The 55908-nt window shown below is 68.5% G+C and carries 56 protein-coding genes (2 of these 56 running past the window's edge); 28 read left to right on the top strand and 28 right to left on the bottom strand.

The features are described 5' to 3' along the window. The 4 genes from pta to ACGFH6_RS25865 all read left to right on the top strand — a co-directional run. Window positions 1-1447, top strand: the 3' portion of a protein-coding gene (pta, locus tag ACGFH6_RS25880; protein WP_393388655.1) for a phosphate acetyltransferase. 632 nt of this gene lie to the left of the window's left edge; the window shows 1447 of its 2079 coding nt (coding positions 633-2079); its start codon lies beyond the left edge, outside the window; its stop codon occupies window positions 1445-1447. Continuing rightward, window positions 1444-2637 (top strand): acetate/propionate family kinase, encoded by a 1194-nt coding sequence (locus ACGFH6_RS25875; protein ID WP_393388653.1) that lies wholly within the window; start codon window positions 1444-1446, stop codon window positions 2635-2637. The genes pta and ACGFH6_RS25875 overlap by 4 nt, the downstream gene beginning before the upstream one ends. A 9-nt stretch (window positions 2638-2646) precedes the next feature. After that, a complete protein-coding gene (locus ACGFH6_RS25870; RefSeq protein WP_393388650.1) occupies window positions 2647-3192 on the top strand; it encodes a pyridoxamine 5'-phosphate oxidase family protein in 546 nt (181 codons plus the stop codon). A 166-nt stretch (window positions 3193-3358) separates the two neighbouring features. Then, entirely contained in the window at window positions 3359-3718 is a 360-nt protein-coding gene (locus tag ACGFH6_RS25865) for a hypothetical protein (protein WP_393388647.1), read from the top strand. A gap of 80 nt (window positions 3719-3798) precedes the next feature. Here ACGFH6_RS25865 and ACGFH6_RS25860 read toward each other — a convergent pair whose 3' ends face one another. Continuing rightward, complete coding sequence (locus ACGFH6_RS25860) at window positions 3799-6504, bottom strand: GNAT family N-acetyltransferase (protein ID WP_393388645.1); 2706 nt, start codon at window positions 6502-6504, stop codon at window positions 3799-3801. A 127-nt stretch (window positions 6505-6631) separates the two neighbouring features. Here ACGFH6_RS25860 and ACGFH6_RS25855 point away from each other — a divergent pair, with 127 nt between their 5' ends. Then, complete coding sequence (locus ACGFH6_RS25855; RefSeq protein WP_393388642.1) at window positions 6632-9007, top strand: phosphoketolase; 2376 nt, start codon at window positions 6632-6634, stop codon at window positions 9005-9007. 18 nt (window positions 9008-9025) lie between these two features. On the opposite strand, the gene ACGFH6_RS25850 is transcribed toward ACGFH6_RS25855, so the two are convergent. The 5 genes from ACGFH6_RS25850 to ACGFH6_RS25830 all read right to left on the bottom strand — a co-directional run bounded on the left by ACGFH6_RS25850 (window position 9026) and on the right by ACGFH6_RS25830 (window position 12362). Beyond that, window positions 9026-9268 (bottom strand): hypothetical protein, encoded by a 243-nt coding sequence (locus tag ACGFH6_RS25850; RefSeq protein WP_393388640.1) that lies wholly within the window; start codon window positions 9266-9268, stop codon window positions 9026-9028. A gap of 10 nt (window positions 9269-9278) precedes the next feature. After that, window positions 9279-9845 carry a flavodoxin family protein gene (locus ACGFH6_RS25845; protein ID WP_393388638.1) on the bottom strand — a complete coding sequence of 189 codons (567 nt, stop codon included), beginning with the start codon at window positions 9843-9845 and terminating at the stop codon, window positions 9279-9281. Window positions 9846-9866: 21 nt separating this feature from the next. Continuing rightward, on the bottom strand, window positions 9867-10799 hold the full coding sequence (locus ACGFH6_RS25840) for a universal stress protein (protein ID WP_393388635.1): 933 nt from the start codon (window positions 10797-10799) through the stop codon (window positions 9867-9869). A 121-nt stretch (window positions 10800-10920) separates the two neighbouring features. Next, entirely contained in the window at window positions 10921-11796 is an 876-nt protein-coding gene (locus tag ACGFH6_RS25835) for a universal stress protein (protein WP_393388632.1), read from the bottom strand. A 5-nt stretch (window positions 11797-11801) separates the two neighbouring features. Continuing rightward, on the bottom strand, window positions 11802-12362 hold the full coding sequence (locus tag ACGFH6_RS25830; RefSeq protein ID WP_393388630.1) for a hypothetical protein: 561 nt from the start codon (window positions 12360-12362) through the stop codon (window positions 11802-11804). A 233-nt stretch (window positions 12363-12595) separates the two neighbouring features. Here ACGFH6_RS25830 and ACGFH6_RS25825 point away from each other — a divergent pair, with 233 nt between their 5' ends. Then, window positions 12596-13471, top strand: a complete 876-nt coding sequence (locus tag ACGFH6_RS25825; protein WP_393388627.1) for a universal stress protein — start codon at window positions 12596-12598, stop codon at window positions 13469-13471. 107 nt (window positions 13472-13578) lie between these two features. Here ACGFH6_RS25825 and ACGFH6_RS25820 read toward each other — a convergent pair whose 3' ends face one another. After that, window positions 13579-14631: a zinc-dependent alcohol dehydrogenase family protein gene (locus ACGFH6_RS25820; protein WP_393388624.1), complete on the bottom strand. Its 1053-nt coding sequence runs from the start codon at window positions 14629-14631 to the stop codon at window positions 13579-13581. A 161-nt stretch (window positions 14632-14792) separates the two neighbouring features. Here ACGFH6_RS25820 and ACGFH6_RS25815 point away from each other — a divergent pair, with 161 nt between their 5' ends. From ACGFH6_RS25815 to ACGFH6_RS25805, 3 genes are read left to right on the top strand one after another with little or no spacing between them, the layout of a single operon-like run. Then, entirely contained in the window at window positions 14793-15653 is an 861-nt protein-coding gene (locus ACGFH6_RS25815) for a universal stress protein (RefSeq protein ID WP_393388621.1), read from the top strand. A gap of 11 nt (window positions 15654-15664) precedes the next feature. Beyond that, on the top strand, window positions 15665-16567 hold the full coding sequence (locus ACGFH6_RS25810; RefSeq protein WP_393388618.1) for an ABC transporter ATP-binding protein: 903 nt from the start codon (window positions 15665-15667) through the stop codon (window positions 16565-16567). A 3-nt stretch (window positions 16568-16570) separates the two neighbouring features. Further along, window positions 16571-17374: an ABC transporter permease subunit gene (locus ACGFH6_RS25805; protein ID WP_393388616.1), complete on the top strand. Its 804-nt coding sequence runs from the start codon at window positions 16571-16573 to the stop codon at window positions 17372-17374. Between the two features lie 66 nt (window positions 17375-17440). Here ACGFH6_RS25805 and gap read toward each other — a convergent pair whose 3' ends face one another. Together gap and ACGFH6_RS25795 are read right to left on the bottom strand one after the other, a co-directional pair. Continuing rightward, window positions 17441-18448 (bottom strand): type I glyceraldehyde-3-phosphate dehydrogenase, encoded by a 1008-nt coding sequence (gene gap / locus ACGFH6_RS25800; protein WP_393388613.1) that lies wholly within the window; start codon window positions 18446-18448, stop codon window positions 17441-17443. Window positions 18449-18481: 33 nt separating this feature from the next. Next, on the bottom strand, window positions 18482-19933 hold the full coding sequence (locus tag ACGFH6_RS25795; RefSeq protein WP_393388610.1) for a DUF4389 domain-containing protein: 1452 nt from the start codon (window positions 19931-19933) through the stop codon (window positions 18482-18484). A gap of 151 nt (window positions 19934-20084) precedes the next feature. Between ACGFH6_RS25795 and ACGFH6_RS25790 the strand changes: the two genes are divergently transcribed. Then, window positions 20085-20384 carry a 2TM domain-containing protein gene (locus ACGFH6_RS25790; RefSeq protein WP_393388607.1) on the top strand — a complete coding sequence of 100 codons (300 nt, stop codon included), beginning with the start codon at window positions 20085-20087 and terminating at the stop codon, window positions 20382-20384. Window positions 20385-20675: 291 nt separating this feature from the next. On the opposite strand, the gene ACGFH6_RS25785 is transcribed toward ACGFH6_RS25790, so the two are convergent. Together ACGFH6_RS25785 and ACGFH6_RS25780 are read right to left on the bottom strand one after the other, a co-directional pair. Continuing rightward, on the bottom strand, window positions 20676-21656 hold the full coding sequence (locus ACGFH6_RS25785; protein WP_393388604.1) for an Acg family FMN-binding oxidoreductase: 981 nt from the start codon (window positions 21654-21656) through the stop codon (window positions 20676-20678). Window positions 21657-21675: 19 nt separating this feature from the next. Then, entirely contained in the window at window positions 21676-21801 is a 126-nt protein-coding gene (locus ACGFH6_RS25780; RefSeq protein WP_393388601.1) for a hypothetical protein, read from the bottom strand. Window positions 21802-21945: 144 nt separating this feature from the next. On the opposite strand from ACGFH6_RS25780, the gene ACGFH6_RS25775 reads away from it, so the two are divergent. The 3 genes from ACGFH6_RS25775 to ACGFH6_RS25765 are packed head-to-tail and all read left to right on the top strand — an operon-like array spanning window position 21946 to window position 23947. Continuing rightward, a complete protein-coding gene (locus tag ACGFH6_RS25775) occupies window positions 21946-22758 on the top strand; it encodes a 2-oxo acid dehydrogenase subunit E2 (protein WP_393388598.1) in 813 nt (270 codons plus the stop codon). Continuing rightward, window positions 22755-23537 (top strand): universal stress protein, encoded by a 783-nt coding sequence (locus ACGFH6_RS25770; RefSeq protein ID WP_393388595.1) that lies wholly within the window; start codon window positions 22755-22757, stop codon window positions 23535-23537. Before ACGFH6_RS25775 ends, ACGFH6_RS25770 begins: the two co-directional genes overlap by 4 nt. A gap of 5 nt (window positions 23538-23542) precedes the next feature. After that, a complete protein-coding gene (locus ACGFH6_RS25765; protein ID WP_393388594.1) occupies window positions 23543-23947 on the top strand; it encodes a hypothetical protein in 405 nt (134 codons plus the stop codon). Between the two features lie 243 nt (window positions 23948-24190). On the opposite strand, the gene ACGFH6_RS25760 is transcribed toward ACGFH6_RS25765, so the two are convergent. Both ACGFH6_RS25760 and ACGFH6_RS25755 read right to left on the bottom strand, forming a co-directional pair. Continuing rightward, window positions 24191-24613 (bottom strand): Hsp20/alpha crystallin family protein, encoded by a 423-nt coding sequence (locus ACGFH6_RS25760; protein ID WP_393388591.1) that lies wholly within the window; start codon window positions 24611-24613, stop codon window positions 24191-24193. A gap of 25 nt (window positions 24614-24638) precedes the next feature. Next, entirely contained in the window at window positions 24639-25448 is an 810-nt protein-coding gene (locus ACGFH6_RS25755) for a phosphatase PAP2 family protein (RefSeq protein ID WP_393388588.1), read from the bottom strand. A gap of 206 nt (window positions 25449-25654) precedes the next feature. Between ACGFH6_RS25755 and ACGFH6_RS25750 the strand changes: the two genes are divergently transcribed. From ACGFH6_RS25750 to ACGFH6_RS25740, 3 genes are all read left to right on the top strand, one after another. Continuing rightward, the gene (locus ACGFH6_RS25750) at window positions 25655-26560 is read left to right on the top strand and encodes a hypothetical protein (RefSeq protein WP_393388585.1); all 906 of its coding nucleotides are present in this window, start codon (window positions 25655-25657) and stop codon (window positions 26558-26560) included. Next, window positions 26557-27195: a glycerophosphodiester phosphodiesterase gene (locus tag ACGFH6_RS25745; protein ID WP_393388583.1), complete on the top strand. Its 639-nt coding sequence runs from the start codon at window positions 26557-26559 to the stop codon at window positions 27193-27195. The genes ACGFH6_RS25750 and ACGFH6_RS25745 overlap by 4 nt, the downstream gene beginning before the upstream one ends. 131 nt (window positions 27196-27326) lie before the next feature. Next, window positions 27327-27674: a hypothetical protein gene (locus ACGFH6_RS25740; protein ID WP_393388581.1), complete on the top strand. Its 348-nt coding sequence runs from the start codon at window positions 27327-27329 to the stop codon at window positions 27672-27674. A 105-nt stretch (window positions 27675-27779) separates the two neighbouring features. Here ACGFH6_RS25740 and ACGFH6_RS25735 read toward each other — a convergent pair whose 3' ends face one another. After that, complete coding sequence (locus tag ACGFH6_RS25735; RefSeq protein WP_393388579.1) at window positions 27780-28055, bottom strand: DUF1876 domain-containing protein; 276 nt, start codon at window positions 28053-28055, stop codon at window positions 27780-27782. Window positions 28056-28212: 157 nt separating this feature from the next. On the opposite strand from ACGFH6_RS25735, the gene ACGFH6_RS25730 reads away from it, so the two are divergent. Beyond that, window positions 28213-28404, top strand: a complete 192-nt coding sequence (locus tag ACGFH6_RS25730; RefSeq protein WP_393388576.1) for a hypothetical protein — start codon at window positions 28213-28215, stop codon at window positions 28402-28404. An 18-nt stretch (window positions 28405-28422) separates the two neighbouring features. On the opposite strand, the gene ACGFH6_RS25725 is transcribed toward ACGFH6_RS25730, so the two are convergent. Next, complete coding sequence (locus ACGFH6_RS25725) at window positions 28423-28953, bottom strand: pyridoxamine 5'-phosphate oxidase family protein (protein WP_393388573.1); 531 nt, start codon at window positions 28951-28953, stop codon at window positions 28423-28425. Window positions 28954-29207: 254 nt separating this feature from the next. On the opposite strand from ACGFH6_RS25725, the gene ACGFH6_RS25720 reads away from it, so the two are divergent. The 7 genes from ACGFH6_RS25720 to ACGFH6_RS25690 all read left to right on the top strand — a co-directional run bounded on the left by ACGFH6_RS25720 (window position 29208) and on the right by ACGFH6_RS25690 (window position 38465). After that, entirely contained in the window at window positions 29208-30461 is a 1254-nt protein-coding gene (locus tag ACGFH6_RS25720; protein WP_393388571.1) for an MFS transporter, read from the top strand. Continuing rightward, window positions 30458-34162, top strand: a complete 3705-nt coding sequence (locus ACGFH6_RS25715; RefSeq protein WP_393388568.1) for a nitrate reductase subunit alpha — start codon at window positions 30458-30460, stop codon at window positions 34160-34162. The genes ACGFH6_RS25720 and ACGFH6_RS25715 overlap by 4 nt, the downstream gene beginning before the upstream one ends. Window positions 34163-34184: 22 nt before the next feature. Continuing rightward, on the top strand, window positions 34185-35843 hold the full coding sequence (gene narH, locus ACGFH6_RS25710) for a nitrate reductase subunit beta (RefSeq protein WP_393388565.1): 1659 nt from the start codon (window positions 34185-34187) through the stop codon (window positions 35841-35843). Further along, window positions 35840-36517, top strand: coding sequence for a nitrate reductase molybdenum cofactor assembly chaperone (narJ, locus tag ACGFH6_RS25705; protein WP_393388563.1), 678 nt, complete (start codon window positions 35840-35842; stop codon window positions 36515-36517). Before narH ends, narJ begins: the two co-directional genes overlap by 4 nt. Then, window positions 36514-37230 carry a respiratory nitrate reductase subunit gamma gene (gene narI / locus ACGFH6_RS25700; RefSeq protein WP_393388560.1) on the top strand — a complete coding sequence of 239 codons (717 nt, stop codon included), beginning with the start codon at window positions 36514-36516 and terminating at the stop codon, window positions 37228-37230. The genes narJ and narI overlap by 4 nt, the downstream gene beginning before the upstream one ends. Window positions 37231-37353: 123 nt before the next feature. Continuing rightward, the gene (locus ACGFH6_RS25695; RefSeq protein ID WP_393388558.1) at window positions 37354-37995 is read left to right on the top strand and encodes an alpha/beta hydrolase; all 642 of its coding nucleotides are present in this window, start codon (window positions 37354-37356) and stop codon (window positions 37993-37995) included. A 20-nt stretch (window positions 37996-38015) separates the two neighbouring features. Next, window positions 38016-38465 (top strand): hypothetical protein, encoded by a 450-nt coding sequence (locus tag ACGFH6_RS25690; RefSeq protein WP_393388554.1) that lies wholly within the window; start codon window positions 38016-38018, stop codon window positions 38463-38465. Between the two features lie 98 nt (window positions 38466-38563). Here ACGFH6_RS25690 and ACGFH6_RS25685 read toward each other — a convergent pair whose 3' ends face one another. Next, the gene (locus ACGFH6_RS25685; protein ID WP_393388551.1) at window positions 38564-39943 is read right to left on the bottom strand and encodes an MFS transporter; all 1380 of its coding nucleotides are present in this window, start codon (window positions 39941-39943) and stop codon (window positions 38564-38566) included. 72 nt (window positions 39944-40015) lie between these two features. Continuing rightward, a complete protein-coding gene (locus tag ACGFH6_RS25680) occupies window positions 40016-40702 on the bottom strand; it encodes an aspartate/glutamate racemase family protein (RefSeq protein ID WP_393388549.1) in 687 nt (228 codons plus the stop codon). Window positions 40703-40944: 242 nt separating this feature from the next. Here ACGFH6_RS25680 and ACGFH6_RS25675 point away from each other — a divergent pair, with 242 nt between their 5' ends. The 3 genes from ACGFH6_RS25675 to ACGFH6_RS25665 all read left to right on the top strand — a co-directional run bounded on the left by ACGFH6_RS25675 (window position 40945) and on the right by ACGFH6_RS25665 (window position 43471). Beyond that, window positions 40945-41874 carry a PLP-dependent cysteine synthase family protein gene (locus tag ACGFH6_RS25675; protein WP_393388546.1) on the top strand — a complete coding sequence of 310 codons (930 nt, stop codon included), beginning with the start codon at window positions 40945-40947 and terminating at the stop codon, window positions 41872-41874. Window positions 41875-41921: 47 nt separating this feature from the next. Continuing rightward, the gene (locus tag ACGFH6_RS25670; RefSeq protein WP_393388543.1) at window positions 41922-42608 is read left to right on the top strand and encodes a haloacid dehalogenase type II; all 687 of its coding nucleotides are present in this window, start codon (window positions 41922-41924) and stop codon (window positions 42606-42608) included. A gap of 185 nt (window positions 42609-42793) precedes the next feature. Further along, window positions 42794-43471 (top strand): winged helix-turn-helix transcriptional regulator, encoded by a 678-nt coding sequence (locus ACGFH6_RS25665; protein WP_393388540.1) that lies wholly within the window; start codon window positions 42794-42796, stop codon window positions 43469-43471. 133 nt (window positions 43472-43604) lie between these two features. Here ACGFH6_RS25665 and ACGFH6_RS25660 read toward each other — a convergent pair whose 3' ends face one another. Then, window positions 43605-44297, bottom strand: a complete 693-nt coding sequence (locus ACGFH6_RS25660) for a winged helix-turn-helix transcriptional regulator (RefSeq protein ID WP_393388537.1) — start codon at window positions 44295-44297, stop codon at window positions 43605-43607. Between the two features lie 80 nt (window positions 44298-44377). Between ACGFH6_RS25660 and ACGFH6_RS25655 the strand changes: the two genes are divergently transcribed. Next, on the top strand, window positions 44378-45163 hold the full coding sequence (locus tag ACGFH6_RS25655) for an SDR family NAD(P)-dependent oxidoreductase (RefSeq protein WP_393388535.1): 786 nt from the start codon (window positions 44378-44380) through the stop codon (window positions 45161-45163). 17 nt (window positions 45164-45180) lie between these two features. Here ACGFH6_RS25655 and ACGFH6_RS25650 read toward each other — a convergent pair whose 3' ends face one another. The 10 genes from ACGFH6_RS25650 to ACGFH6_RS25605 form a co-directional block, all read right to left on the bottom strand. Further along, the gene (locus ACGFH6_RS25650) at window positions 45181-45438 is read right to left on the bottom strand and encodes a DJ-1/PfpI family protein (protein ID WP_393388532.1); all 258 of its coding nucleotides are present in this window, start codon (window positions 45436-45438) and stop codon (window positions 45181-45183) included. Beyond that, complete coding sequence (locus ACGFH6_RS25645) at window positions 45398-45697, bottom strand: AzlD domain-containing protein (protein ID WP_393388529.1); 300 nt, start codon at window positions 45695-45697, stop codon at window positions 45398-45400. Before ACGFH6_RS25645 ends, ACGFH6_RS25650 begins: the two co-directional genes overlap by 41 nt. Beyond that, on the bottom strand, window positions 45657-46367 hold the full coding sequence (locus ACGFH6_RS25640) for an AzlC family ABC transporter permease (RefSeq protein WP_393388526.1): 711 nt from the start codon (window positions 46365-46367) through the stop codon (window positions 45657-45659). The genes ACGFH6_RS25645 and ACGFH6_RS25640 overlap by 41 nt, the downstream gene beginning before the upstream one ends. Next, window positions 46364-46918 carry a CGNR zinc finger domain-containing protein gene (locus ACGFH6_RS25635; RefSeq protein WP_393388523.1) on the bottom strand — a complete coding sequence of 185 codons (555 nt, stop codon included), beginning with the start codon at window positions 46916-46918 and terminating at the stop codon, window positions 46364-46366. The genes ACGFH6_RS25640 and ACGFH6_RS25635 overlap by 4 nt, the downstream gene beginning before the upstream one ends. A gap of 84 nt (window positions 46919-47002) precedes the next feature. Beyond that, complete coding sequence (locus ACGFH6_RS25630) at window positions 47003-47995, bottom strand: hypothetical protein (protein WP_393388521.1); 993 nt, start codon at window positions 47993-47995, stop codon at window positions 47003-47005. Continuing rightward, window positions 47992-52647: a hypothetical protein gene (locus ACGFH6_RS25625; RefSeq protein WP_393388518.1), complete on the bottom strand. Its 4656-nt coding sequence runs from the start codon at window positions 52645-52647 to the stop codon at window positions 47992-47994. The genes ACGFH6_RS25630 and ACGFH6_RS25625 overlap by 4 nt, the downstream gene beginning before the upstream one ends. 15 nt (window positions 52648-52662) lie before the next feature. Next, window positions 52663-53739 carry a phosphotransferase enzyme family protein gene (locus tag ACGFH6_RS25620; protein ID WP_393388515.1) on the bottom strand — a complete coding sequence of 359 codons (1077 nt, stop codon included), beginning with the start codon at window positions 53737-53739 and terminating at the stop codon, window positions 52663-52665. Window positions 53740-54026: 287 nt separating this feature from the next. Continuing rightward, entirely contained in the window at window positions 54027-54920 is an 894-nt protein-coding gene (locus ACGFH6_RS25615; RefSeq protein ID WP_393388512.1) for a methyltransferase domain-containing protein, read from the bottom strand. Window positions 54921-55180: 260 nt separating this feature from the next. Beyond that, the gene (locus tag ACGFH6_RS25610) at window positions 55181-55477 is read right to left on the bottom strand and encodes a putative quinol monooxygenase (RefSeq protein WP_393388509.1); all 297 of its coding nucleotides are present in this window, start codon (window positions 55475-55477) and stop codon (window positions 55181-55183) included. A 100-nt stretch (window positions 55478-55577) separates the two neighbouring features. Beyond that, window positions 55578-55908: the 3' portion of a response regulator transcription factor gene (locus ACGFH6_RS25605; protein WP_360441320.1), read on the bottom strand. 314 nt of this gene lie beyond the right edge of the window; only the last 331 of its 645 coding nucleotides appear in the window; its start codon lies beyond the right edge, outside the window; its stop codon occupies window positions 55578-55580.

The raw sequence follows: 55908 nt of genomic DNA, 5'->3' as shown, positions 1-55908 counted from the left end.
GCCCGCGGTCAACGGTCGCCTGCTGAGCGGTGACCCCGACCTGCTGACGCGAGAGGTCACCGGCCTCGTCGTCGCCGGCATGACGATGCCGAACGTGCTCGACAGACTGTTCGACGGAGCCGCGGTGGTGACCGCCGCGGACCGGCCCGAGGTGGTTCTCGGCGTCGTGGTCGCGCACGCCTCGCTCAACTTCCCGCAGATCTCCGCCGTCGTCCTCAACGGTGGTTTCACGCTGCCGGCCCAGGTGCAGCGGCTCCTCGACGGCGTTGGCGTGACCCTGCCGATCGTCGAGACCACGCTCGACACGCAGGCCACATCGGCCGCCCTGACAGCTGTCCGCGGCCGGCTCACGAAGAACTCGCCGCGCAAGGTGGACGCGGCCTTGGCGTTGTTCGAGCAGCACGTGGACAGCGACGCCCTCCTCGACCAGCTCGAGGTCGCCCGCAGCAGCGCGGTCACGCCGCTGATGTTCGAGCACCAGCTGATCGACGAAGCAGTTGCCCAACGCAAACACATCGTCCTGCCCGAAGGCGAGGAGGAACGCATTCTGCGGGCCGCGGACGTTCTGCTCCGCCGGGGCGTGGCCGACCTGACGCTGCTCGGGAACCCGGTCGTGATCAGCGCGAAGGCGGCCGCACTCGGCGCCGAGCTCTCCGCCGCCCGGTTCGTCGACCCGGAGCGGGATCAGCTCGGTGAGCGACTCGCGGCGGAACTGCACCGGCTCCGGCAGCATCGTGGGGTCGACCTGGACCGCGCCCGCGAACTGGTCCGGGACGTGTCGTACTTCGGGACGATGATGGTCCAGCTCGGTCTGGCCGACGGCATGGTGTCCGGCGCGGTGCACACCACGGCTCACACCATCCGGCCGGCACTCGAGATCGTCAAGACGGTGCCGGGGGTGTCGGTCGTCTCGTCGGTGTTCTTCATGTGCCTGCAGAACCAGGTCCTGGTGTACGGCGACTGCGCCGTCAACCCCGATCCGACCGCCGAGCAGCTCGCCGACATCGCGATCTCGTCGGCCGCGACAGCAACGGCCTTCGGCATCGACCCGCGGCTCGCGATGCTGTCGTACTCGACCGGCACGTCCGGCGCGGGCACCGATGTCGAAAAGGTGTCCAAGGCAACCGCCATCATCCGCGCGCGGGCACCGGAACTACCGGTCGAGGGACCGATTCAGTACGACGCGGCGATCGACAGCGCCGTGGCGAGGACGAAGCTCCCCGGTTCGCCGGTGGCCGGCCGGGCCACCGTGTTCGTGTTCCCCGATCTCAACACCGGCAACAACACGTACAAGGCTGTCCAGCGATCGGCGAACGCCGTCGCGGTCGGGCCGGTCCTGCAGGGCCTGCGCAAACCTGTCAACGATCTCTCCCGGGGTGCGACGGTGCGAGACATCGTCAACACGGTCGCCATCACCGCCGTTCAGGCTCAGCAGGGTGCCCGATGAGCGACCACGTTCTCGTGATCAACTCCGGATCCTCATCGCTCAAGTACAGCCTGGTCGACGCCGGCACCGGTGAAGCAGCCGCTTCCGGCCTGGTTGAGCGCATCGGCGAAAAGCAGAGCCGCCACCTCCATCGCGGCCCGGACGGTGAGAGCGAGACGACGCGGTCGATTCCCGGCCACGAGGACGCGCTGCGCACGGCGATCGATGCGTTCGAGTCACACGGGCCGTCACTCGACGGCCTCGACCTGGCGGCGGTGGGCCACCGAGTCGTCCACGGCGGGTCCGGGTTCTCCGCGTCGGCATTGATCGACGACGCCTTGATCGCCGAGGTGACCGAACTGGTGCCGCTCGCCCCGCTGCACAATCCGGCGAACCTGGAGGGGATCCGAGTCGCCCGCCGGCTCTTCCCCGACCTGCCACAGGTCGCCGTGTTCGACACGGCGTTCCACCAAAGCCTTCCTCCGCAGGCCTACACCTACGCGGTGCCGTTGGCCTGGCTGGAGGACCACGGGATCCGCCGCTATGGCTTCCATGGCACCTCACACGCGTTCGTCTCCCACGAGACCGCTCGACTGCTCGAACGCGATCCGGCCGAGACGAACACCATCGTGCTGCACCTCGGCAACGGCTGCTCGGCCGCTGCCGTCCGGGGCGGCCGGTCGGTCGAGACGTCCATGGGCCTGACCCCGCTGGAAGGGCTCGTGATGGGGACTCGATCCGGCGACCTGGATCCCGCGATCCCGGCGTACCTGATGCGAGAGGTGGGCATGTCCGCGGAGGACATCGACCTGGCTCTCAACTCGGCATCAGGTCTCAAAGGCCTGGCCGGCGAGAACGACTTCCGTGAACTGGAGCGACTGCGTGAGTCGGGTGACGAACACGCGGGTCTGGCCTTCGACGTCTACTGCCACCGGATCCGCAAGTACGTCGGCGCCTACTACGCCGTCCTGGAGACAGTCGACGCCGTCGTGTTCACCGCCGGTGTCGGTGAACACTCGGCCGCCGTCCGAGCCGCCTCACTGAACGGCCTGGAACGCCTCGGGATCCGCGTCGACAACGACCGCAACAACGAGCCGGCCACCGGAGCCCGCCGGATCTCCACCGATGACAGCGAGGTCGTGGTCTTCGTCGTTCCCACCAACGAGGAGTGGCAGATCGCCCGAGAGGCGCTCGGCGTCGTTCGCTCCTGATGGTTGGGCATGCAGTGCAGGACCTTCGGCCCTACTTCGGTCGTCCTTCCCGAGCGATTGTTGGCGCACGGACAGGCAAGGAAGGTGTCCGGTGTTTGGAGGCCCCAAGTGACCACGCAGCGAGCATTCGATCACTCTCACCTGGAGATTGTCAGCAACGCGGACTGTCTGCAGATGCTCCGATCCGTCCCTCTCGGACGGCTCGTCTACACCTACGGCGGCCTCCCTGCGGTCCGGCTGGTCAACTTCGTGCTGGACGACGACACCATCGTGTTCAGCACCGGACCGGGTGACAAACTCCGGGCCGCCGAACGTGGCGATGTGGTCGCCTTCGAGGCCGACGATGTGGACCTCGAGCGGCACACCGGCTGGACCATCACAGCCGTCGGCCACCTGTCCGTCGCCACCGCGGACGAGACCGCGGCGCTCCGTGCTGCCCTGCCGCTGCATTCCTGGCTGCCGCTGGACGATCCGCAGGTGGTCCGGATGGGCATCGAGTCTCTCCACGGCCGGCGTCTTCTCCCGTGGGGGCAGCGTCCGCGAGCAGGGGGCTAGGCCGCGCGCGTTCCCGGCAGCGAGCCGCGCGGCACCGTTGCGGCATTCAGGGCGCCGACCGGCGACTGACCGACCGCCGAACGGCCTCCCGAGTCGGGACTGTTGCCTGCAGCGCCACCCTCCTCCCCGGCGCAACGCTGAAGTATCAGCAACGCGAGGAGCAGTCATGACCACCAACCTGCAACAGGAGATCGAGCGCTGGGAGGCCGACCTCGAGCGCATCGCGGAGGACAGCGCGTCGGACAACTGGTTCCTGGAGGAGCGGCGCTTCGCCGAAGCGCAGTACACGATCACGGCCTTCCGCGGCCACATCCTGCCCCTCGTCGCGCACCAGCGGCCACACGACGCGATCGTCTCGCACGAGATCGAGCACCTCGTCGACCGCCTCGAAGGCCTCCGCAACGACCTCTACCGCACCGTCCACCCGCCCACCTCTCACCAGGAGATAGCGGAGACACTGGCCGCGCTGCGCGCCCTGTCCCGAGTCGCTCTCCGGGTCGAGCGATCCCTCGAAGACGTGCGATGACCAGCCCCACCTTCCTCGGCGCCGCCGGGACAGTGGCCGGCACCAGGTTCCCGAGCCAGCTCGCGCGGATCCGGCTCTGATCACGCGCCGTCTGCACGCATGCGGCGCGCGTACCAATCGGGCTCGGGTGTGGTCGGCGTCAGTCGCATCCTGACATCGACCGCGAAGGCGCCGGACGGGCCGGCGATCAGCGGGTTGATGTCGAGTTCGGCCAGTTCGGGGACCATCTCGGCGAGCCAGGCGATGCGATGAATGACGTCGAGGACAGCCTCCTGGTCGGCGGCTTGTGCGCCGCGGTAGCCGGCCAGGAGTGGTGCGCAGCGCAGGGAGTGGAGCATGTCCGACGCGTCTAGGTCTGTGAGCGGCAGACCTCGCCATTGGCGGTCTGCCAAGAGATCGGTGAGGATGCCGCCACTGCCGGCCATGAGCAGCGGGCCGAACAGCCGGTCCCGAACGACACCGATCACCAGTTCGGTTCCACTAGGCGCCATCGCCTGGACCACAACACGCGGATCCCCCGTCGCCGCGGTGATCTCGGCGTACGCGGTGCCTAGTTGCGCCGAGTTGACCAGTCCCACCCGGACGCCGCCGATGTCGGTCTTGTGCAGTACGCCGGGCGCGTCGGTCTTGAGCGCGACCGGATAGCCCGCCACCTCAGCCGCCGCGATCGCCTCCGAGCGACTCGAAGCGGATAGAACCGGGATCGCCGGAACTCCGGCGCACTGCAGAAGCTGACCGGTGTGCAGCGGCTCCAGCCAGCCACCCTCCGGGTCCCGCTCGAGGAACCGCCGCACCACGGTCCGCGCCGCGGCGGCATCGACCCGAGGCAGCTCCGGCACGACGCCCTGCGGCCGGGACCGCCACTCGGCGTACCGCACGGTGTGGGCCAGCGCGCGGACGGCGCTCTCCGGGAACGGGAACACCGGCAGGCGGCGACCGTCCGCCAGCGCGATCTCCGGCGCGGCCTGGATCGAACCGACACAGTTCACGACGATGGGTACGTCGGCTTGAGACGCCGAAGCGGCGATGGCCTTGTAGGTGTCGTCGACCCGGCCGGCGCGCGTGGCCGCGTAGCAGACCAGAACTGTGTCGACCTCGCCGCTGTCGATGATGATCTTCAAGGCTTTCGCCAGGCTCGTCGGTGACGCGGCCGCGCCGAGGTCGACGGGATTCCCGCTCCCCACCGCGCCGATCGCAGCCAGCTCACGCTGAACGGTCTCACTCAGCTCGGGCAGCTCGAGGTCCAGCCGACCGGCCGCATCCGCCGCGAGCACGCCGGCACCACCGGCGTTTCCGACAACGGCCAGCCGACGGCCGCGAGGCAACGGTCGGACCGCGAGCACCCGGGCCGTCTCCACCAGCTCCTCGACGGTGTCCATGCGCAACACGCCGGACTGCGAGAACAGCGCGTCCACTGCGGTCTCCGGCGTCGCCGCCGCGGCGGTGTGCGAAACACCGGCCCGGCGCCCGCCCGCCGATCGACCGCCCTTGACAACCAGAATCGGCTTCGTCCGCCCGACCAGCCGGGCCAGCCCACCGAACTTGCGCGGGTTCCCGAACGACTCCAGATACAAGCCGATCACCGCGGTCCGGGAATCACCCCACCAGTGCAGCAACAGATCGTTGCCACTGACATCGACTTTGTTGCCGAGTGAGACGAACTCGGAGATGCCCAGGCCGGTCCGGGCGGCCTGGTCGAGGACGGCGATGCCGACCGCACCGGACTGCGCCGCGATCGCCAACACTCCAGGCATCGGTGACACCTCGGCGAAGGTCGCGTTCAGGCTGATCGCGGGGTCGGTGTTCACCAGCCCGAGGCAGTTCGGACCGATCAGCCGGATGCTGTGCCGGCGGGCAGTCTCCAGGATCTCCCGCTGCAGCTCGCGCCCGGCAGACCCGAGCTCGGAAAAGCCGGAGGTCAGCACCACCGCTCCCCCGACCCCCTTGGCGCCACACTCCGTCAGCACGTCTCGCACCTGCCCGGCCGGTAGCGCGATCACCGCGAGATCAACCACACCGGGCACATCCACGACCGACGGGTACGACGGAACATCGGCGATCCGGTCCGCGTGCGGATTCACGGCGTACACCGACCCGGTGAAGTTGCCCTTGACAACGTTCAACAGGACCTCGTGGCCGATCCCGCCCGGGGTCCGGCCGGCTCCGATCACCGCCACCGCGCGAGGCGAGAACAGCCGATGCAGCGAACGGTCTTCGGCCGCACGCTCGCGGTCGGCCATCCGCTCCAGCGTGGACGGGCGGTACGCCGTGTCGAGGACCAGCTCGACGACCCCGCTGTCGAGCTTGCGGACCTGTTCGAAGCCGGAGCCGGCGAACACGCGCAGCATCGGGGCGTTCTCGGCCAGTGTGTCGGCGCGCAGCCGCTGGATCCCGTTCTCCCGGGCCGTCGCGGCGAGCTGCTCCAGAAGCAGCGTCCCGATCCCGCGGCCGTGGACCGAATCCTCGAGCAGGAATGCCATCTCGGCCTCGCCCGCGCTCAGCGGCTCGTAGCTCGCCACACCGACCAGTTGATCGCCGTACTCGGCCACCAATGCGACATGACCATCGTGCGTCGTCGTCAGGTGCCGGGTGTGGTCCTCGGCCAGCGACCGGCTGATCCCGAAGAAGCGAAGATAGATCGAGCGATCCGAGACCCGCTCGTTCATCGCCTCCAGCGCCGGCTCGTCGTCGTCGCGGAGCGGACGGATCCGCACCACCGACCCGTCCGACGCCAGCACATCCCAGCCCGCGCCCGGCCGTACGGCCGCCTGCTCGATCGACGTCATGACGTCTCCTTCCGACGCCCCACCAGCTCACCGCGGCGCCGCGTGCCGGGCCAGTGCCGATCGGTCCCGCGACGGCGGGACCTTTGACTCTGGGTGACCGCAGGCCGCTACCGGGAAGCTCGGAACCATGGATGAGCTCACCGGTAAGCCCCTGTCCGCCGACGAGGTCGCCGACCTCGACGCCTACTGGCGGGCGGCCAACTATCTGTCCGCAGGCCAGATCTACCTACTCGGCAACCCCCTGCTCACCGAGCCACTGCGCCCAGAGCACATCAAGCCGCGCCTGCTCGGTCACTGGGGCACGACGCCTGGGCTCAACATGCTCTACACGCACCTCAACCGGGTCATCCGGCGGCGCGACCTGAGCATGATGTACGTCATCGGTCCGGGACATGGCGGACCGGCCATCGCGGCGAACACCTGGCTCGAAGGCAGCTACAGCCACACCTACCCGGATGTGTCCCGGGACGCGGACGGGATGGCGAAGCTGTTCCGGCAGTTCTCGTTCCCCGGCGGCATCCCGAGTCACGTCGCGCCCGAGCTGCCCGGCTCGATCCACGAGGGCGGCGAGCTGGGTTACTCCCTGAGCCACGCGTACGGCGCCGTACTCGACAACCCTGATCTCGTGGTCGCCTGCGTGGTCGGCGACGGCGAAGCCGAGACCGGCCCGCTGGCGACTTCGTGGCACTCGAACAAGTTCCTCGATCCCCGCACCGACGGCGCTGTCCTGCCGATCCTGCACCTCAACGGCTACAAGATCGCCAACCCCACCATCCTGGCGCGGATCGGCGACGACGAGCTGACCCGTCTCTTCGAGGGCTACGGCTACCGGCCGTACCTTGTCGATGGCAACGAACCCGAACACGTTCACCAGGCGCTCGCACTCACCCTCGACCAGGTCCTCGACGAGATCGCCGACATCCAGGCCGAGGCTCGCACTGGCCATGAGGTACCTCGTCGGCCCTGGCCGATGATCGTCCTGCGCACACCCAAAGGCTGGACCGGACCCCATGAGGTCGACGGCGTACTGGTCGAGGGGACGTGGCGGTCGCACCAGGTGCCGCTCTCGCAGGTCCGAACGTCGCCGGACCACCTGCGACTCCTGGAGGAATGGCTGCGCAGCTACCGGCCGGAGGAACTGTTCGACGCCGAGGGCCGGCCGGTGGAGCGGCTCCTCGCACAGGTCCCGCCGGACAACCGCCGAATGGGCTCCAGTCCGCACAGCAACGGAGGCCTGCTCAGCCAGGATCTCGAACTGCCGGAGCTCGACGGGTACGCCGTACCGGTGGCCGGTCCCGGTGAAACAGAGCACGAGCCCACCCGGATCCTCGGCTACTACCTGCGCGATGTGATGCGTGACAATCTGGCGCATCGAAACTTCCGCGTCTTCGGTCCGGACGAGACGGCCTCCAACCGGCTCGACGCGCTCTACGAGGTCACCGGCAAGGCCTGGAACGCCGAGGTCCTGCCCACCGACGAGCATCTGACGGTGGATGGCCGGGTGATGGAGATGCTCAGCGAGCACACCTGCCAAGGCTGGCTGGAAGGCTACCTGCTGACCGGCCGCCACGGCTGGTTCTCCTGCTACGAAGCCTTCGTGCACATCGTCGACTCGATGGTCAACCAGCACGCGAAATGGCTCAAGGTCACCCGCTCGCTGCCGTGGCGACGACCGATCCCCTCACTGAACTACCTGCTCACCTCGCACGTCTGGCGGCAGGACCACAACGGCTTCTCCCACCAGGACCCTGGATTCATCGATCACGTGGTGAACAAGAAGGCCGAGGTGATCAGGGTCTATCTGCCGCCGGACACCAACACCCTGCTGTCGACCGCCGAGCACTGTCTGCGCAGCCACGACTACATCAACGTGATCGTCGCCGGGAAGCAGCCCCAGGCGGACTGGCTCGGTCCGGAGGCTGCCGCCTTGCACTGCGCTCGCGGCCTGGGCATCTGGGACTTCGCCAGCAATGACGAGGGCTCCCCCGATGTGGTGATGGCGTGTGCGGGCGACGTACCGACGCTCGAGACGCTCGCCGCGGTGAGCCTGCTGCGCGAGCACCTGCCGTCGTTGAAGGTCCGGGTCGTCAACGTGGTCGACCTGATGCGTCTGCAACCGGCCAGCGAGCATCCCCACGGCCTGGCCGATGCCGACTTCGACGCGCTGTTCACGACGGACAAGCCGGTCATCTTCGCCTACCACGGGTACCCGTGGCTGATCCATCGGCTCACCTACCGGCGGACGAACCACCCCAACCTCCACGTCCGCGGGTACAAGGAGGAAGGCACGACCACGACGCCGTTCGACATGGTCGTACGCAACGACCTGGACCGCTTCCACCTCGCCCTCGACGTCATCGACCGCGTCCCCGGCCTCGGTCAGCGCGCCGCCGACGTCCGCCAGTGGCTCATCGACCAGCGCGCCCGCCACCACGCCTACATCCTGACCCACGGAGAGGACCTGCCCGAAATCACGAACTGGCAGTGGCCAGCAACGATGTGACCGAGCTGGTCCTGTGGATCAGCGGTCCAGGTCGTGGGTGCGTAGGCGGGCTCGGGCTTCGTCGAAGTCCTCGCGGGTCATCTTGCCGGCGGCGAAGCGGCGCTCGAGGATGTCGAGTGGCGACGGGAAGCTGGCCGGGTGCGGACGCGGACGGGAGATCAGGGAGATCGTGACCCAGGTGGCGCCTCCGGCAAGAAGGATCCACAGCGTCACTCCGAGGATGATCCAGCCCGCGCCAGGGCCCATCGAGTGCATCAGCATGGTCTCCTCCTCACGACGTGGCGGCCGGCGTGGATGCGGTGAGCTGCCGGCCCAGTTCCTCGCCCCAGCGGCGGGCGCGGTCGATCTCGACCTCGCCGATCGGGCCGGTGGAGTCGTCGACGAAGAAGCTCGCCGAGGTGGTGATCAACCGGAAGCCCAGCTTCCGCAGGACCTTCGCCGCCGACCGTGCGGCCGATCCCGGCAGCCGGCGGACCTTGGTGATCCGCGTGTCGAACGTCGCAACCTCCAGCGGCTTCGACCCGCGTCCGGTACCGGAGCGCGTGTCGGTGGCCAGCGCGGCAAGCCATTCACGGATGCCGACCTCGATCGGCATCACCACATCCGCCTGCTTCCGCGCATCCTGCCGGGTCGACACCCTGCTCATCGAGAACGCGTGCGTCGGTCCCCCGACGACCAGCAGCCCGACGTCAGCAGGGATGACAGTCGGCGCCCGGTACGCCGGCACGATCTCGGTCGGGACACTCTGCCGCAGCCCGTCACGGATCGCCCGCGCGATCCGCTCGGTGTTTCCGAACATCGACTCGTACACGACGAGCGCACGAACGGTCTCAGACATGATCAAGCCCTCCGATCAGGGTCAGTACGTCGGTACGACGAGCTCGCCGCGCCGCGCATCGCGCTGCACAGTCACGTACTCGCGCTCAGCCGTAGTCAGGTGATGTGGCACGATCGCGACCGGGCACGTCATCGCGGCCACCGAACGGCGTGCGACCGGATCCACCGGCAACGGACCAGCGTGCGATCCGACCACGACCAGGCCGACCTCGCCACTTTCGTGCACCAGCGCGGCAGCCGGCTGACGGCTGCTCAGGAACCGCGTCACCTTCACGTCCGGGAACCGGCTCGTCCAGGGGGCGAGTGTCTCCGACAGCAGGTGATCAGCTCGGCTGATCCACGAGTGCTCGGGGTCTTCGTCGTTCCAGGCATGGTCAGCCGGCAGACCGGCATGCACGACGATCAGGTCCGCCTCCCGGCCCGCCGCCACACCGAAGGCGAACTCGAGCGCCTCCGACGACAGCGCCGTACCGTCGATGCCGACGGCAACCTTCCGGTCCACCAGCGACGGCTTCCACGACGCCGGTACGACGACCACCGGGCAGCCGGCCCGACTGGCCAGCGTCAGGCTGGCGTGCGTGTTGATCAGCCGTTGCGGACCGCGGCTGCGCGCCCTGCCGATCACCAGCATCCGCGCCTTCCGCGCCGCATGCGCAAGTACCCGCATGCGCGGGCCCTCACCGGCGACCGCGGCCAACTCCATCGCATAACCGTCTCGGTGCCGCACATGCGCGACAGCCGCCCGCAACGCGTCATCCGCGAGTTCGGCCGGCGCCTTCGGCGCATACCCCGGCATCATCGGCGAGAACGAACCATGCGCCGAGTACGGCGCTACCAGCACCAGCTCAGCACCACTCCGGAGCGCCTCCGCGGCCGCGTAGTCCACGATCCGCAGGTTCTCTGCGCTTCCATCGACCTCGACCACAACCGGCCCGGTCCGTGTCCACGTGCTCATCGCTGTCCCTCTCTGTCAGTTCAAGCCTGTCGCGACCTCGGCGGCTTCGGCAGAGCCGAGGATGCCCTCCCGCGCCCGCCGAATGGACGGATGTGTGGAGGACCTTCGGCTCACGAGTTCCTCACCGCTCGTGAGCCGCCGGTACGACGGCCAGCGGGCACGTCGCGTGGTGGAGCACGCCACGGGTCACGGAGCCGGCCAGGAAGGACCGCAGCCTGGTGTGGTGTCGAGTACCGACGACCAGGAGTTGAGCGTCGTACTCGGAAGCCGCCGTGACGACGCCGTCGACCGGGTGGCCGCGACGGACAGCTGCGTGGATCTCCAGTCCGGGGTACTTCTGCCGCCATTCGGCCACGACGTTCTCGAAGTGGCTCTCGGCGTTCTCGGTCCATTCGGCGCTGATGCCGGCGACTTTCATCGCGTCGCAGCTGTAGATCGCCGGCAGGTCCCAGACATGGACGAGCCGCACGGCCAGCCCGCGCTCAGTCGCTTCCTGGATGCCGAACTCGATGATCGCCTCGTTGTTCTCGGAGTCGTCCACCGCGACCAGCACCGGACCGGAGTGGTCGCCGGGCTGCCAGTGCTCGGGCACGATCACGACCGGGCCCACCGCGGTGGCCGTGACCGCCTCCGAGGTGGAGCCGATCAGCAGTCGCTTGAACGTCCCCATCCCGCGGCGGCCGACCACCAGCATCCTGCTGCCGGCCGCGAGTTCGGTCAGTGTCCGGGCCGGTGGCCCGACCACGAGATCAGCCTCGTGGTCGAGCGAGCCGGGGCTCTCGTCAAGGTGCTTCTGGACCTCGCTAACGATCTCCATCGAGGAGTCGTCGATGACGTCCGGGTCCCAACCCGGCGCGTGCCGGAGTCTGCCCTCGATCACGTGCACCGCCTGGAGGGGCTCGTGCCGGAGCAGTGATTCCTGCAAGGCCCACTCCAGGGCGCCGGTGTCACGCCAGGAGCCGTCGACTCCCACGTGGATCACCGGCTGCACGGTCATTGTGGTCACCGCAGCCACGGGTAGCGGTGGACGATGTCGAGCTTGCCCCACCAGCCACCGAAGCCCCACACGTTGCCAGCGGCAACCAGTGCGAGGACGACGAGCGTGATGGCGCCGAGGATGTGCTCGTCCAGGACCGGGTTGTTCTCCGGCGGCAGGTTCGCCGACCACATCATCAGGTACAGCAGCGAACCGCTGACAGCCGCGATCCGCATCCCGATGCCCAGCGTCAGCGCGAGGCCGATGCCGGCCAGGCCGACCATGAACAGCGGAGTCACCCACCAGTCACCGACCAGGGACTGGTAGAAGTCGGCCAGCGGGCCGCTGGTGCCCTTGCCCAGGAATCCGGCGGTCGGGTCGCCACCGTCGATCCAGCCCTTGCCGGACGGAGTGGCGTAGCCCAGACCGAACAGCTTGTCGAAGAACGGCCACAGGAAGGTCAGGCCGAAGGCGATCCGCAGGACGGCGAGCGCACGCCCGGCCGCCGTGGTGATAACTGGGTACCGATCACCGTCGGGCGTGATCGTGGGAGCCGGTAGGTGGTCCCGGTTCGGCATGGTGGTCATGGTGTCTTCCTTTCACTGGATTCGACACCTCGATCGTGGGCTCGCACCCCGTCCGCCGGTCAGGGCTCTTCTCACCTCAACATCACGAGCCGAACGGCCCGAAACCTCGGGACTCTTGCCGCTAGGACCCGCCCACCACTCGGCCCAGGCTGGAAAGGTACGAGTCCCGTGCCATGACAGGCCGGAGAACATTCCTTCGACCAGTGGTTCTGAGAGCACAGGAGGTCAACACGATGTCGTCACAACCCGCTCCGATCGTCGTCGGCTACGACGGCTCGCCGGGCAGCCAGAGCGCGCTGCGCTGGGCCGTCGGCGAAGCCGTCCGTGAACTGGCTCCGCTGCGCATCCTGGAGGCGTTCGAGCTCATCGTCACCGTGCGCCCCACGCCGGGGCACGTCGTTCCGCTCGACGCCTTGCGAACGGCGCGGCAGAAAGGGCTCGACGCGGTGGCCGACACGGTCCGGCTGCAGCACCCCGAGCTGCAGGTCGAAACGAGCCTCGTCGGCGGAGCGGCCGTACCGGCCCTGCTCGACGAGGCTGGACGCGCCCGCCTCGTCGTTCTCGGTTCGCGTGGCCTCGGCGGCTGGAGTGGACTCCTGGTCGGGTCTGTCGCGGTCCAGGTGACCACGCACGCTCGGTGCCCGGTCATCGTGATCCCGCACGACCTGCGGCCGCACGCCCACGAGGGAGCGACCGTGGCCGTCGGAGTCGACGGATCGAAGGTGTCGGCCAAGGCGATCGACTTCGCCTTCGACCAAGCCGAGGCACTGCACGCCCGGGTCGTCGCCCTGCACGCCTGGTCCAGTCCGTTCCTCACGTACTCCGACGGCGCATCGATGCTCCAGTTCGACGAGGACAAGATCCAGGAGGAGGGCCGCCTGCTCGTCGCCGAGTCCGTGGCCGGCGCGGCAGCGGATCATCCGGACGTGCAGTGGACGACCGAACTGGTCAGCGGATCAGCGGCCCAGGCTCTCGTCCGCCGGGCGAACTCGGCCGACCTGGTCGTCGTCGGCTCCCGCGGCCGGGGCGGATTCACGGGTCTGCTCCTCGGCTCGGTCGGCCAGAGCGTCCTGCACCACGCCCAGTCTCCCGTCGCCATCGTGCGCTGAGCCCATTCTCAGCCTCGCCCGGCCGTCCCGGTGATCGTTGCCAGGCACAAGGGTCGCACGAGACCGCGGTCCGCGACGCCAGGTCGCGGACCGCGGCTGTTGTGCTGCTACTGGACTCCGGCTTCGCTGAACAGTGCGACCTTCAGGGCACCGGTCACCGCCGGACGCGAGAAGACGTCGTACGCGTCCTGCATCTCGCCGAGGCCGAACCGGTGCGTGATCAGCTCGGGCAGCTCCAGCCGGCCCGCCGCGAGCATCGACAGCAACCGCGGCGTCGACGACGTGTCCACCAGGCCGGTCGTGATGGTGACGTTCTTGATCCAGAGATCCTCCAGGTGAAGGGTCGCCGGCGCACCGTGCACACCGATGTTCGCGACCGTCCCGCCGGGCCGGACGACACGGGTGCACAGCTCGAAGGTGTCCGGGATTCCGACCGCCTCGATCGCGACGTCGGCACCGAGTCCACCGGTGAGCTCGCGAACCGCCTTCTCCACGTCCTCGTCCGGGCCGAGCGCGATATCCGCGCCCCGCTCGAGCGCTGCCTTGCGCCGCGAGTCCGCCGCATCGACCACGACGATCCGCGACGGGCTGAACAGCTTGCTGGTGGCGATCGCCGCGAGGCCGATCGGACCGGCCCCTACGATCACGACCGTGTCGCCCGGTGAGACCTTGCCGTTGAGTACGCCGACCTCGTACGACGTCGGCAGGATGTCGGCCAGCAGCACGGCCGCCTCGTCACTGACGTTGTCCGGCAGCTTGTACACCGACCGGTCGGCGAACGGAACCCGGACCTGCTCGGCCTGGGTGCCGTCGATCAGGTGACCGAGGATCCATCCGCCGCCGCCGAGGCACTGACCGTAGTGACCCTGCCGGCAGTACTCGCACCGGCCGCACGACGTGATGCAGGAGATCAGCACTCGATCGCCGACCGCGACACCACGAACACCCTCGCCGACGGACAGGATCGTCCCGACCGCCTCGTGACCGAGGATCCGGCCCGGCTCGACCGTCGGCACATCGCCCTTCAGGATGTGCAGGTCGGTGCCGCAAATGGTGACCGCGTCGACGCGCACGATCGCATCCTCAGGATCCTGGATCACCGGATCCGGCACCTCGCGCCAGCTCCGCTGCCCCGGGCCGTTGTAGACCAATGCCTTCATCACAGACCTCCCTAGACGACTCTTTCCACCTTCGACGATGGCCCTCCACACCGGTCCTGACTGCGGCCGAACTACACCTCCAGGCAGGACCTTCGGCCCTCCCTGCCTCACCTGTCCACGGCTTGACTGGAACTGCAGGAGTACGAATCGAGAGGTGTCTCATGTCCGCGGAACTGCCGGTACTCGTCGGGATCGACGGATCGCTCGACGGCCTGATCGCGCTCGGCTGGGCGGCGTCGTACGCCACCCTGCGCCGGGCGCCAGTGCACGCCGTGTATGTCCTGGACGATCAGCGGCAGCTGCCCGCGAGCACGCCACCCACCGGACCGGACGACGGCAGCGAGGTGCTGGCAGACGCCCTCCAGGAGCTCGAGCGGCTTCGCTTCACGGCCGCCTCGCTGGAGGTGCGCCACGGCCATCCGACCAAGGTGCTCCTCGAGCTGTCCGAGCACGCCCAGGCGCTCGTCGTCGGCCGCCGCGGCATGGGCGGCTTCGCGGAGCTCGTACTCGGGTCGACGTCCCAGGCATGTACGGCGCTCAGCACCGACGTGCCACTGATCGTCGTACCCGACACCTGGGACCCCACGGCACCGCCACACCGGCGGATCGTGGTGGGCATCGACGGATCGGTGGAAGGCCAGGACGCACTGCGCTTCGCCTTCGAACTGGCCGACGCGACGAACGCCGAACTCCTCGGAGTCCATGCTGTCGCGGTCCGCGAGAGCTACCCCGATCCCAACGTCTGGGTCGACCCGAGCCGGCAGCCCTGGGCCGGTGCGGCCGACCAGCTCCTGGCCCAGACGCTGGACGACTGGACAGCCAAGTACCCCGAGGTCCGCGTCGACCGACGTGTCGTCGCCGATCATGCGGTCCGTTCGCTCGCGCAGGAGTCCGAGCTCGCCGACCTGTTGGTGGTCGGCGGACTGGGCCACACCGCGTTCTCCGAGCTCCGGCTCGGATCGGTGGCCCGTGGCCTGCTCCACCACTCGCACTGCCCAGTCGCCGTCATCCACCAGACCTGAGGATCGTTGCCATGACGCCCACAAGGGACATCGTCATCAAGGCGCGGCGACTGACCAAGCGGTTCGGCCACCGGACCGCGCTCGACGGTCTCGACCTGGACGTCCCGGCCGGCGTCATCCTCGGATATCTCGGACCGAACGGCGCCGGCAAGACCACAACGATCCGCCTGCTCGCCGGGCTGATCCGGCCGACGTCCGGATCGGCGGTGGTCTTCGGGTTCGACGCCAACGATCAGTACGACGTAATCCAACGGCGGATCGGCTACCTGCCCGGCGACTTCGTCGCCTACCCGGATCTCACCGGCACGCAGTACCTGGACTACTTCGCCCATCTGTACGGCGGTGTCGACCGGGACCGGATCGAGCTCCTGGCCAAGCGGTTCGACCTCGACCTCGGTGTCCGGATCGGCGCGTTGTCCCGCGGCAACCGGCAGAAGGTCGGCATCGTCCAGGCCTTCATGCACGACCCGGATCTGTTGATCCTGGACGAACCCACGACCGGTCTGGACCCGCTCATGCAGCGCGAGTTCCGCGACCTGCTGCGTGAGACCCGGGACGCCGGACGGACCGTCTTCCTCTCCTCGCACGTCCTGTCCGAGGTCGACGCCGTCGCGGACACTGTCGCGATCCTGCGAGCCGGGCGGCTGGTGACGACGCAGTCCGTGCAGGCGTTGCGGGACAGCGCCCGCCGCCGTCTCGATCTCACCTTCGCCGGCACCCCACCCGGCGACCGGATCCACGCCGTACCTGGTGTGCAGGAGCTCACGCTCGACGGCCGGACCGCGCACGTGGTGGTCACCGGATCGACGGCGGAGCTCATCACGACGGTCGCGCCGTACGAGGTGATCAACGTCGTCAGCCACGAGGCCGACCTGGAGGCCGCGTTCCTCGACTACTACACCGACCGGGAGTGAGCCATGTTCCGCAACGTCTTCCTGAAGTCGATGTACGACGCGCGCCGCGGCCTGATCGGCTGGTCGATCGCGATCGTGGCACTCGTGCTGCTCGAGAGCGCTCTGTGGCCGTCGGTCCGGGACATGCCGAACCTCACCGAGCTCTATCAGTCGTTCCCCGAGGAACTGCGACGGTTCTTCAACCTGGACGCGATGACGACCGGCGCCGGATTCCTCAACGCTGAACTGTTCACCCTGATGCTGCCCGCGCTGTTCCTGGTCTACGCCATCGGGCACGGCGCCCGCGCCCTGGCCGGCGAAGAGGAACGCGGAACGCTCGAACTGCTGCTGGTCACCCCTGTCTCCGGCTTCCGGATCGTCGCCGACAAGGCGCTCGCACTGGCGCTGTCGATCACGATCCTCGGGTTCGCATTGTTCGTCGCAACCACGCTCGGCAGCCTGATCTTCGGTGTCGGTATCAGCGTGCAGGCGGCCGCGAGCGGTGCCCTCGCGATGACACTGCTCGGCGTGGAGTACGGCGTACTCGCGCTGGCCGCCGGAGCCGTCACCGGTCGCCGACCCGCCGCGATCGGTATCGCCGCGGCCGCCGCAACAGCCGCGTACGTCGTCTACGCCGCCGGACTCATCCTGCCGCGCTTCGAGTCATGGCAGCCCTACTCCCCCATCCACCAGGCGTTCAACGGCGGACCGCTCGGCGCCGGCTTCCAGCTCAGCTACCTCTGGCTTCTCGCCGGCGCAGCCATCCTCCTCGCGATCGCCGTCCCGGCCCTGGACGGCCGCGACATCTCAACCGCACACGGCGGCTGATCCAGCCCACACTTACCGCCCACCTGCTCCGGATCCAGTTCGACCTGAAGCGGGAGGGCTGTCTTGTCACAGCGAAGCGGCGACGAGCTCGGTCAGGTCGACGAGGCGGCTGGTGTAGCCCCACTCGTTGTCGTACCAACCGAAGACCTTCACCAGGTGGTCCTGGACTTGCGTCAACGGGGCGTCGAAGATGCAGGACGCCGGGTCACCGATGATGTCATGGGACACGATCGGATCCGTGGTGTAGCGCAGAATCCCCTTGAGAGGACCGGCCGCGGCATCTGCGAAGGCCTGGTTGACCTGCTCGACCGTTGCGACCCCGGACAGCTGCACCGTCAGGTCGGTCAGGGAGCCGTCCTCGACCGGGACCCGCACCGCGACGCCGTCGATCTTCCCCGCGAGCTCAGGGATCACCAGTCCGACCGCACGGGCAGCACCCGTACTCGTCGGGATCAGGTTCACGGCGCCGGAACGACCGCGACGCAAGTCCTTGTGCGGCGAGTCCAGCAGCACCTGATCGTTGGTGTAGCTGTGGATCGTCGTCATCAGTCCACGCTCGATCCCGAACGCCCGGTGCAACACCGACACCATCGGCGCAACGCAGTTCGTCGTGCACGAGGCGTTCGAGATCACCTGGTGAACCGCCGGGTCGTAGTCGTCCTCGTTGACGCCCAGCACGACCGTCGTGTCGACGTCCTTGCCAGGCACCGACAGGATCACCTTGCGGGCGCCGGCGGCGAGATGCGCACCGGTGGTCTCGCGGGTGCGGAACTTGCCGGTCGCCTCGATCACGATGTCGGCACCGACCCCGGCCCAGTCGAGCCGGGCGGGATCACGCTCGGCGGTCGCACGCAAGGTCCGGCCGCCGACCGTGATCGAGTCGTCCGAGTAGCCGACCTCTACCTTCAAGGGCCCGTACGTCGAGTCGTAGCGCAGCAGATGCGCGAGGGTCGACGGTGCGGCGACGTCGTTGATCGCGACCACCTCGATGCCGCTCGACGTCCGCTCGAGCACGCACCGCAGGTAATCGCGCCCGATTCGCCCGAACCCGTTGATCCCAACCCGTACGCTCATGATCGACCCCTCAGTCGGTTGTCTCCGTCCCTTTCATTCGACCGGTGGCCCAGGGGTCGTCGGGAGGGTCGAAGGTCCCGGCTTCGGCTGCCGTACGACTGCCAACGCAACGGTCAGCGTGCCGAGCAGCAGGAAGACACCCGAGCTCGTCAGGATCCCGATCCACAGCCACTGCAGCCCAGGTGCGGTGGCGCCGACGTCGGCCCGCACGCTCAGTTCCTTACTGCCGTCCGCCGGCATCACCACGAGCGTCCAGTCGCCGTTCTCGATCGGCCAGGTGATGGTCTGCTCTCCCGGCCCGGAGGCCTGGACCCGCCAGATCCTCAGCTCGGTGGGCACTGTTGACGGTGTCGTACCGGCATGGTCGTCGTACGTCGTCGTGTTCGGGCCAACGGCCTTCACCGTCGTGTACCCGACACCGGCCAGATACCTGCGTACGTCGGTGGTGGCGGCGAGGCCCACGAACACCGGGCTGCCGCTCACCGCCCGGACACGTACCCGGGCGTCGCCGAACCAACGGTGCGGCACCGACGCGGCTCCCGCATCGATCGTCAGCTTCTCGCTCGTCAGTGCGTAGCCGCTGGTGCTCAGCGTCACTTTGTCCGAGGTCACGAAGCCCGCCGAGTCACGGCGCGCCTGATCAAGCCAGACCAGCGCTCCGCCGACGGTGAGCCCGAGGAGCGACGCCAGCGACACCACAGTGCCCACGACCAACGCGATGGTCCGCCCGGCCGACATCCGCAGCTCAGGCTCGCGCGAGGGCGAGGGCGAGGGCGAGGGCGCGACCGGCCTCGGGTGATTCTCCGGCGGTGGCTGGTCGAGTTTCGTCGTACCGGGGTCGTGACCGCCCATGTCCAGGCGGAACGGCGGGTACTGGTCGACCATCAGCCCGGCGTACGCCGCGACCCGCAAGGCCCAGCGATCCATGCCGAGCACCAGGTCGAAGACCGGCCGTGGATAGCGCCCGCTGAACAACAGGACCACAGCGCCGATCAGCACCAGCAGGCCGACCAGGCCGGAGTTCCACCCCTGCCTGTCGGTCTGCACGGCGAACCAGGTCCCGCCACCCAGGAAGAATCCGACCACGAGGTAGTGCGGAATCGCGAGCAGCCACCATTTGACCAGGACCAGACCGCGCGACAGATGCTCCGGATACGCGATCTCCAGATGCGCCGGATAACCGGGAACGTCGTGCAGCGTGAACGGCGGGTACTTGTCGGTGCCGAGTGCGCCGTACGCATAGAACTGGACCCGCCAGGTCCATCGCAGTACCCCGACGTTGAAGTCGAAGATCCCGCGTGGGTAGCGCCCGGTGAACAGGATCGCGAAGAACGCGGCGCAGCTCAGCAGCACGAACGCGATCCACAGCACCGCCAGGACGAACAGGTGCGGGATCACCAGCACCCACTTCACCAGCCACAGCCAGCGATTCAGCCGGTCGTCGAGTGCTCCGTCCACCCGGACCGGGTACGTCGTCGTACTCATCATGTCCTCCCGTCACTCGTCCCTCATTGCCAGCCTCGAGCTGTCGCGGCGAGGTCAGCAGAGCCGAAGGTCCCGCTCAGGACGCGGCTTGGTGCCCTGACCGGACGGCCGGCACCGGCAGACGGTGGAAGTGATGAGCAAGGAGGCAGTCATGGATGAGAAGGTCGTCGATCGGCCCGTTCCGGCCGACAACGACGAGACGCTGCGCAAGCAGGCGGTCGAGGAACTCCGCAAGCGGCATGACTTCGCGGGACACATCCTCGCCTACCTGACGGTGAACACCTTCCTGGTGGTCATCTGGTACCTGACCGGTGCGGGATTCTTCTGGCCGGCCTTCCCGATGTTCGGCTGGGGCATCGGAGTCGTCTTCCACGCGTGGGACGTGTTCTGGCCGCAACCGAGCGAGACCGCGGTCCGGGGCGCGATGGACCGCATCGCCCGCCGTAGGTGACAACAGTCCGGAAGGCCTGCCCCGCTCCGGGGCAGGCCTTCGCGCCGTCACTTCCCGAACCCGAGCCGGCGATCATGACAACCCCTGTAGGTCCCGGCTGGACGCAGAGGACCGGCTCACCGGATCGGAACCGTCTTGATGACGGCGGATCTCGTGGCCTGTGGCCACCTGTCCAAGGTCCGATCCCGGCGAGCCGGTCGTTCCCCTGCATCTCCAGAGTCATCGACTCCACACCGCGAGGTCAGGGCCCAAGGTCCCGACCTCCCGGACCACCCGTCCCTGGACGAACCGTCAGTCCCGGATCAGCACGTCGGCGATCGGGCGCCGGGGAGTCGGTGGGACGGGGAGCCCGTAGCCGAAGCGGATCACGGCCTGGGGACGCTGCCAGGGTCCGAGGGGATCGTTGATCTGCCAGCGCAGGCCCTCGTGCTCGATCACCTGGTTGAGCAGCGACGTCGAGATCCCTTGTGCGGTTGCTTCCAGCAGCACACCCTCGAGTGCCTGGCCGGCGCGGAGCCACTCGATCGGTCCGTCGTACCGGGTCGCCAGCACCGCGAACTGTGGTGCACGCTCGAAGTTCGCCACCGGTCTCGCCTCATCGGCCTCGGTGGCCGCCAGATCGCGCACGACCGGATTGCCACCCGCGATCCGGGGCCCGAGCGCACTCGACGGCACGCCGTCGTCCGCGCGGTCGCCCCCGACCCACCGGCGCCGCTCTGCCGTGCGGCCGCGGTCCTCGTCGTCCGCGTCCATCGCCTCGTTCGTTGCCATCTGCAACCACCATTGCCCGGGCGGCCGATCGAGCCACTGCAGGACGGCTCCCTCGATCCGCGCACGCAGACCGAGTTCTGCCCGGACCTGGTCCGGCACCCGTTCGTCGCTGAACGGCTCCCGGTTCGTCCGGCGTTGCAGGATGTACGGCGCCAGGCCGGCCATCGCACCGGTCAGCGGTGCGTCGAGTTCCACCACCGCCACAAGGTCGGGCCGGCGCTGGTCCATCAGATGGCGGACCTGTGAGCCGATCCCGCGGGCCGCCGCTGCCACCCGCAGATTGAAGATCGCGGCCCCCAGCGAGACGTACAACATCCGCCGGGACGGATCCTCCGCGGGCAGCTCCCGCTCACGATCCCGGTACACCTCGACCTCCCAGCCGGCGAACCGGAACCGCCACGGCTGGGTGTTGTGCATGGACGGGGCCGCCACCGCCGCCCGCAGCATCGCATCGCGATCCGCGTCCGTCGGCTCGGCCCTCGGCCGCATGGTTTCCTGCATCGCTCTCACCTCAGTGGACCTAGGCATCACGCTGCGTGCCTTGTCGACGTCCAGGGTCGGCATCCTGGACACGGCGTTGCCCGGCCGGGTTGATGACATCGTTCGCGCCGACGACTTCCTGCTTGCCGGGTACGATGTACCGCACGATCGTTCTCCCTCACCTTCGAGCGAACGCCGACTCCATCGACCCCCGTAGGGCCTAAAGCCCCGTCCACTCGGACCGATCGGCAGATGCGGAGGGCTGCCCGGGTGACGGATGCTCGGATCAGATCGGCCCGGGAGGTGGACCGTGCATCAGCTGCATTCGAAGGTCGTGCCCGTGCCCTGGGCCCGGCGACTCGTGATCGACGCCGGCCGGGCCGCCCAACGGCGCCACGCCATCCACGGACTGTTCGAAGTCGACGTGACCTCGGCCCGCGGAGCGTTGCGACGACATCATGAGACGACCGGTGAGGACCTCTCGTTCACCGCGTTCGTCGTCGCCTGTGTGGCGCGCGCGGTCGCCGCCGACCCCACGGTCCAGGCGTACCGCGACCTTCGCGGCCGGGACGTGATCTTCGACCAGGTCGATGTCGGCCTGCCCGTCGAGGTCGACGTGGACGGGAGTCCGTTCGCGTTCACCCATGTGCTGCGCGATGCCGGCCACCGCACCGTGCAGGAGTTGCACCGCGAGATCCACGACGTCAAGGCGGATCCCCAGCTCAGCCCGTCGGTCCGCAAGGCACCGTGGGCACGCGCGTACCTGATCCTGCCCGGCTTCGTGCGCGTCCGCTTGCTCGGGATGCTGCATCGCTTGCCCCATCGCCAACGGGCGCTGGCAGGAACCGTCGGCGTGACAGCGGTCGGAATGTTCGGCGCCGGTGGCGGCTGGGGCATCGCGTTCCAGCTGCACACACTGAGCATCGTCATCGGCGGCATCACCCGGCGTCCGATTCTGTTCCAGGGCGTGCTCGTCGAACGTGAGTTCCTGCAACTGACGATCAGCCTCGACCACGACGTCGTCGACGGCGCACCCGCCGCCCGCTTCGTCGCGCGCTTGAGGGGCCTGCTCATGGCAGCCGAGGAGATCGGCCTTCCCGCAGCGTCACGGAGATCAGCATGACCGCCAAATCCGTTGTCGTAGGCATCGACGGCTCGCCGGCCGCGGACGTCGCGATCAGATGGGCGACCGCCGAAGCCGCCTCACTACGCACCCAGCTGCGACTGATCACTGCCATCCCTCCCGGCGGCTCAGCCTCTGAGGCCGGCGACGTCGTCTACAAGGCCGTCGCCCTGGCCCGTGACCTGGCGCCCGGCGTGGACCTCGATCCACGGATCGAGCACGGCCCCCCGTCCACGATCCTGGTGCAGGCGTCCGGTGACGCGGACCTGGTGGTGATCGGCAGCCGCGGTCTCAGCCTGATGGTCGGCGCACTCGTCGGCTCGACCGGCCTCGACCTCGCCGCGAACGCCCGCTGCCCGGTGGTCGTCGTACGCCCCGATCTCGGCTCTGAGGCCGGCAGCCGAGTGGTCATCGGGTACGACGGCTCATCCGCTGGCCAGATCGCACTCGACTTCGGCCTGGACTACGCCCGCCGCCACGACCTCGCCGTACGCGTCGTCGCCGCCCAGCCCGCCGGCACCGAGCTGCACCGGATCACGGAGACCGAGCTACGCGAGGCAGTCCAGGCGCGCGGTGCCCACGATGCCGAACTGATCCAGATCACCGGCCACCCCGCCGCACACATCCTCCGCCTCGCCGCCGACGCCAACCTGATCGTCCTGGGTGCCCGCGGCCGCGGCGGCTTCACCGGCATGCTCATCGGCTCCGTGAGCCAAACCGTGCTCCATCACGCCGACTGCCCGGTCGCCATCATCCCCGCAGCCGCGATCGGAGGCTGATCCTCGTGACGACCCAGTCCGCCGCCACCACCGATTCGGCCGCTGTCTACCGTGCGATCCGCTGGGGTTTCGTCGCGATGTTCGGATCAGGAGCCGTAATTCACTTCGTTCTGGCCCTGACAACCCCGCGGTCTTACCACCCGTTCGCCGACGAAGCGCTCTTCGACTGGGTGTACCACGGCTGGCAGAACGTCTTCATGGCCAACCCGACGCTGTGGGCCTTGCTCCTCGCCGTGGCCGAACTGACCATCGCCGTACTCCTGGTCAAGAGCCCGCGCGCCGGTTACCTCGTGGTCATCGCCTTCCACGTCGCCCTGATGGCCTTCGGCTGGGGCTTCTGGCTCTGGTCCGTCCCAGCCCTGTGCTTCGCACTCCCCGCAGCCCGGCACACCTTCCGGACCAGCCGCTAGCACTCACCGCGCTCAGATGAAGACGATCCGGCGTCCGGGTGGGCCTGCGATCGTTCTGACCAGGTAAGACATCCACGTGTCGCGTCGTACGGGCGCGCGAAGAGAACGGCACGGACCGAGCGGGGGCCGGCGGTTGGTCCGCGCCGCTGCGGGGTGCTTTGCGTAGCCCGCGAATCACCAACCGCCTCATCACACCCCGTCGTGTGCGGCCCGGCCTGGCGCACCAGGCCGGGCGGCCAGGAGTCAGTCGGTGTGCTCGATCGTGACAGTGCGCGCCTCGGCGGACTTCGCCGAGATCGGGACGGTCACCTCGAGGATTCCGGCCGTGTACCTGGCCACGACGGCCTTCTCGTCGGCTCCGTCCGGCAGGAGCACCCGACGGGTGAGCGTGCCGTAGTGGAACTCCGAGCGGGCACCGTCGTGCTCCTCCTGTTGACGAGTCGCCGCGATGGTCAGTACGCCGTTCGCGACCTCGACCTTGATGTCCTTGGCCGGATCCAGGCCGGGCAGCTCCGCCCGGACGACGTACTTGTCGTCGTCGGTGAACTCCTCGATCCGGACGCCCCGCATCGTCGCGGGCAGGTTGAACAGGCCCGGCAAGCCCTCGGCCCAGTCGAACAGCTCCGCGAACTGACGCCGGTTGTCTCTGTGTTGGAGCGTGGTCATGATGTCCCCTTTCCGTTGCCCTTCGTCACCTCCACCACACCTCGCGCGGCGCCTGCCCAGCAGGGCCCAACGCCCTGGCCCGGGCAGCCCTTCGACCCTGCCCCAGCCGCCGGCCGGCCGAGCCCAGCCGGCTGACGGCGAGCAGGCTCAGGAGGGCGATGACGCCGCCGACGAGGCCGTCGAACAGGTAGTGGTTGGCGGTCAGGACGATCGCGGCGAGCATCAGGACGGGCATCAACCAGCCGAACAGACGCAGGATCGGGTGACCGGCCAGTCCGGCGACCGCGATCCCCATCAGCAGGTTCCACCCGAAGTGCAGACTCGGTACGGCGGCGTACTGGTTGACGAACGCCGGCGGCTGCAGCACCCGGTAGGCCTCGGTCTGCTGCGTGACCGTGTCGACGAAGCCGTACGCCGGCAGGAAGCGCGGCGGAGCGACCGGGAACACGGCGAAGATCACCAAGCCCAACCCCCCGGACATCAGCATCGCGTTCCGGAACGTCCGGTACGCGTCGCGATGCCGGATCAGTAACCACAGCAACGTCGTCAGGAGCACAGGCCAGTGCCCGTAGATGTAGATGTAGCTCACCGAGTTCGCGATCCACCCGTGCGCGGTAACGGCTGCCTGCAGCTTCGGCTCGACGAAGACGCCGGCCGATCGCTCGAGGGCGATGACGTGCTCGGCGTTGCGGTAGGCGACGTCGACCCTGGTCGCGATCACGCCTCGGACACCGAAGTACAGCACGATGGCGGCGGCGATCAGGATCACCTCGTGTGCGATCCGTTGTGCACGGTCGGCCGTGCTCAGCACCGATGTCTCGCTCCCGGCGACCATGTGCCGCTCCCTCCCGACAGCCTTTCCCCCACCGTCACCGACGCGACGGGCACCGGACAGGGCCATAGCTCCCAGCGCGCCGGGGACCAAGGTCACCGCGGCGTTCGAGGTGCGGGGCTCGTGCGCGGCGGTTATCGTCCTAGCGAAGGGAAATGCCGGAACGGCTCAGGTGTGAGCGCGTGCCGGAGGCCGGAAGGAACCCCGCCATGGACAAGGGCCAGGGGCATCTCGCACGGATCGCGCGCAGTGCCACCACGATCGTCACCCATCGCGGCACGCGCACCGCGGCGCTCGTGACCGCCGTGGCGCTCTCGCTGTGGAACGTCGAGCGCGTCCCGCACACGGCCCTGCTGCCCGCCGTCGTGGGCTTGCTGCCGTTCGCGATCGGCAAGTACGTGCTGTGCCCGATGCGCTGGCACGCGATCTCGACCAGCGGCCGCCCGCGGCGGTGGCATCTGCGCGCGTACGCGGAGAGTGAGATCTTCGGCCTGATCTCACCGTGGCACGCCGGGGCTGATCTGTGGCGCGTCCACCGGCTGGACAAGATCGGCGTACGGCGGTCCAGTGCCGTCGCCGAGGTTGCGCTGGACCGATTCATCGGTGCCGTCGGGCTCGTCGCCGCGGTGGTGGTAAGCGGCGTGACACTGCCATGGACCGTGGTCGCGATCGCTCTCGGCGCCGCGGCCGTGGTACTGGCCGGCGCGCTCGTTGTACGGCGTCGGCGTCCGCTCCTGGCTGGTCGCTGGCCCTGGCCGTCGGCGAAGGTGTTCGCGCTCGGCGTCGTCCTGTCGATCGGTTATCAGGCCACGATCCTCGGCCTGCTGGTCGGCTCGATCGACGCGGTCGGCGGGTCCGTGTCGCCGCTCCAACTGATCGCGGTCTTCGGAGCCAGCCAGATCGCCGGCGCGCTGCCCGGCGTCCACGGTGCGAGTCCACGCGACGGCGCCCTGGTCGCCGGGCTGGCGTCGATCGGCGTCTCGTGGACGGCCGCTTTCGGCGCCGTCGCGCTCACCGCGTTGCTCTACTGGGTTCCTGCGCTCCTGCTGGGCGGCACCTTCCTGTTCTTGCGCTGGCGCGGCTGGTTCACCGAACCGGAGCCGACGGCGGCATGACCCGCCGACTCGTCGTCGCACATCGCGCCGGCAACGATCCCGGAACCCTCCGGTCGGCCCTGGAGCTCGGCGCCGACCTCGTCGAGGCGGACGTGCACGCGTATCGGGGCCGTCTCGAGATCCGGCACCACAAGACGCTCGGTCCTTGGTGGCTGTGGGATCGGGGTGAGTTGGTCCGCCGTACGGAGGTCCGGCTGCTCGAGATCCGCGAACTGCTGGCCTCGGTCGACGGCGATCCCCGGCTGCTGCTCGACCTGAAAGGGATTCATCCGCGGCTCGCCGCCCGCCTCGCGACAGTACTGACCGAGGTCATGCCGACCAGCACGGTCACCGTGTGCACACAGCACTGGTGGATGCTGTCCGCCTTTCGCGACCTGACAAACGTGCGGCTGGTGCTGTCGGCCGGTAGCCGGCGCGGACTCCGCCGGGTACGGTCCCGGCTCCGCGGACGACCGGCGTACGGCGTCTGCGTGCACCGGCGACTTCTGACCCCCGAGATCGTGACCGAGCTCCGGCGTGGCGCCGAGGTCGTCTTCACCTGGCCGGTGGACACCGATGACGCCCTGGCCGAGGCGCGCCGTCTAGGTGTCGACGCGGTCATCGGGAAGAACCTGAGCATCCTCGTCGCCAACTGATCGCACCGGGACTCTCGAAAGGCCCGCGCGAAGAGGTCTATCGGCCCGCGCCGGCGGCTCTCCCGCGGGCAGATGCTCGGGGTGAGGACGGCGCCGGCCGCCGTCCCGCACACCTGCTGACGGGAGACATCATGTCCAAGCCATCAACCCGCAGTCCCGAATCCGGGGTACGCCGGCGCGCCCGCGGCTCGAACGGATGGTTCGCCTGGATGGCCGGAATGTGGGTCGTGTTCTTCGTCCTGCTGAACTCGGGCCGGATCGACGACGTCGCCACCTGGATCCGCGACCTACCGCTCCTGCTCGAGATCCTCGTCTGGGTGGTGCTCTTTCCCTGGGTGCTCGCCACGGCCGTGTGGACCAGCGACTGGTCCGAGGGCCTCCGCCTCACCCTCGTGATCCTGTTCGCCGTTGTCTGGACGATCGTCTCGATCCCTCGCCCCGAGAAGCCCGTCCCACCATCCCGCGACAGCCGCCAGTGACCCCTGCCCGGCCCACCGATCCCGTGACCCGGGTGCTACACCAACGGCATCCGGGTCATGGACACGGCCATCAGCGGCGACACGCCTCTCACCCGGGGCCTGCGGTCAGCTGTGCAGGCGGATGTGTTCGTGGGTGACCTGTTCGATGTCGGACGCCGCGGTGTCCAGCAGTTCGTGAGCCAGGTTGGACAGCGCCCGCGCGACGGCGAGCTCGTCGCCGATCTCGGCGATGTCGGTGTCGTTCGGGTTCCGGCGGGCGGTACCCCGGCCGACCAGCTGTGTCTTGTCGTTCGTGTGCAGCCGGGCCTCCGCGTGGGTGGTCCGCTCGTCCTCGTGCTCGTCGATGAAGATCTCGACGCTCCAGTGCCTGCTCGCGGTCATGATGCTCGCCCTTCCCCTCGATGGACCCCTGTAGGTCCATGGTCCGAAGGCGCCGGGGTCCGCGCCAGGGCCGTCGGGTCCACCGCGGCGGGAACTTGTGCCCTTCCGAGCGATCACCAGCGGGCGTGTGCTGTAGGTGCAGGAAGGGAGGTCGGCCATGAAAGACATCGACAAAGTACGCACGCAGCGCGACGCGCAACGCAACGTGGCCAGCCGCCGGACCGTCGGATCGTCCCGATTCGAGCAGGCCGTGCTGCGTTACCTCGGCGTCGAGCTCTACAAGGAGCGCCACCGCCGCGCCAACGCAGCTGACGCGAAGCAGCCGGCCAATCAGCGCGCGGCCCACTGACTCCGAACGCAGCTGCGCTCAGTTCACCGGCACTCGGGCTCGGGCGGCGGCCGGGCTCCGCATGCTCGGCAACGACGTACCGATGCCATAAGTGAGGAAGTGCCCCTCGGGGAAGATCTCCACGATCCGGCAGTCGGCCAACCGTTCAGCCGGGACCAACTTGGCCAGCTCCGGCAACAGCGATGTGATGTAGCGCTGGCCGGACGGGTGAACGACGGCACGGGCGTGGAAGCTGATCGTGGCCGGCGGGATCGGAGCCAGCAGAGCCATCAGACCGCCACGCCGTACCGGCACCGTGACCGCGACCTGGCCGGTCGCCGGGATGTGCAACGCCTTCCAGCTGTCCGGCGCGACCGCGACGTACAGCCTGCCCCGGCCGCTCGTGTACATGACCCCACTCGACCGAGGCTCACCGTTCGGTGTCACGTAGCTCAGCACCGCGAACGACGCCTTGGCAATCTGTCGCCAGATCTCTTCCTTGCTCGGTCGCCGCCGACCTCCGTTGCCGACCGCAACCTTCTGCTCTACCCGACTACCTGTCCTGCTCACCGTCGTTCTCCTGCCTTCAGTAGTCGCCCAGCCGGCGCAGCCTCCCTGTGACTACTTCGAGTCTCCGGCCGTGCCCGGGACTCGAACCACAGCCGTCGGGCCTGACCGCCGTAGGCGGGACGACCTCCAGCACGCCAGCCGTTGAGAGCCCACGCACTGGGCCTTTCGGCGTGGCCCCGCGGGACCGATGACCCTGGACCGTCCACGTCGTGCGAGCGACGATCGAAGCCCGACTTCGGCGCGAGGAGCCTGTGATGAACGAGATCGGCCGGCCGGCGGACCAGGCACGGCGGGCGCCCTGGGTCATGCTCGCCGTCGCCACCGTGGGGTTCGCGGTCAACTTCTGGGCGTGGGCGCTGCTCAGCCCGCTCGGGCCGTTGTTCCGGACCGAAGGCACACTCGGTCGGCTGTCGGAGTCCGACGTCGCGCTGCTGGTCGCCGTACCGGTGCTGGTCGGCTCGCTGGGGCGGATCCCGATCGGCGCCCTGACCGACCGGTTCGGCGGCCGGGTGATGTTCCCGTTGGTCTCGGCGGCCACGATCCTGCCGATCCTGTTCATCGGCGTGTTCGCGCTCGACTCGTACGGCGCCCTGCTGGTCGGCGGCTTCTTCCTCGGCATCGGCGGCACGGCCTTCGCGGTCGGCGTGCCGTTCGTGAGTGCGTGGTTCCCGCCTGAGCGCAAAGGTCTCGCGGTCGGCATCTTCGGAGCCGGCATGGGCGGTACGGCGGTCAGCGCACTGACCACAGTGAAGCTCTACAGCAACGCCGGGCACCGCGTCCCGTTCCTGATCACGGCCGGTGCCCTGGCCGGGTACGCCGTACTGGCCTGGCTGGTCCTTCGCGATGCGCCGAACCGACGCCCGGCGCACGGTTCCTTCGTGACCCGGTTGGTGGCCAACGCCAAGCTGCCGATCAGCTGGCAGGCCTGCATCTTGTACGCCGTTGCCTTCGGCGGCTATGTGGCCTTCTCGGTCTACCTGCCGTCGTATCTGAAGACCGCGTACGACCTCAGCGCCGCCGACGCTGCCAACCGGATGGCGGGGTTCGTCCTCGTCGCAGTCCTGATGCGGCCGATCGGCGGCTGGCTGTCGGACCGGTTCGGACCGGTGCCCGTCCTCGCTGGCTGCTACGCGATCGTTGCCGCCGGCGCGGCCGTCGCCGCCACCACTCCGTTGCTCGAACACGTCGGCACTGTCGCGTTCCTGTCCATGGCGGCCGCCCTCGGCGGTGGGAGCGGGGCAACCTTCGCACTCGTCGCCAAGGTGACCGACCCGGCGCGCGTCGGCGGGGTGACCGGCCTGGTCGGCGCTGCCGGCGGCCTCGGTGGCTTCGTGCCACCGCTGATCATGGGCTACGTCTACGGCCGCACCGAGTCGTACGGCATCGGTCTGACGTTGCTGTCGGTCACCGCGGCCGTGACGCTGCTGCTGACGGTGACCATCGTGAGAAGGACTGCCCGCCCGGCCAGCCAGGAGCACCGCACCGCGACCAGCGAGGGACGCGCATGAGCACTGGGGCTCGTTCGGAAGACAGCTCGGATGTCGGCCTGGACGGAGGGCTCAGCGAAGCTCTGGTCCGGACGCGGCGCTACTTCACCAGGGGCGAGGTCTCGGACGATCTGCGCACCCTGTACAAGACCGGCGGTCGTGGCGCCGACGACTTCTACCGGGATCGCTGGAGTCATGACAAAGTCGTGCGCTCCACCCACGGCGTGAACTGCACCGGCTCCTGCTCGTGGAAGGTGTACGTCAAGGACGGCATCATCACCTGGGAGACCCAGCAGACCGACTATCCCTCGGTCGGCCCCGACAAGCCCGAGTACGAACCTCGCGGCTGCCCGCGCGGCGCCGCCTTCTCCTGGTACACCTACTCGCCCACGCGCATCCGCTATCCCTACATCCGCGGCGTACTGCTGCAGATGTACCGGGAGGCCAAGGCGGAACTCGGTGATCCGGTCGCCGCATGGGCTCACATCGTCGACAACCCCGGGCGTGCCGCGCAGTACAAGTCCGCACGCGGCAAGGGCGGCCTGGTTCGCGCGAGCTGGGACGAGGCGACCGAACTGATCGCCGCGGCCTACGTACACACGCTGAAGAAGTGGGGGCCGGACCGGATCGCCGGGTTCTCGCCGATTCCCGCGATGTCGATGGTGTCGCACGCGTCCGGTGCCCGGTTCACCTCGCTGGTCGGCGGCACGATGCTGTCGTTCTACGACTGGTACGCCGATCTCCCGGTCGCGTCTCCACAGGTGTTCGGGGACCAGACCGACGTACCCGAGTCCGGCGACTGGTGGGATGCCGGCTACCTGATCATGTGGGGCTCGAACCTGCCGGTCACCCGGACGCCGGACGCGCACTGGATGGCCGAGGCGCGGTACCGCGGTCAGAAGGTGGTCGCGGTGGCGCCGGACTACGCCGACAACGTGAAGTTCGCCGACGAATGGTTGCCTGCGGCCCCCGGCACGGACGGCGCGCTCGCGATGGCGATGGGACACGTGATCCTGAAGGAGTTCTTCGTCGACCGGCAAACGCCGTACTTCACCAGTTACACCAAGGCCTACACCGACCTGCCGTACCTGATCCGCCTCGACGTGGCCGACGGCGGCTACCGGCCCGGCAAGTTTCTCACCGCAGCCGATCTCCCCGGATTCGAACAGGAGAACGCCGACTTCAAGACCGTGGTGCTGGACTCGGTCACCGCCGAGCCCGTCGTTCCGAACGGATCGCTCGGTCACCGGTTCGGGGAGGCCGGTCAGGGCAAGTGGAACCTGGATCTGGGCCTGGTCGATCCCGCCCTGTCGATGGCCGGTGACCAGGCCGAGGCAGTGCTGCTCCGGCTGCCGCGGTTCGACACTGGCCACGGGTCGGCCGATGACCTGATGCGTGGCGTCCCGGCACGCCGGATCGGCGGGCACCTCGTCACGACCGTCTACGACTTGATGCTCGCCCAGTACGGCGTAGCCCGCCCCGGTCTGCCCGGCGACTGGCCGGCCTCGTACGACGACGACGCGCCGTACACACCAGCGTGGCAGGAGCGCATCACCGGCGTTCCGGCGGCAGCCGCTGCCCGCATCGCCCGCGAGTTCGCGCAGAACGCCGAGGACTCGCGAGGACGATCGATGATCGTGATGGGCGCGGGCACGAACCACTGGTTCCACTCCGACACCATCTATCGTGCGTTCCTGGCGTTGACCACGCTGACCGGCTGTCAGGGGGTGAACGGCGGCGGCTGGGCTCACTACGTCGGGCAGGAGAAGTGCCGTCCGATCACCGGCTGGGCTCAGCTCGCTTTCGGACTCGACTGGTCACGGCCACCACGGCAGATGATCCAGACGGCCTATTGGTACCTGCACACCGACCAGTTCCGCTACGACCCGTTCGGTGCGGACACATTGGCGGCGAAGACGGGACAGGGCCAACTGGCCGGGAAGACCACCGCGGACCTCATCGCGCTCAGCGCCCGGCTCGGCTGGATGCCGTCGTACCCGACCTTCAATCGCAATCCGCACGACCTCGCGGACGAGGCGCGGGCCGCGGGACGCCCGGTCTCCGACCATGTCGTCGACCAGCTGACGACCGGCGCGCTCCGGTTCGCCTGTGAGGATCCGGACTCTCCTGAGAACTTCCCGCGCATCCTGTCGGTCTGGCGGGCCAACCTGCTCGGCTCGTCGGCCAAGGGCAACGAGTACTTCCTCGAGCACCTGCTCGGCGCGGGCTCGTCACTGCGAGCCGGAGAGGCCCCGGAGGGCAGCCGTCCGCGGGAGGTGGAATGGCATGACGAGGCTCCGCGCGGGAAGCTGGATCTCCTGCTGACGCTGGACTTCCGGCAGACCAGCACGACGCTCTTCTCAGACGTCGTGCTGCCCGCGGCGACGTGGTACGAGAAGCACGACCTGAACACGACCGACATGCATCCGTTCATCCACTCCTTCAACCCTGCTATCGCGCCACCCTGGCAGACCCGGACCGACTGGGATGCGTGGCAGACGATCGCGGAGAAGTTCAGCGAACTCGCCCAGCAGCATCTCGGTGTACGCCGCGATGTCGTCGCCGTACCGCTCCTGCACGACACCCCCGACGAGCTGGCGAACCCGCACGGAGTCGTCAGGGACTGGAAGGCGGGTGAGTGCGCACCGGTGCCGGGGGTGACGATGCCGAAGCTGGTCGAGGTCGAGCGCGACTACGGCGCTGTGGCGGCCAAGATGTCGGCGCTCGGCCCGCTGATGGAGAAGCTCGGCGCGACGACCAAGGGCGTCACGTACGACGAGACCGAGCCGGTCGACTACCTGCGCGCGAAGAACGGCGCAGTCCGCGGCGGCCCGGCCGACGGCCGGCCGTCGTTGCACCGCGACATCCACGCCTGCGAAGCGATCCTGGCCCTCTCGGGTACGACGAACGGCCGCCTCGCCACCGAGGGTTTCAAGACGCTGGAGACCCGGGTCGGCAAACCGCTCCACGACCTGGCCGCCGAGAACGAAGGCAAACGCATCACGTTCGCGGACACCCAGGCCGCGCCTGTGCCCGTCATCACGTCACCGGAATGGTCCGGCTCGGAGACCGGCGGCCGGCGCTACTCGCCGTTCACCATCAACGTCGAGCGGCTCAAGCCCTGGCACACGCTGACCGGACGACAGCACTTCTTCCTCGACCACGACTGGATGGCAGAGCTCGGCGAGAACCTGCCGGTCTACCGCCCACCACTGGACATGGGCGCGCTGTTCGCCGAACCCGCCATCGGGTCGGTGACCGAGCACGGCGTGACGGTTCGCTACCTGACCCCGCACAGCAAGTGGTCGATCCATTCGGAGTACCAGGACAACCTGTTCATGCTCTCGCTGTCACGCGGCGGACAGACGATCTGGATGAGCGACAAGGATGCTGCCAAGGTCGGGATCGCCGACAACGACTGGATCGAGGCGGTCAACCGCAACGGCGTCGTCGTGGCGCGCGCGATCGTCTCGCACCGGATGCCCGAGGGCACCGTCTACATGCATCACGCGCAGGACCGGCTGATCGACGTACCGATCGCCGAGGCCTCGAAGAAGCGCGGCGGCATCCACAACTCGCTGACCCGGTTGCTCATCAAACCTACGCACCTGATCGGCGGCTACGCCCAACTGTCCTTCGCCTTCAACTATCTCGGTCCGACCGGGAACCAGCGCGACGAGGTCACCGTGATCCGGCGGCGCTCGCAGGAGGTGGCGTACTGATGCCCCGGAGCGGAGCGACAAAATGAGACCGATGGCGCAAATGGCGATGGTGCTCAATCTCGACAAGTGCATCGGCTGCCACACCTGCTCGGTCACCTGCAAGCAGGCCTGGACCAACCGGTCCGGCACCGAGTACGTCTGGTTCAACAACGTCGAAACACGGCCTGGCCAGGGCTACCCGCGAACGTACGAGGACCAGGAGACGTGGAAGGGCGGCTGGACGCTCACCAGGCGCGGCCGGCTCACGCTCAAGGCAGGCGGGCGGCTGAAGAAGCTCTTGACCATCTTCTCCAACCCGAAGATGCCGTCGATCCAGGACTACTACGAGCCCTGGACCTACGACTACGCGACGTTGACCGACGCTCCGGCCCAGCAGCACACTCCGGTCGCCCGGCCGAAGTCACTGATCTCCGGGCAGAACATGAAGGTCTCCTGGTCGGCGAACTGGGACGACGATCTCGGCGGCTCCGCCGCCACCGCCGAACGTGATCCGGTGCTGAAGAAGGTCGGTGACAAGGTCAAGTTCGAGTTCGAGCAGACCTTCATGTTCTACCTGCCGCGGATCTGCGAGCACTGCCTGAACCCGTCGTGCGCGGCCTCCTGCCCGAGCGGCGCGATCTACAAGCGCACCGAGGACGGCATCGTGCTGGTCGACCAGGACCGCTGCCGCGGCTGGCGGATGTGCATCTCTGGCTGCCCGTACAAGAAGGTCTACTTCAACCACCGCACCGGCAAGGCAGAGAAGTGCACCTTCTGCTTCCCGCGGGTGGAGGTGGGGCTGCCGACCGTGTGCTCGGAGACGTGCGTCGGCCGGCTGCGCTACATCGGCCTGATGCTGTACGACGCCGACAAGGTTCTCGCCGCCGCGTCGACCCCCGACGAGCACGGGCTGTACGAGGCCCAGCGTGACGTGTTCCTCGATCCCGGCGATCCCGACGTACGACGGGAAGCCGAGCGCGCCGGTATCCCGCACGACTGGATCGAGGCGGCCCGGCGGTCGCCGGTGTACGCACTGATCAACCGCTACAAGGTCGCACTGCCGCTGCATCCGGAGTACCGGACGCTGCCGATGGTCTGGTACATCCCGCCCCTGTCCCCGGTCGTCGACGTGGTCAGGGACACAGGCGAGGACGCCGAGAAGCAGGAGAACCTGTTCGCCGCCATCGATGCGCTCCGGATCCCGATCGAGTACCTGGCCGAACTGTTCACCGCTGGGGATGCGGGACCGGTCGACCTGGTCCTGCGGAAGCTTGCCGCGATGCGCTCGTACATGCGCGACCTGAACCTCGGCCGCGATCCGGACGCCGGCATCCCGCACGCGGTGGGAATGACCGAGGAGGACCTGTACGACATGTACCGCCTGCTCGCGCTCGCCAAGTACGACGAGCGCTACGTGATCCCACCCGCGCACGCCGAGCAGGCGCACGCGCTGGAAGAGCTGGCGACCGAATGCTCCCTCGACTACGAAGGTGGACCCGGCATGGGTGGATCCGGACCGTTCGGCGAGGGATCCGGCACACCGACACCTCTCGCGGTCGAGAACTTCCACATGCTGCAGGACCGGCAGACCTCGGACACCGTCGCGGGACCCGGCGACAAGACGACCCGCGTGAACCTGCTGAACTGGGACGGCAAGGGCGCGCCACCTGGGTTGTTCCCGCCGAAAGGCGATGACCGATGACCAGGTATCCCGAACCGAGAGTGCCCGCGCACCAGCTGACGATCACCTGGCAGGCCGCGTCGTTGCTGCTCGACTATCCCGACGACACGCTGCTCGCACGACTGGACCTCATCCGCCGTGCCGCCGCCGAACTGCCGCCGGGCCTCGCCGATCCACTGCACGCGACAGCGCGCGCGCTCCGGTCGGTCGACCTGCCTGCGCTCCAGCAGCGCTACGTCGACACGTTCGACAACCGCCGGCGGCACAACCTCTACCTGACGTACTTCGCCCACGGCGACACGAGGCGTCGTGGTGTCGCGCTCCTGCGCTTCAAGCAGACCTACCTGCGGTCCGGCTTCGTGCTGGACGAGTCGGAGCTCCCAGACCACCTCTGCGTGGTCCTCGAGTACGCGGCGACCGTCGACCGGCACCTCGGCTGGCGCCTGCTGCTGGACCATCGCGCGGGCCTCGAGGTTCTCCGCCTCGCCCTCGCGGACGCCGGGTCCGCCTGGCTCGGCGCAGTCCAGGCGATCACCGCGACGCTGCCGCCGCTCGCCGGCGACGAGCACGCTGCGATCGCGCGGCTCGCCGCCGAAGGCCCACCACAGGAGGAGGTCGGACTCACGCCGTACGCGACACCTGCCTTCGACCCGGTGGCGCTGCCGATGCCGTCGTTCCCAGGAGCACGCCGATGAGCGACTTCCTCTGGGTGGTCTATCCCTACATCTGCCTCACGATCTTCGTCGTCGGGCATTTCTGGCGCTACCGGTACGACAAGTTCGGATGGACCACCCGCTCATCCCAACTGTACGAGGACCGGCTGCTGCGCTGGGGCAGTCCGATGTTCCACTTCGGCTTGCTCGCCGTCTTCCTCGGTCACGTGATGGGCCTCGGCGTACCGAAGACCTGGACCGAAGCCGTCGGTGTCTCCGAAGGCGTCTACCACTTCCTCGCCGTCTCGATCGGTGCGATCGCCGGCTTCGGCACCGTGATCGGTCTGGCGATCCTCATCTATCGCCGGCGCACGGTCGGACCGGTGTTCTCCGCCACCACCCGGATGGACAAGGTCATGTACCTGTTCCTCGCCGCGGTGATTCTGCTCGGACTCGTGAACACCGTCGTGGCGAACATCTTCGGCCACTACGACTACCGCGACGGCGTCTCGGTCTGGTTCCGCGGCCTCTTCCGCTTCGACCTCCACCCCGACCTCATGGCCGAAGCCCCACTCGGCTTCCAGCTCCACGCCCTGATCGCGGTGACCCTGTTCGCCCTGTGGCCCTTCACCCGCCTCGTCCACGTCTTCAGCGCCCCGCTCGGCTACCTCACCCGCCCGTACATCGTCTACCGAAGCCGCGACCCCCACGTCGGCAGCCACTCCCCCCGCCGCGGCTGGACCACCGACCGCTGAGCGGTCGGCACGGGGTCGTCCTGGCTGGATGGGCCACAACGTGTCCCGCCGTCTCGGGACCTCCGGCCCTGGGTCGGGAAGGCCCCGCGACAGAGTCTGGAATCGACGGGGAGGTGAAGCGGCATGAAGCGAGTCGGTGCCCGCCCGAAGGTCATCCGAGCGAGTCTGGTGTTCAGTGCAGGATGTCTTTTGCTCGGAGTCGGGATCGGTCTCGGTCTGCCGTACCTGGCGAAGGCCGGCTTGCATCCCGTCACCTTCATAGGCATCGCTGTCCTGGCAGCCGGCCTGGTGCTGCTCGCTCTCGGCGGGGTGGCACTGGTGCGCCTCGCCCGGAGCTGGCGCCGCATCCTGGTCGTGCCCGTCCTCCTCGTTGCGGTGGCCATCGCAACGGTGTCGATCGGTCAGGCGGTTGCGGCGACGAACGTGCCGCCGACGACCGTCGGCTCGACCACTCCGGCAGATCGCGGCCTGACGTTCGCTGAAGTCACGTTCCCGACCGCTGATGGAGTTGCGCTCGCGGGCTGGTACATCCCGTCCCGAAACCACGCGGCTGTTGTCTTGCTCCACGGGGCGGGCTCGACTCGCTCGAGTCCGCTCGACCACGCTGTCGTGCTGGCCCATCACGGGTACGGCGTACTGCTCGTCGACGCGCGCGGTCATGGCCGGAGCGGCGGACGCGCCATGGACTTCGGGTGGTACGGCGACGAGGACGTCGCCGCGGCCGTGCGTTCCTTCAGGCGCGACCGGACGTCGATGACGAGCTGATCGCGGCGGTCGGGTTGTCGATGGGCGGCGAGGAGGCGATCGGCGCGGCGGCTGGTGACCGGAGGATCCGTGCTGTCGTGGCCGAAGGTGCGACCCATCGAGTCGCTGCCGACCGTGCGTGGCTGTCCGACGAATTCGGCTGGCGCGGCACCCTCCAAGAGGGTCTGGACCGGCTGACCTACGGCCTCACCGGCCTTCTCACGGGCGCAGATCCCCCGCGGACGTTACGCGATGCGGTCGCCGCAACCACGCCACGAAAGGTCCTACTCATCGCAGCCGGTGATGTTGCCGACGAGGCGAACGCGGGCCGCTACATCCAGTCCGCGGCGACCGGCAGCGTCGACCTGTGGATCGTCCCCAACACAGGACACACCGATGCCCTGCGAACCCATCCCCACGAATGGGAACAGCACGTAACGACATTCCTCGCCACCACACTCCCCCTCGAAGGCCCCAGTGCCTCGCCATAGAACCAGTAATGGACCCTACGAGACAGCACATTCCGGTGTGACAACGCCGATGCTATGCCTCGACATCCATGCCAGGCGGAGAGTCGTAGCCGGCCTCGTCATCCGGCCGGAATCCTGCTTCCCAGCGCCGCGACGGCGGCAACAACACCGACGGCGATCAGCAGTGCAAGGTGCAGGCCGTTCACCAGGCCGGCCCGAGCAGTCAGCGAGCCGAAGAGAGCGACGCCGAGCACGCTGCCCGTCTGGCGTGCCGCGTTGAGTGTGCCGGAGGCCATCCCGGAGCGTGAGCGGTCCACCCCGCTGAGCAGGGCTGACGTCATGACCGGTACGACGAGACCGAGACCGAAGCCCGCCAGCACCAGCGGGACCACCAACACGGCGTACGAGGTCTGGCCGGTGGAACCGAGCATTGCAAGGCATCCCGCGGCCATGAAGACCGCACCGCTGACCAGGGCTCGGCGGGCCCCGAACGCGTCGGTGAACCGTTTGGCGATGAGGTTGGCGGCCATGATCGCCGCCATCATCGGTACGAACGCCAGGCCGGTCCGCAGCGGGGAGAGGTGCTGTTCGTTCTGGAAGAAGAGGCTCAGGACGAAGATCAGTCCGTAGAAGGCGACGTTGACCAGCAGCCCGATCGCAATCGGGATCCCGAAGGTCGCCGACACGAACATTCGCAGAGGAAGCATCGGTTCCACACCGCGCGCCTCGATGACCACGAACAGCGCGCCGGCGATCACGGCCGCCGCCAAGCTGATCACGACGATCGGATCATCCGCCCCGCGTGAACCAGCCTCGATCGTTGCCACCGCTACCGAAGTCAAGGCAACGACTGAGCTGACCTGTCCCCACGGGTCGATGCCACGTCCACGGGAGCGCGGTGAGGCGGCGGCGTACCTCGCGGTCAGCCAGATACCGCACACACCGATCGGCACATTGATGAAGAAGATCGACCGCCATCCCAGCGTTGCGATCAGTACGCCGCCTACGAGCGGCCCGGCGACCAGTGCCATGCTGGCGCCCGCGGCCCAGAGCCCGACCGCGCGCGCCCGCTGGCCGGGCTCGGCGTACGTGTGATTGAGCAGGCTCAACGAACAGGCCGTGAGTACGGCGGCGCCAGTTCCTTGCACTGTCCGCGCGACGACCAGCTCCGAGGTACTCGCGGCGAGTCCACAACCGACCGACGCCACGATGAAGAGTGCGAACCCGCCCAGGAACAGCCGCTTCGCGCCGTACCGATCCCCGAGCGTCCCCGCCGTGAGGATCAGTGCGGCGAAAGCGATGGTGTAGGCATCGACCACCCACTGCAGTGCCGTGACGTCTGCCCCGAGCGCCGTGCCGATCGGCTTGATCGCAACGTTCACGACGCTCACATCAAGCTGAACGACCGCGAAGCCAAGGCTGGCCGCGACCAGCACGAGCGCCCGACGTCCGTGCCCTCGCTGGGACCCGTCCGAGAACTTGCTATTCGCCGCATCCATCACAGCACGCTAACTACCCGACACTTCGCCCCCTGCCGAACCGAAATGGCACGAAGGCCAGCGGCCGCCACCTTATGAAATTGCTACTGGGCCGCCGCGCCAGGACGGTATTGGTTGCCGGCCGGTGGCGATGTCGAAGGCCGCGACGCCCAGCAATCTGGTGGAGTCGAGCAGGGGCAGCGACGAGATGTTCTCGGTGATCAGCAGTGGGATCTCCGTGCAGGCCATCGCGACGACGTCACAGCCCTGCTTCTCCAGCCCCTCGATCACTTGCTGGCACTCATCGCGAGATGCCTCGGAGACAACGCCGTTGACCAACTCCTCATAGATGATCCGGTCAATCAGCTCGCGCTGATGCGGCGGCGGGACGACGTGACCTAATCCTCGGTCTGCGAGCGCCCGCCGGTAGATCGGGCCATCCATGGTCAGTTCTGTGCCCAAGACACCGACAACCTGCCGCCCGTCTCGCACCGCTCGATCGGCAACGACGTCAGCAATGTGCAGGCCGGGCAATACCAGTTCTGTGCCGGGCTCTTCCAGCGCCAGGTGAGCGGTGTTGCATGGGCAGACGAAGAAGTCCGCTCCGGCGCGAGCGAGCCTGTCGACGCTCCGCGCCAGCACCGGCCGGATCGAGGCGTAGTCGCCGCGGTCCCAGGCGGGGAGGCTGCGTCCCATCGCGATGCAGTCAAGGGTCACATCGGGATGCTGATGCGGGCCGATCACGCGGAACCCCTCCTGACAGAAGGTCAGGAAACACAAGGCAGCGCCTTCCGTGGTATGCGCAAGGATGCCGGCGTGAAGAGGTTCCCAAGAACCATGCGAGCCTCTGGTGGTCTGAACCGCCGGCTCCGGCGACGTCACCTTCCCAGCTCCGATCCTCACTCGACCTCCCAACAGTTGTTCACCGCCACGACGAACCGCACGTTACGTCCGCGCCTGCCACCTGCGTGGTTCAAACTTTGAACTGCGCGTTCCCGGCTCACAGGTCGACACTTGCAGACATGGACTTGTCAGATCCCGCGGCCCGTAGCGTTCTGGATCACATCGGCAATACCGCGTTGCTACCCCTGCGTCGGCTCGGACCGCGCAACGGATCCCGGATCCTGCTCAAGCTGGAGGACGGCAATCCCACCGGAAGCATCAAGGACCGGATGGCGCTGGCGATGATCGAGGCCGCGGAAGCCGACGGCAGGCTGCAACCGGACGGCAGGGTGGTCGAGTACACCGGCGGCAGCACAGGTGTCTCGCTGGCACTGGTCTGCGCTGTCAAGGGTTATCACCTGGACATCGTCAGCTCGGATGCGTTCGCCGCCGAGAAACTCGCCCACATGCGCGCGCTCGGCGCCGAGGTACAGGTGATCGCCAGCGATCAGGGCCGCATGACGGAAAAGCTCACGCGCGACATGATCGAAGCGGCCCGGATCATCACGGCGGACAACGGCGGCTTCTGGACCGATCAGCTGAACAACACCGACCAGTTGCGGGCCTACCACACGATGGCGGACGAGATCTGGGCTCAGACTGACGGTGAGCTGGATGCATTCGTGCAGATCGTCGGCACCGGCGCTTCCCTGCGGGGCAACGCCGAGCGGCTGCGGAAGTACGACGGTTCGATCGCTGTCGTGGCGATCGAACCGGCCGAGTCCGCGGTCCTGTCCGGTCGTCCGACCGGTGCGCACAAGATCGACGGTGTCGGTGCCGGCTTCGTCGTACCGTTGTGGCACAACGAGGTGGCCGACCTGATCGAACTGGTGTCCACGGAGGAGGCGACGGCGATGGCGATGCGGCTCGCACGGGAGGAAGGGCTGTTCGCGGGTACGTCGACGGGAGCCAACGTCCTCGTCGCACAGCGGATGGCCGAACGGCTTCCGCCGAACTCGACGATCGTCACGGTGATGTGTGACACGGGCATGAAATACCTGAGCAAATGAGCGCCCATGCCATGACTTCGGACCTCGCGGAGGTATCGGTCATCGCCGTGGACATCTTCGGCACCACCGTCGACTGGCACACCAGTGTTGCCGAACAGGTCGCGCAGATCGCCGGACGAACGAACGCCCAGGTGTCGCCGGGCCGCTTCACCGACGAGTGGCGAGACCGCTATCTCCCAGCTGTGGAAGCGATCAGCAGCGGTACCCAGCCGTGGCGGAACCTCGATGCGCTACATCGGGAAGCCCTCGACGACCTTCTCGAGGCCCACGGCGTCGGTGAAGATTTCGACGATACGGCCCGCCGAGACCTGGTTCTGGCCTGGCACCACCTGGCACCGTGGCCAGACGCCGCAGACGGCTTGTCCCGGCTTCGCCGCCGATACACCGTTGCGGCTCTGTCCAACGGTGGCTTGGCACTCCTGGTGCGCCTGCTCAAGGGCGCCAATCTGCCGTTCGACTGCATCCTGTCGGCCGAGATGTTCCAGTCGTACAAGCCGCAGGAGCATGCATACCGGGCAGCAGCCGACCTGCTCGCCGTGCGCCCCGAGCACATGCTGATGGTTGCGGCACACACATGGGACATCGACGGGGCACGGCGCGCAGGACTACGCACCGCGTTCCTCGAGCGACCACAGGAAAAGGGCCCCAACCGCACCGCGGACCGCGCAGCCGACACAACGTGTGACGTCGCGGTGAGCAGCCTGACAGAGCTCGCGGACGTACTCAGTTGCTGACCGAGGTCCCGATCCGCTCGCATCGGTACTGGGTCGCGCGGCTGCTGGTGATGACAGTGACGGTGCCGCTGTCCTTGCGGCCAAAGATGCCGCTGGCAACTTTCGCCGGCGATCCTGCTCGAGGGTCGGCACTGAGGCTGTCCGGTGGACGTTGAAGAGGACACCACCGTCGGTAGCCTGGAGCGATGAACGGCTACGGGCAGTTCTGCGCGGTCGCACGAGCACTGGATGTGGTCGGCGAGCGGTGGACCCTGCTGATCGTGCGCGAGATGCTCTCGGGGCCGGTCACCTTCGGCGACATCCGTCGCGGTATCCCCCGCATCCCGCCTGCCACGCTGACCAGTCGATTGCGGTCCCTTCGCACCGCCGGCATCGTCGAGTTGTCCGACCGGCGCTACCAGCTCACCGAATCCGGGCTGACGCTCGCTCCGGTGGTCCGCGAACTCGCGCGTTGGGCGATGACAACCGAGAGCGCTGCGTTGTCCGATGACGATCTCGACACCGCGGCGCTCACGTGGGACATGCAACGCAGAGTCGACGTCGATGCCCTGCCCGAGCGCACCGTAGTACTCGCACTCGAGTTCACCGACCGATCGCCAGGCGACCGGTACTTCTGGCTGCATCTGTCCAAGACGAACGTCAACCTGTGTCGGGAGGACACCGGAGCGCCGGTGGGTCTCTGGCTCAAGGCGCCGACCGCCGAGGTCACCCGTTGGTGGCTCGGCGATCTGACCTGGTCACAGTTGCAGCACCACCCCGGAGTCACAGTCCACGGCGACCGCGCCCTACAACGTCAGATACAGCACTGGTTCCTTCGGTATGCGTTCAATCGCACCGCTCTCGCGCAGACGCCCAGGGCTTAGACGAGAGCGATCCAGGCTGGTTCAAGCGAGGACGAAGCTCGATGAATTCGCCGTTCGCCAGGTCCGGCCCTGACGGCAGTCGGGAGCAGGTGATCGAGAAGTACAAGGCATGGCTGCTCGAGCACCCGCGCAGCTAGCGTTCTGGGCGGTGGCGCTGTTCGAGTGCCGAGTTTGTCGGAGGTGGGACGCGCGTGCCGGCGGTGAGGCGGCGTACTGCCTCGGGGTCGCCGTCGATGACGGCACCGGCGGCAGCGAGCTCCGCCAGGTCGTCGCTGCCGAAGGTCGCGAGGAGGGCGTCGGTCGGGGTGACGAGGACGGCGTCTGGTTCTTCGGGCGGTTCATGAGTGACCTCGGCGCCGGTCGAGGTGAGGCGGACACCGAATACCCCGGCAGAACCGTGGTCGGACAGTTCGATCCGCAGTGTCACCTCGGGCTGCTCAGGCGTCGGCACGAAGTACGTGCGGATGCTCAGCATGGCGCTGTCGGCGCTGACGAAGAGCTGTTCCGCGGTAGGCGGGGTGGCCAGCGCCCAGGTGCCCAGCGCAACCACAATCGGCTCGAGGCCGCGACCCCACGCCGTCAGCTCATAGACCCGAACGCCGGCCGGCGGAAGCTGCCGACGCCGTACGACGCCCGCGTCGGCCAACTCGCGCAGCCGTTCGGACAGCGCGTTGGGGCTGGCGGTCGGAAGTGCACGCTGGAGGTCGGTGAACCGTTTCGCCCCGAACAGCAGCTCACGCACCACGAGGAGCGCCCACCGCTCGCCCACGATGTCGAGCCCGCGGGCGACGCCGCAGGCCTGCCGATAGCCCCGTTGGACCGGCACCGAACACCTCCCTCCCGTACTTGCTCGATCATAGCATTCACTATTAGCCTCATAGTATTCCTACGAGAGGAACCTTGACCATGCTGCTGGCGGACAAAGTGGCCGTGATCTACGGCGGAGGCGGAGCGGTGGGCGGGGCTGTGGCCCGCGCGTTCGCTCGGGAAGGTGCCCGACTGTTCCTCGCCGGGCGTACCCTCACGCATCTGGAGGCGGTGGCCGGTGATGTGGCGGACGCCGGCGGTTCGGTGGACGTGGCCCAGGTCGATGCGCTGGACGCGGATGCGGTCGCGCGACATGCCGCGCGGGTGGTCGAGACGGCGGGGCGGCTGGACGTCTCGTTCACGCTGATCGGCTACGGAGACGCTCAGGGCGCACCGTTGCTGGAGATGAAGCGAGAACGATTTGTCGAGCCGATCAGCACAGCGATGCAAGCGCACTTCATCACCGCGACGGCTGCCGGGCGGTACATGGCTGAGGCCGGGTCGGGGGTGATCCTGGCTCTCACCGCCCAGGCCGGCCGGGTCCCGTACGTCAACACCGGAAGCTTCGGCGTGATCAACGCGGCGATCGAGGGCTTGTGCCGTCAACTGGCCGCCGAGCTCGGCCCGCACGGCGTCCGAGTCGCCTGCCTGCGATCCGGCGGCTCTCCCGACACGCCCGGTGTCGAGGAAGCATGGGCCCGGCACGCCGAGAACGCCGGTGTGCCCAAGGAGGAATGGTGGGCCACGATGGCCGGCAAGACCGCCCTGCGGCGATTGCCGATGCTGGCCGACGTCGCGAACGCCGCTGTCCTTCTGGCCTCCGACCACGCCACCGCGATCACGGCGGAAGTCACCAACGTTACCTGCGGCGAACTGTTCGACTGAATGCGCCACAGGCCCGCCTACAGCGACCGCGCATGGCCGTAGACCGGCACCCATCGCGCGGTTTCGTCCGGGTTGCGGCTGGTGATCAGGTTCTCGTCGGTGGCGACCTCCTGATCTACCCAGGTGGCCCCGGCGTTGCGCAGATCGGTCGGGCGCGCGGCGCAGCCCCCTGTACCCCGGGTGGAAGAGTCGACTCCCGCGCGGAACCGCTTGACCGTGAAGTACGGCGGGCGTCTAGGACGTCGCGAGGCGGACGAGGGCAGTGGTGGCGACACCTGCGGCGGCTGCCGGCAGCATCGGCACCCTCAGCAGATTGAGGACGCCGGCAACGCCTACTCCGATCAGCTGGGTCCAGTCGATCGTGCGCCCGCCGAGGTCAGTGACGATCAGTCCCGCGAGCAAGGCCGGAGCAGTCAGCCTGGTGACGTTGATAAGCGCCGGCGGGAGATCTCGCTTTCCGAGTACCAGTGGGCCGGCGGCTTTCATCAACCAGTTAGCGGCGCTGACCGCCAGTACGCACAGCCACAGCTTCATGACGCCTCCTTCGTCGCAGTCCGATCAGGGTGGCCGCGGCGGCGCCGAGCAAGGCGTAGCTCGGCGAGGTCACGAACAACAGCCCGGCGGCGATCATCGCTCCGAGCAGACAGGCAACGACCGCACGGCGGGATCGGCGTACTTCGTCGATCAGCAAGACGATGAAGAACGCCGGGAACGCCACGTCGAGGCCGAGCTTGTGCATGAGATCCGGCGACGGAGCGGCCAGCACGCCGATCGCGGTGCCTCCGGTCCAGCAGATCCATTGGGGGACGCTGACTCCGATCATCCGCCAGACGTCGTACCGATCATCCTCGTCGTGCGCGGCCAGGAACGACGCGTCGACGATCGCCTGTGCCTGGAGCATGCGCGCCAGTCGGCCTCCCTGCAGGCTCGGCGCGATCGCCACACTCATCACCAGGTAGCGCACGTTGATCACCATCGCCGCGACGATCGCCGCCAACACCGTTGCGCCGGACAACGAACTGAGCAACGTGAACTGTGCCGAGCCGCTGAACGCGAACGCGGAGAAGACCACCGGCACTGCGGTCCCCCAGCCTCGTGCCCGCGCTTCGGCACCGAAGTTCAATGCCAGTACGGCGGTTGCGAGCGCCGGCCCGAGGCCGAGACGGAGCCCGCGCGCGAACGACTGCCGACCAGGCCCCGTCATGCTGGCGATCCGTCGCGGGATCGCTCGTAATGCCGTCGAGCGCGTGCCCGGTTGCCGCAGTCGGCCGAACTGCACCACCGGCGCGAGCCGTTCTTGCTTCGGTCCAGGAACAGCCAGCCGCAACCGTCGTCTCCGCACTGGCGCAACCGGCCCAGGTCTTCGTCCTCGAAGAGCCGCCAGACCGCCAGTCGAACGGCACCGCCCGGATCATCGGCTCGCCACCCGAACGGACTCACCTCGACGGATGCCGACCGGACGACCTCGGAGATCAGGCCGTGCAGCGCGTCGATCCTGGCGCGGGCCGGCCGGTCCCCGACGGCCAGGCTTGCCAGGACGTCGTACGCAATGTCTCGCGCAGCCACCAGGTCGTCGCGCAACCGTCGTGTCACCGCTGCGCGATCCGTGGTCACGCCGACGGCGCGCAGCCAGCGCTCCACGTTCGGCAGGTCGGCGAACCGATCGACCGTTCGTCCCGGATCGAGGCGCCACGCCACAGTGTTCACGAGGTCGAGCGCGAGATGCCCGCCGATCAACTCCGGCCGGTACGTCACCCGGAACCACCTCCGGACCCGATCCTAACAGGCAATACAGCTTTTGCATGTTAGACAGCATCGCAGCCCACAGCCTCCAGGCGATCAGGACGGCGCTGACCATCCGTCGGCCAGTCGGCGGAGGCTGCACTCGAGGTCGAAGGTGAGCCATCGGGAGAGCTGCGGATGGGCGTGGTGTTCCCACAGGCCGTAGGGGCCTCGAAGTGTTTCGAGCCAGGTGACGAGGTCGCGTAGGCGGCCGTCCTCAGGGGAGACGCCGCATCGGGAGGCGAGGTCGAGGAGGAAGGCGGGATCGAAGCTGACGTAGAAGGTGATCTGTCCCATCGCTCGTTCGAGCCCGACCAGCCGGGAGAGCTCCCAGCCGAGGGTCGATTCTTCCCGGGTCTCGCGTGCGAGGAGGTGGTCGACGCCGATGCGGGCGGCGTCGGACCGGTTGCGGTGGGGGTGGAGTGCGAGGCAGGCCACCGCGCCAGTCGTCGCCGAGCGGCAACCGTCTCCGCGGGTGAGTCGCCGGTAGGCCTTTTCCGGCAGTGACGGCTGCCCGGGGCCGCCGAGGTCGGCTTTGGGTCCGGCGGGCCACGAGCCGTCGTGGAGTCGTTCGCGGAGGAGCCATTCGTAGGCGCGTTCAGCGCGAGGGTCGGTGGCGAACCCGGCGGCTGCGATGCCCCGTAACGGGACGACGGTCTGCATGGTGATGAAGCGCGGGCCGTCGGATCGGGCTGGCCCCGGCGGTGCTCCCCTTCTCGGCTTGCGCGCGGGCTGGTCGTTGTCGACGTCGAGCGGCAGCGGCCATGAGCCGTCCGGCTGCTGGTGGGCGAAGATGGCGTCGACGGCAGTGGCAAGCTCGGGGCCGCGGTAGCCGAGGTACGCGAGCTGGCAGAGCAGGTAGCCGGCGGCTTGAGGCCGCTCGGCCGCAGCCAGTCGTGCGAGGAGCGACTGGACCGCGGGGCTCGCCCCGATCTCGCTCTGCCAGGCCTTGACGTCGTCATCGTCGTTGGCGGCACCCTCGAGCTCGACCGCCGTACGCCACCGCAGCGACGGGGACTGGTCTCCGAGCAGGAGCGTTGTCAGGTTCATGTCAGGGCTTCCAGGATGTACGGCGCGGTTGCTGTGTCGGCCTTACCGAGCTCTTCGGGTGGGCCCTCGAAGACGATGTGGCCGCCGTCCGGTCCTGCGCCGGGACCGAGTTCGATGAGCCAGTCGCAGGTTGCGAGGAGAAGGGGATCGTGCTCGACGACCAAGACGGTGTTGCCGGCGTCGACGATCGTGTCGAGGGCGCGGGCGAGCACGGCGACGTCGGTGGCCTGGAGACCGACGGTGGGCTCATCGAGCACGTGGAGAGCGCCGTCCCTCGCAGGGCGGGCGAGTTCCTTCGCGAGCTTGAGTCGCTGCGCCTCGCCGCCTGAGAGGCTCCACCCGGGTTGGCGGACGATGAGGTAGCCGAGGCCGAGCGTGATCGCGGCGCCGCCGACGCGGCGTACCCCGTCGATGTCACCCCACTCCTCGACGAGTTCACCGATGGTGAGGGCTTCGATGTCGGCGAGGGTCCGGCTCCGCTCGACGAGCGTTGCGACCTCGCGCCGGTAGCCGGAGCCGCCGCACGCGTCGCAGGTCTGGGTCACCGACGGCAGGAACGACATGTTCTCCTGCCACGTCCCTGTGCCGCCGCAGGCGTCGCAGCGGTAGGTGAGGTCCTTGATCGTGATGCCCTGCTCGCGGGCCACTTCGCTCGCGGCGAACGACTTGCGGACTGCGTTGATGAGCCCGAGGAACATGCCGGGTGACGCGATTTCGGCGCGGGCCTGGTCGGCGACGATGGTGCGGACGGGCGCCCCCGAGATGGCGTCGTGGACACCAGGTTCGACGCGGATGATGCCGCTGCGGGGAATGTTGGTCTTTGGTCGCGTCAGCCCCAGCGCGATCGTGTCGACGACGAGCGAGGACTTGCCCGACCCGGACGGACCGCACACGCCGACCTGCACGCCGAGCGGGATGCGCACGTCGAGGCCGCGCAGGTTGTTCTCCCGCGCGCCCGTGACGTGCATCCACTCGGTTGGCTCGCGGCGGTCGCGGCGAGGGATGGAGACTCGTCCGTCGCGCACTGCCCGGGTGACCGACTGGACGCTGTCGAGGTCGATGAGGCGGCCACCGGCTCGTCCGGGACCGGGGCCGATCTCGATGATGTCGTCGGCGGCACGAATGAGTGTGGCGTCGTGTTCGACGGCGATCACAGTGTTGCCGGCGTCGCGCAGCTCGCTCAGGCTGCGAGTGAGCGCGACCACCTCTGAGGGATGCAGGCCCAGGCTCGGCTCGTCGAGCAGAACGGTCATGCCGACCAGGCCGCCGCCGAGCACCGACGCCAGCTTGATCCGCTGCGCCTCCCCCGCGGACAGGGTCCAGGTCTCCCGGTTCACGTCGAGGTAGCCGAGCCCCACCGAGCCCAGGAAGCCGAGGCGATGCAGCGCAACTGTGCGGGCGTGCGCCGCGAGTTCGTCGTCCGGCTCGTCCATCGACGCCAGTACGTCGGCGAGCTCGGCGAACGACGCCGAGAACAACTCGCTGCGATCGCGACCCTCGAGACGAATCGCCAGGTACGGCGCGCGCAGCCGCATGCCGCCGCACTCCCGACACGCGAACGACGTGGTCTCCGTGCCACCCAGGTCGTACTGGGCCCAGTGGTTCAGACCGACCCACGACGAATCGCCGTACAACATCGCCTGCCGGACTTCGTCACTCAGCTCCGACCACGGCGTGGTGCTCGGGTCGACCTGGTACCGCGCCGCGAACGCCTGCAACACCTCGCGGCTGCCGGTTGCTTCCGGACGGAACCACGCCAGGCCTCCGCCGAAGCAACGAGCGAGTGGTACGTCGGGCCGCACGATCTCGTCGAAATCGAACTCCCGCTCGACACCAAGTCCCACGCACCGCGGACAAACGGCCATGGGCGACCCCATCAGGTGACGCGGCTCGACCGGCACCGCGCTCGTTCCGCAGTCGCCGCAGACCCAGGCTGCTTCCTGCGCCGGCGAGGTACGGCGTACGTCGTCGCCACCGCACGCGAGGCACGACCGCACACCGGCTCGCGCCAGGACAAGGGCGATGAGGCGGTCGAGATCGCTGGACCTGCCGACGGTCGTCCGCGCGGCATCCCAGCGCGAGGGCCCACCCGGGTCGGAAATCGTGCCGGAAGCGTCGATGCTCATCGTCGGGCCCAGTCCGGTGAGCGAGTCGACCGGAGCTTCCGGTCCCTCGCGCACCGACTGGCGCTCGTAGACCGACAAACACTCGAGCAGCCGCCGGTTGGCCTCCGCCGCGAGGACATCGCGGACCAACGACGACTTGCCCGAACCCGACACACCCGTCACCACAGTGAACCGGCCCTTGGCGAACTGGACGTCGACACCCTGGAGGTTGTGGGCGCGGGCGTCCCGCACGCGGATGGCGTCACTCGCCCGCGCGCCGGCCCGCGGCTTGGCGCGAGGCGTCACCCTTGGCCGTTTCTCGGCAACGGGGGGCCCGCAGTGCTGCACGCGGCCGCCATCAGGGCCACCACCCGGGCCGAGATCGATGCGCCAGTCGGCGGAAGCGATCACGTCTGCCTGGTGTTCGACGACGACCACTGTGCAGCCGTTGTCCGTCAGCTTGTCGAGCACAGTGAGGAGCCGCTCGAGGTCGCCGGGGTGGAGCCCCGTGGTGGGCTCGTCGAGCAGCACGAGGTCGCCGGTCTTGGCCTTGGCCAGCTCGCGGGTCAGGCGGACTCGTTGCGCTTCACCACCGGAGAGGCTGGGCGACGGTTGCCCGAGCGTGATGTAGCCGAGCCCGACCTCCTGCAGCGTCTCGAGGATGCGCGTCACCGACCGGTGCTCGACGAACAGCGCGCCGGCCTCGTCAACGCTCAACTCCAGCACATCAGCGATCGACAGACCTTCCCAGGTCGCTTCGAGGACCTCGGGCCGGAAACGGCGACCGTCGCAGGCCTCGCACGGCACCCAGATGGGCGCCAGGTAGCTGAGGCTGATGGCGACCGCCCCCATCCCTTCGCAGTCCGGGCACGCCCCTTCGGCTCGGTTGAACGTGAACTCCGACGCGGACCGCCCGGTCTCGTTCGCGAACACGTCGCGGATTGGATCGAACACCTTCGTATACGTCGCCGGATTCGACCGCGGGTTGTTGCCCAGTGGTTTCTGATCGACAGCGACCGCGCGCATCGCCGGCGCGTCGAACGTGGCGCAGCCCACCGGCATGTTCGCGCGCAGAGACGCCAGCAACACCTCACGTGCCAAGGTGGTCTTGCCGGCTCCCGACGGACCGGTGATCACCGTCAGCGCTCCCACCGGGATCTCGCATTCGACGTCGCGCAGGTTGCGCAGGGCGGCGCCGGTGAGCCGGATCCGCTCGGCCGCGAGCGGGCGCGTCGTACGACGGGTGCGCGTGGTCGCCGCGAATCCGCGGCCCGATGCGGTGTCGGCGCGCCACAGTTCGGCGGGCGTCCCTTGGAAGACGAGTTCGCCGCCGCCGCGGCCTCCGGCCGGGCCGATCTCGACGACGTCGTCGGCCATGGCGATCGCCGTACGGTCGTGCTCCACCATCAGGACGGGGCCCGGCAACGACGCGATGGCGTCCAGCAGTCGCTTGAGATCGGTGTGATGCAGCCCGACGGTCGGCTCGTCGAGGACATGCAAGAGGTCTTCGAGCCGGCCGCCGAGCACGACCGCGAGCCGCGTCCGCTGCGCCTCGCCGCGCGACAGCGTTGGCATCGACCGGTCGAGGCTGAGGTGGCCGAGGCCCAACGTGACCAGGGGCCGCAGTCGTCGCAGCAGCTCGTCCTGAATTCGTGCGGCACGCAGGCCGAGCGGCAGTTGGTCGACGAACTCGAGGACTTCGCTCAGCGAGCAGGCGAGCAATTCGGTCAAGGTGACACCGGCGATGCGATGCGACGACGTGTCCACCGCCGCGTCGCGAAACGCCGAGGGCTCCAGCGGCCGGACCCAGTCCGAGCAGCTCGGACAGATCGGTGCCCGCAGCACCGGCGTACCGCCGAGACGGACCTCCTGCGAGCCCAACGCGTCGGCACGCTCGAGGATGGCGCGAACCTCCGCCGCGGACGCGTCCGCGTGAAGCGTGGCGACGCGTACGACGACATCGTGCGGGACCGTCGGGTCGAGCCTCGGCACGCGGCTGGAGTTGTTCGCCGCCCACGGACGCCCATCGATCGTGACCGCATCGAACTGGCCCCGCAGTCCGGCGAGGAGACGCGCGTGGCTCCGGCGGAGGCCGCGAACGACCGCCACCTCCACCGCGACGCCGTCTGCGGCGGCGAGCATGTCCAGCGCGATCGCGAGGCGCTCTTCGCGCGACACCGCGCGTACTGGCACCTGGCAACGCGGGCAGGTGACGTCCGCGAATCGGGCGTACAGAATGCGGAGGAACGGGTGCAAGCCAACTGACGTCGCGACAGTCGAAGCCGGGTTGCCGTTCAGCACGTTCTGAGCGATCGCGACCGCCGGCCCCAAGCCCTCGATGCCGCGCACCTGCGCGGCCGGCACGCGGGACCCTGGACGTCCCAGCCCCAGCGACTCGAGGAACCGGCGCCGCGCCTCGGTGTAGACCACGTCGAACGCGAGCGACGACTTCCCCGAACCGGACACACCGACAACGGCGGTCACGCCGGGCCCGAACGTGACGTCGACGTCACGCAGATTGTGCTCCGCCGCGCCGAAAACCCTCATGGCCACGTCCGCTGCCTATCGGCGGAACGCGGCTCTGGTCGCGGCTGCGGTGGAACTGAAGTACTCCGGTGGTTCGATGAACGCCCACTCGTCGAATGTCAGGCCGTTGGCGAGTGCACGCCGGTAACTGAAGCAAACCAGGTACAGCGGCCGGATGTACATCACCGCCTCCAGGCGGTCGAGCTCGTCGTCGGTCAGCTCGACGTGCCGGCGGTAGGCGTTGACGACCGCGTCGACGCACTCTTCGTTGGTGAGTCTCGAAGGAGACCAGTGCCCGGTGCCCCAGATCAGGTACGCGAGGTCGGCCAGGCGCGGTCCGCGCCCGGACGCCTTCCAGTTGATCGCCACCGGCCCTCGCTCGCCGACGACCACATGATCGGGGGCGTGCAGGAGGTTGCCGTGGAGCAAGCCCTCGGGAAGGCCGTGACCGTCGTCGGCCGAGCGCACCTGGTCCCGGAGCTGCTCGAATCTCTCGCGATCGGCCGGCCCGACCTTCGTGTCCACGGCGTCGAGAAATGCCAGGCCTGCCAGCAGGTCTTGACGGGGGGAACCCTGACGGGTGGGGTCCTCACCACTCGCTCCGCCGGGGCGGCTGACGGACTCGTCGAGCGGCAGCGCGTGCAGCCGTCCGAGCAGGTCACCCATGATGGCGAACTTCTCGGTGCCCTCGGGAAGCTGGACGCCTTTGACGAGCCGGGTCACGAGAACCGCGCTCCCGTCGAAGTCAGACACCGCGTCGTCGACCGCAAGACGCTCCGCGGGGAAGTCGTGCCGCTCCAGGAATCGCAGGATCGCGGCGTCGCCCTCGACGTCGGCCCTCGGACGTGCGGGCGGGAACGCACGCGCGATCCACGGGTCACCGTCGTACCTGTCGATGCGGAAGACGTAGGTCTTGTGCACACTGACCTTCGTCGCCGCGACCGGGTCGATGCCGTAGCGATCCCGGAGGTGGACGAGCAGTCGCTCGGCAACGGGCTCGTGGTGCATGCGGGTACCGAGACCCTCTAGATCGGCCAGGGCTTCGGTGTAGCGCTGCCCCGTCGCCTCGGCGTGACGCCGGACAACCTTCTTGAAGCTGCCGTCCTTGGTCATGACAAGCCTCCTCTTGACACCCTCGTCCCCCAGCGACGCGGTGTAGAGAGATGGCCTGCTGACATCGACGACCGAGAGGACAACTCCCCTTCGCCAATGGAACCCCGACTGGGGCGGCTGTCCCACAGCTCGGCGACCGGTCGGCGCCGTGGCGCCAATCTCCCCGACCGCCGCAGCCCTTGTCAAGCGTCCAACCGCGAGCCGAGCTCCCGGCCGCGGCATCCCGACGCCTCCCTCAGAATCTCCTCGACGAAGGGCGGTGTGGGCCCGGTTGCCTGGATCCGCGGCTAACCGAGAGCTGGCGGGCGCTCGGGTGGGCGGCGGCCCCAGGCTGAGATCAGTGGGGCGAGTGTCAGGTCGAGTTTGCCCGCGTGGATGGCGGCCAGGTGCGCGTCGATCTCGGCGTCGTCGGCCAGGCCGGCCGCGAGCAGCTCGCCGCGCACGTGCCGGATGGTCGACGCCTCCAGCCGGTCGCAGGCCAGCCCGCCCACCGGGAAAGAGCCCGCCGCGGCGACATCTACCAAGCCGGCCTCACGCAAGGCCCGCGGCAGTGTCCGGCCGTAGCGCAGGTCCGCGCCGCGGCGCGTCAACAGCTCCCGGACCGCTTCGCGCATCCGGTTGGCCAGCCGCTGCTCAGGGCCGCTGTCGTCCAGGCATGCCAGTGGCTGCAAAGCGGTATCGGCGTCTTCGACCAGCAGCCAGCCGCCCGGCCGTAGCGCTGCCACCATCGTTGCCAACGCCCGAGCCCGGTCGGGTACATGGACCAGCACGAGCCGGGCGTGCACCAGATCGAACGTCCCCGGCTCCGGGGGCGGATCAGCGGCGACGTCGTGCCGGCGAACCTCGTACCCGTCGCCTGCCGTCAGCCACGACGGGTCGATGTCCGTGGCCAGCACGTGCCCGCTCGGACCGACGGCCGCCGCGAGCGCCTCCGGGATACCGGGCCCACCGGCCCCCACTTCCCAGCAGCGCGAGCCTGGCCTGACCCCCAGTCGATCAAAGTGCCCGCGCGTCACACCGTCGAACAGCTCGGCCAGCCAAACGAATCGCTCACCCGCCTCGGCCCGCGCGTTGTCCAGCAAGTACCCGCGCGCGGGAGCGGCCTCACCACCGAGCGCACCAGTCCCGCCTATCGGATCCGGTCGGCCACCGACGTGCGGAGAGCTGGGCGAGGAGGTCACCACTACATCGTCAACCTCCCCAGGCCACCAGCGCCACGACGACGCGAGAGGGACATCTCACACAGCCAGCAAACCCCACACGTCCTACAGCACGGTTCCCCCGCCTGCACCGTGACGCGCCGGAACAGGTCGGGAGGCCGCGTACGCCGTTGCGGACGGACTCGTGTGACAGCGCGAGGTCAGGGCCGGTGCTCGCCTCGACACCGGCCAGGCAACGCAGGATGCTTCACCCTGTGTGCCCCAGCCCAGCCGCCGCTCCGCTACTTGACCGCTATGACGTCGATTGTTCGGATGTCTGGGTCGGTGGCCAGGAGGTCGGGACCGACCTGGCCGAGGGCGGCCGGGATGTCGCCGTTGAGGTGGGCCTGGCGACCGTCCTCGTCGGTGAAGGTGTCGAAGATCCCGAACGTCGTCGGCCCGAGCCGGAACGCGTACCAGGTGACAGTCCCCTCTTCGGCGACCGCGAGCTCCCGCCCCTTCTCGAGGAACGCGCGCAGTTCGTCTTCCTTGCCGGGCTTGGCCTCCAACGTCGCCAGCAGCCCCCGGTCGATGCTCATGTCCGTGGTCCTCTCGTGAGTTGCCCTCCTTCGACCGTACTGCGCGTCGCGGATGGCACCCACAGCCCCGTGAAACCGAGCATCCCCCAATCCCGGGAGGCTATGGCTCGATCAGGCCGGCGCGGATGGCGTAGCGGGTGAGTTCGGTGCGGTCGCGCATGCCCAGTTTCTGGAGGATGTTGGCGCGATGGCGTTCGACGGTCTTGGGACTGATCGTCAAGACGGCGGCGATCTCCTTGGACGAGTGGCCTTCGGCGATCAGCTTGACCACCTCGTCCTCGCGCTCGGTCAGCACCTGCCCCGGCACTCGTTCGCCGCGGCGAACTCGCTCGAGGTAATCGCGGACCAAGGTGCTCACCACGCCGGGATAGAGAAAGGACTCACCCCGAGCGGCCGCGCGGCAGGCGTCGACGAGGTCACGGTCGGCGACC

Source organism: Kribbella sp. NPDC049227 (assembly GCF_043197265.1).
GTDB lineage: Bacteria > Actinomycetota > Actinomycetes > Propionibacteriales > Kribbellaceae > Kribbella.
The sequence above is the reverse complement of the archived record's forward strand: the minus strand, read 5'-3'. Positions and strand labels throughout refer to the sequence as shown.

Bases quoted from the DNA above. Each gene is read 5' to 3' on its own strand.
- ACGFH6_RS25875 (WP_393388653.1), top strand. From the start codon at position 1,444: ATGAGCGACCACGTTCTCGTGATCAACTCCGGATCCTCATCGCTCAAG.
- ACGFH6_RS25870 (WP_393388650.1), top strand. From the start codon at position 2,647: ATGCAGTGCAGGACCTTCGGCCCTACTTCGGTCGTCCTTCCCGAGCGA.
- ACGFH6_RS25865 (WP_393388647.1), top strand. From the start codon at position 3,359: ATGACCACCAACCTGCAACAGGAGATCGAGCGCTGGGAGGCCGACCTC.
- ACGFH6_RS25860 (WP_393388645.1), bottom strand. From the start codon at position 6,504: ATGACGTCGATCGAGCAGGCGGCCGTACGGCCGGGCGCGGGCTGGGAT.
- ACGFH6_RS25855 (WP_393388642.1), top strand. From the start codon at position 6,632: ATGGATGAGCTCACCGGTAAGCCCCTGTCCGCCGACGAGGTCGCCGAC.
- ACGFH6_RS25850 (WP_393388640.1), bottom strand. From the start codon at position 9,268: ATGCTGATGCACTCGATGGGCCCTGGCGCGGGCTGGATCATCCTCGGA.
- ACGFH6_RS25845 (WP_393388638.1), bottom strand. From the start codon at position 9,845: ATGTCTGAGACCGTTCGTGCGCTCGTCGTGTACGAGTCGATGTTCGGA.
- ACGFH6_RS25840 (WP_393388635.1), bottom strand. From the start codon at position 10,799: ATGAGCACGTGGACACGGACCGGGCCGGTTGTGGTCGAGGTCGATGGA.
- ACGFH6_RS25835 (WP_393388632.1), bottom strand. From the start codon at position 11,796: ATGACCGTGCAGCCGGTGATCCACGTGGGAGTCGACGGCTCCTGGCGT.
- ACGFH6_RS25830 (WP_393388630.1), bottom strand. From the start codon at position 12,362: ATGACCACCATGCCGAACCGGGACCACCTACCGGCTCCCACGATCACG.
- ACGFH6_RS25825 (WP_393388627.1), top strand. From the start codon at position 12,596: ATGTCGTCACAACCCGCTCCGATCGTCGTCGGCTACGACGGCTCGCCG.
- ACGFH6_RS25820 (WP_393388624.1), bottom strand. From the start codon at position 14,631: ATGAAGGCATTGGTCTACAACGGCCCGGGGCAGCGGAGCTGGCGCGAG.
- ACGFH6_RS25815 (WP_393388621.1), top strand. From the start codon at position 14,793: ATGTCCGCGGAACTGCCGGTACTCGTCGGGATCGACGGATCGCTCGAC.
- ACGFH6_RS25810 (WP_393388618.1), top strand. From the start codon at position 15,665: ATGACGCCCACAAGGGACATCGTCATCAAGGCGCGGCGACTGACCAAG.
- ACGFH6_RS25805 (WP_393388616.1), top strand. From the start codon at position 16,571: ATGTTCCGCAACGTCTTCCTGAAGTCGATGTACGACGCGCGCCGCGGC.
- gap (WP_393388613.1), bottom strand. From the start codon at position 18,448: ATGAGCGTACGGGTTGGGATCAACGGGTTCGGGCGAATCGGGCGCGAT.
- ACGFH6_RS25795 (WP_393388610.1), bottom strand. From the start codon at position 19,933: ATGAGTACGACGACGTACCCGGTCCGGGTGGACGGAGCACTCGACGAC.
- ACGFH6_RS25790 (WP_393388607.1), top strand. From the start codon at position 20,085: ATGGATGAGAAGGTCGTCGATCGGCCCGTTCCGGCCGACAACGACGAG.
- ACGFH6_RS25785 (WP_393388604.1), bottom strand. From the start codon at position 21,656: ATGCAGGAAACCATGCGGCCGAGGGCCGAGCCGACGGACGCGGATCGC.
- ACGFH6_RS25770 (WP_393388595.1), top strand. From the start codon at position 22,755: ATGACCGCCAAATCCGTTGTCGTAGGCATCGACGGCTCGCCGGCCGCG.
- ACGFH6_RS25760 (WP_393388591.1), bottom strand. From the start codon at position 24,613: ATGACCACGCTCCAACACAGAGACAACCGGCGTCAGTTCGCGGAGCTG.
- ACGFH6_RS25755 (WP_393388588.1), bottom strand. From the start codon at position 25,448: ATGGTCGCCGGGAGCGAGACATCGGTGCTGAGCACGGCCGACCGTGCA.
- ACGFH6_RS25750 (WP_393388585.1), top strand. From the start codon at position 25,655: ATGGACAAGGGCCAGGGGCATCTCGCACGGATCGCGCGCAGTGCCACC.
- ACGFH6_RS25745 (WP_393388583.1), top strand. From the start codon at position 26,557: ATGACCCGCCGACTCGTCGTCGCACATCGCGCCGGCAACGATCCCGGA.
- ACGFH6_RS25740 (WP_393388581.1), top strand. From the start codon at position 27,327: ATGTCCAAGCCATCAACCCGCAGTCCCGAATCCGGGGTACGCCGGCGC.
- ACGFH6_RS25735 (WP_393388579.1), bottom strand. From the start codon at position 28,055: ATGACCGCGAGCAGGCACTGGAGCGTCGAGATCTTCATCGACGAGCAC.
- ACGFH6_RS25730 (WP_393388576.1), top strand. From the start codon at position 28,213: ATGAAAGACATCGACAAAGTACGCACGCAGCGCGACGCGCAACGCAAC.
- ACGFH6_RS25720 (WP_393388571.1), top strand. From the start codon at position 29,208: ATGAACGAGATCGGCCGGCCGGCGGACCAGGCACGGCGGGCGCCCTGG.
- ACGFH6_RS25715 (WP_393388568.1), top strand. From the start codon at position 30,458: ATGAGCACTGGGGCTCGTTCGGAAGACAGCTCGGATGTCGGCCTGGAC.
- narH (WP_393388565.1), top strand. From the start codon at position 34,185: ATGAGACCGATGGCGCAAATGGCGATGGTGCTCAATCTCGACAAGTGC.
- narJ (WP_393388563.1), top strand. From the start codon at position 35,840: ATGACCAGGTATCCCGAACCGAGAGTGCCCGCGCACCAGCTGACGATC.
- narI (WP_393388560.1), top strand. From the start codon at position 36,514: ATGAGCGACTTCCTCTGGGTGGTCTATCCCTACATCTGCCTCACGATC.
- ACGFH6_RS25695 (WP_393388558.1), top strand. From the start codon at position 37,354: ATGAAGCGAGTCGGTGCCCGCCCGAAGGTCATCCGAGCGAGTCTGGTG.
- ACGFH6_RS25690 (WP_393388554.1), top strand. From the start codon at position 38,016: ATGGGCGGCGAGGAGGCGATCGGCGCGGCGGCTGGTGACCGGAGGATC.
- ACGFH6_RS25685 (WP_393388551.1), bottom strand. From the start codon at position 39,943: ATGGATGCGGCGAATAGCAAGTTCTCGGACGGGTCCCAGCGAGGGCAC.
- ACGFH6_RS25675 (WP_393388546.1), top strand. From the start codon at position 40,945: ATGGACTTGTCAGATCCCGCGGCCCGTAGCGTTCTGGATCACATCGGC.
- ACGFH6_RS25665 (WP_393388540.1), top strand. From the start codon at position 42,794: ATGAACGGCTACGGGCAGTTCTGCGCGGTCGCACGAGCACTGGATGTG.
- ACGFH6_RS25655 (WP_393388535.1), top strand. From the start codon at position 44,378: ATGCTGCTGGCGGACAAAGTGGCCGTGATCTACGGCGGAGGCGGAGCG.
- ACGFH6_RS25645 (WP_393388529.1), bottom strand. From the start codon at position 45,697: ATGAAGCTGTGGCTGTGCGTACTGGCGGTCAGCGCCGCTAACTGGTTG.
- ACGFH6_RS25640 (WP_393388526.1), bottom strand. From the start codon at position 46,367: ATGACGGGGCCTGGTCGGCAGTCGTTCGCGCGCGGGCTCCGTCTCGGC.
- ACGFH6_RS25630 (WP_393388521.1), bottom strand. From the start codon at position 47,995: ATGAACCTGACAACGCTCCTGCTCGGAGACCAGTCCCCGTCGCTGCGG.
- ACGFH6_RS25625 (WP_393388518.1), bottom strand. From the start codon at position 52,647: ATGAGGGTTTTCGGCGCGGCGGAGCACAATCTGCGTGACGTCGACGTC.
- ACGFH6_RS25620 (WP_393388515.1), bottom strand. From the start codon at position 53,739: ATGACCAAGGACGGCAGCTTCAAGAAGGTTGTCCGGCGTCACGCCGAG.
- ACGFH6_RS25610 (WP_393388509.1), bottom strand. From the start codon at position 55,477: ATGAGCATCGACCGGGGGCTGCTGGCGACGTTGGAGGCCAAGCCCGGC.